The following is a 54,738-nucleotide window of genomic DNA, read 5'->3' on the forward strand; positions in this document are numbered from 1 at the left end:
GTGCCCCAGGCCGCGCGGTCGGGATAGGCCGGCGGCAATCCGATCTGCCCCGGCTGACGTGCTCCGCTCAACGGCGCACGCGGTAGCGCTCGTAGGCGAGGTCCATCCGGGCGACCTGCCCGGGCGTCAGCTGGTCCATGCAGCTGTCCAAGGAGTAGTTCATGAAGTTGTGGACCGGGTCGTCGCCCCGCGCCCGACACGTGTCGCGGCCGACCTCGCAGTAGAAGCTCGCCCGCGCCTCGGCCGGGGTGTCGGCGACCTTGTCGCCGCCGGTGCTGGCGCTGCAACCGCCCTGGAAGGTGTGGAACAGGCCCATCCAGTGGCCGACCTCGTGCACGAGGGTGTCGCCCCGGTTGTAACCGCGGACGCGCCCGCCGGGAAGCGCCTCGCGGTTGACGGTGACGCCGTCGCGCCGCGGGGTGGCCTTGTACTGCCAGGGGAAGCGCGCGAAGCCGAGGATGTCGTCGCCGGCGCTGCCGGGCCGGGTGACGTAGAGGTTGAGCGACGCCGAGCTGCCGCGGTGCAGCGTGCGGCGCATCTCGCGGTCGGCCCGACCGTCGGGCACGGCGTGGTACCAGCGGTCGTTGCGGACCTGGCGCACGCTGGCGGCGTAGAAGGAGTAGCGCGTCGGCGCCGACTCGGCGCTCTGGGCGCCGGCGTAGGCCTGGTTGAGGATGTCGATCCAACCCGGCACCTCGGACGGCTGGCTGCCGGCGTCGCCGCGGTGCGTGCCGCGCACCAGCACGACGTGCACCGGCACGACCACGGCGTCGGGCAGCGCCCGCGCAGCGCTCCGAGCCGCCACGCCGTCGGAGGGGACGTCGAGCGCGGCGAGGTCGCGCGCGCTGACGCCGGGGTGGTCGAGGTCGCGGGCACCCGGCCCGGTGCGCGCGCTCGACCCCGCCGGGGGCGCGCACATCGCACGGACGGCCGCCGCCGAGATGGTGGTCGCGGCGCGGTCGAGACCGCCGGTGAGGGTGCTGGCGCTCGCCGCGGACGGCAGCACGGGCAGGACGAGGGCGGCCGCGGTGGCGACCGCGAGGCCCAGGCGGGAACGGGTCACGCGTCGCCGCCCTCGTCGGACCCGCCACGCAGCGAGTCCCACGCCTCCTTGCAGGCCGGGCAGACGGGGTAGCGCTCGGGGTCACGGCTGGGCACCCAGACCTTGCCGCACAACGCCACCACGGGGGTGCCGGTGACCATGGCCTCCATCAGCTTGTCCTTGGGGACGTAGTGGGAGAAGCGCTCGTGGTCACCGTCGTGGGTGGGCTGCACACGCTCGTCGACCCGGGTGTCCTCCAGGACCCCGGTCCCGAAACCGACCTGCTGCGCGTTGCTCACCGAGGCATCGTACCTACGCCGGGACGAGCGCACGCAGCCTCTGCACGAACGTGTGCGAGGCGGGTGCCGGCGTCGCCACCGTGACCGCGGGAGCGGCGAGCAGCGCCACGCGGTCGCGGCTTGCGCGCTCGAGCCGGGCCCCTGCCGCGACGGCGGCCGGACCCTCGCCGGCGGTCAGGCCGGCCGCCCAGGCGAGCCGGGCACGCTCCTTGTCGCGCGCCCGCTCGACGAGGAGCGCCATCGCGGGAGAGCTCGGCGCCTCCTGCTGCTCGTCGACCAGCAGGCGCAGCCCGGGCAGGTCACGCGCCGTCGACGCCCAGGCGGCCGCGACCGCCGCCGGCAGGTCGGCCGGTCGGCTCGCGAGGGCCCGCTCCAGCTGCGCGGAGAGCCGGGCGTTCCACCGCAGCAAGACCGCCGCGACCAGGTCGACGTCGTCGGCGAAGGTGTCGGGGACGCCCGGGCAGTCGAGGGCGGCCTCGAGCGCTCCCGAGGTGGCGTCCTGGAGGTGCAGCTCGTCGAGGCGCGCGCTCACGTGGCGCAGCACCGCGCCGCGGCGGTGTCGTCGGTCGAAGGCCATGGCAGCTCTCCTACGGGGTGGGACATACTCACGGTACGTACTTTGAGTATGTACCCCGCTCCCCCGCGACCCCACGGACCTCCCGGGTGACGTCAGGCACACGGCCGGCCCGGGTCGCTACGCTGCCGTGGTGCCTGCCGCCCACCTGCGTCGCCGCTTCTCGGGCGGCACCAAGCGGGCGCTGCTCGACGTCGCCGAGGAGCAGTTCGCCGACCACGGGTACGCCGGCACCAGCCTCGACGCCGTCGTCGCCGGCGCCGAGGTCACCAAGGGCGCGCTCTACCACCACTTCACCGGCAAGCAGGCGCTCTTCGAGGCCGTCTTCACCCGCGTGGAGGAGGACGGCGTCGCCCGGGTCCGCGCGGCCGTGGCCGCCGAGGCCGACCCGTGGGAGCAGGCTCGTGGGGCGCTGCGGGCCTTCCTCGACATCGTGCGCGAGCCGGCCTACCGGCGCGTGGTGCTGCAGGACGGCCCCGCCGTGCTCGGCTACGAGCGCTTCCGCGAGTTCGAGCACCGCACCAGCCACGCCCTGGTGCGCGAGGTCGCCGAGCGTGTGCTGCAGGCCTCCGTCGAGGTGGTCGACCCCTCGATGGTCGACGTCTTCAGCCGCATCCTGCACGGCGCGATGTCGGCCGCGGGCGAGCACGTCGTGGAGTCGGGGGCAGAGGCGGCCGAGGCCGCCACGATGCGCGTCGAGCTCGCCATCGGCGTGATCCTGGAGGGCCTGAGGCTGCAGGCCGAGGCCGGGCTCCAGCTCGCCGACCCCGCCGCCGGCCCCGCCGCCGGCTGAGCGCCGGCCCACCGCTGGCGCCTAGCCGACCTGGAGCCGCCCACCGTCGGCGTCGCGGGGCAGCAGCTCGACCCAGACGTGCCCGGCCGGCACCTGCAGCGGCCCGTCGGCGGTGCGCAGGCGCAGCGGCTCGCGCCGGGAGGCCTTCGCCCAGGTCGCCTCGACGGCCTTGCCGTCGTGGAACAGCACCGCGTCGCCGCGGCCCTCGTAGAGCGTCTCGGGCACGGTGTTGCCGGCCGGGTCGAGATAGCCCGCGTCGCCCTGCCGCACGCGCAGCACCAGCACCGAGGTGGGCCGGAACCGGTCGCCGTCGGCGGCGTACTCGGTGCCGCGCGCGTAGGTGGAGCCGTCGTAGCTCCACGACGTGGTGTGCTCGGGGCTGAAGACGGCCGAGAACTGCCGGGCCGGGCGGGCGCCGTCGACGCCGTCGACGCCCTTCCCCGCCGAGCCCCACGGCAGGTAGCTGGCCGGCACGCGGGCCAGGTCGGCCAGGTCGGCGGCCGCGGCCCGCAAGTCGATCATCAGGTCGTACGGCGCCGAGCGCGAGCTGTCGCGCGACCAGCCGGCGCCCTGGCCCTCCTCGCGGAACGGGACGTCGGTGTTGCGCATCCGGTCGAGGGTGCCCGGGGCGCCGCCGCTCGCGATGACGACGCCGTGGGCGGGCTTGACGATGCCGATGTCGGTGGCCCGCAGGGAGCGGACCGGGCCCACCTGGTCGGGCACGCGCTCGTAGTAGAGCGCGGCGAGCCGGGTGCTGCCGCCCTCGACGAGCTCCTCGGTGACGAGGTCGGCATCGCCCAGGCCGACCTGCGGCTGGCTGGAGGAGGAGTTGTCGACCTTGACGACGAGCACCGGCCGCTCGGGCGTGCCGCCGTCGCCGACCTTGCGACCGGTCAGCGGCCACAGCGCCGCGAGCTCGGACCCGCCCTCGACGGGCTGCGACGCGGGCGGCTCGTCGGAGGACGACCCGCCGTCGTCGCACGCGGTCAGCGTCAGCGTCAGGCAGGCGGTCAGCGCGAGGGCGAGCCGGGTGCGGGAGCGCGAGGTGGGTCGCATGCGGCCAGTCTCACCCTCCCGCGCCCCGGAACCGCGCAACGGCACCCGCGAGGTGTCGAGAATTCTCCATCGCTTCGCTTGACTATCGCGCGGGCGTCGCCGACCCGCCTCAGACCTTGGCGCCGCCGTCGACGTAGAGCGTCTGCCCGGTGATGTACGACGCCTCGTCGCTGCACAGGAACGCGGCGGCCGCCGCGATGTCCTCGGGGAAGCCCACCCGCTTGACGGGGTTGGCCTCGGCCGCCGCGGTGCGGAAGTCCTCGACGCTCATGCCGACCCGGCGGGCGGTGTCGTCGGTCATCTCGGTGGCGATGAAGCCCGGCGCGATGGCGTTGGCGTTGACGCCGAACTTGCCCAGCTCGAGCGCCAGCGTGCGGGTGAAGCCCTGCACACCGGCCTTGGCGGCGGAGTAGTTGGCCTGACCGCGGTTGCCGTTGGCCGAGACGCTCGAGAGCCCCAGGACCTTGCCGTACTTCTGGTCGACGAAGTGCTTCTGCACTGCCTGCGTCATCAGGAAGGCGCCCTTGAGGTGCACCCCCATGACGGCGTCCCAGTCGGACTCGCTCATCTTGAACAGCAGGTTGTCGCGGGTGATGCCGGCGTTGTTGACCAGCACGTGCACACCGCCGAGCTCGTCGACGACCCGCGCGACGGCGGCCTGGGCGGACCCGGCGTCGGCCACGTCGCACCCGATCCCGACGGCCTTCGCGCCCTCGACCACGGGCAGCCCCTCGGCGGTCTCCTGCGCCTGGGCCTCGTCGAGGTCGAGCACGGCGACGGAGGCGCCCTCCTCGGCGAAGCGCGCCGCGATGGCCGCGCCGATGCCTCGTGCCGCCCCCGTGACGATCGCGACCCTGCCGTCGTAGCGCCCCATGCTGCCTGTCTCCTCGTTGCTCGTGGTCGTGCTGACGGGCACCAAGTTACTCGCCGGTCAACTACAGCGCGGCGGCGACCCGTGCGGCGTACCCGTCACGCTCGGCGACGTCGTCGTAGCGGGTGCGGGGCCAGAAGAAGCCGCGCAGGCCGTCGCCCTTGGTGCGCGGCACGACGTGGCAGTGCAGGTGGGGCACCGACTGAGACACGGTGTTGTTCATCGCCACGAACGACCCCTGGGCCCCCAGCGCCTCGACCACCGCGACCGACGTGCGCTGCACCAGCGCGAAGAAGTCGTCGCGCAGCGCCGCGGGGAGATCGGGCAGCGTCTCGTGGTGCTCGGCCGGCACCACGAGCACGTGGCCCTTGAACAGCGGCCGGGTGTCGAGGAAGCCGACGAAGCGGTCGTCACGGTGGACGACCGCCGCCTCCGCCTCACCCGCGACGATCGCGCAGAACACGCACGAGCGAGGCATCAGCTCAGCTGCTCGGGCTCCACGTCGGACTTGTGGCCCTCGTCGGAGCCGACCGGGTCTCCCCCGCCGTCGGAGTGCTCGTGGCGGGCGGCCGCGGGCAGCAGCCGGATGACGACGCCCTTCGACGTGGGGCAGTTGCTGTGCTCGGCCGAGGAGTCGAGCGGGATCAGCGGGTTGGTCTCGGGGTAGTACGCCGCCGCGCAGCCGCGCGGGGTGTCGTACTCGACGATCCGGAACGACGGCGCGCACCGCTCGCTGCCGTCCTCCCACTCGCTGACCAGGTCGACCATGTCGCCGTCGTCGAAGCCCCGGTCGGCGATGTCGTCACGGTGCAGGAAGATCACCCGGCGACCGTTCTCGATGCCGCGGTAGCGGTCGGACAGGCCGTAGATCGTGGTGTTGAACTGGTCGTGGCTGCGCATGGTCTGCAGCAGCAGGCGGCCCTCGGGCACGTGCAGCACCGACAGCGGCACCTCGCTGAAGATGCCCTTGTCGGCCTTCGTCGGGAAGGTGCGGCTGTCGCGCGGCGGGTGCGGCAGCACGAAGCCGCCGGGCTGGTCGACCTTCTCGTCGTACGCCGCACAGCCCGGGACGACCTGCGCGACCGCCCGACGGATCTCGGAGTAGTCGGCGCGGTAGCGGCTCCACGGCACGACGTGGTCGGTGCCGAGGGTCGCCTCGGCGATGGAGCAGACGATGTCGACCTCGGAGCGCAGGTGCTTGCTGGTCGGCTTGAGCGGGCCCCGGGAGGCGTGCACCGCGGACATGGAGTCCTCGACCGTGACGCGCTGCTCCCGGCCGCCGGTCATGTCCCTCTCGCTGCGGCCGAGCGCCGGGAGGATGAGGGCGGTGTCGCCGCAGCGGGCGTGGGAGCGGTTGAGCTTGGTCGAGACCATGACCGTCATGTCGACGTTCTCCATGGCCGCCTCGGTGACCTCGGTGTCGGGAGCGGCGGAGACGAAGTTGCCGCCCATGCCGAGGAAGAAGCGCACCTTGCCGTCGCGCATGGCCCGGATCGAGTCGACGGTGTCGAGACCGTGCTCGCGCGGCGGCTCGATGCCGTGGTGGTCGGCCAGGGCGTCGAGGAAGTGGTCGGGGACCTTCTCCCAGATGCCCATCGTGCGGTCGCCCTGCACGTTGGAGTGGCCGCGCACGGGGCACAGGCCGGCGCCGGGCTTGCCGATGTTGCCCTGCATGAAGGCGACGTTGACGAACTCCTTGATCGTGCCGACGGAGTTGCGCTGCTGGGTGATGCCCATCGCCCAGCAGTGCACGGTGGCCTTGGACTGCACGAGCATCTCGGCGGCCTCGCGGATCTGCTCCTCGCTCAGGCCGGTGGCGCGCAGCACGAAGTCCCAGTCGAGGTCCTCGACCTGCGCGAGCCAGGCGTCGTAGCCGACGGTGTGCTCGGCGATGAAGTCGTGGTCGACCACACCCCCCTCCGCCCTGTCGCGCTCGAGCAGGACGGCGGCGATGGCACGCCACAGCGCGAGGTCGCCGTTGACCCGGACGGGCAGGTAGAGGTCGGCCAGCCCCTGGCCGACGAGCACGCCCTTGGGCGTCTGGGGGTTCTTGAACTTGAAGAGACCGGCCTCGGGCAGCGGGTTGATCGCGAGGATCTTGGCGCCGTTCTGCTTGGCGATCTCGAGGGCGCTGAGCATCCGCGGGTGGTTGGTGCCGGGGTTCTGGCCGGAGACGACGATCAGCTCGGCGACATGGATGTCGTGCAGGCTCACCGACCCCTTGCCGATGCCGATGGTCTCGGCGAGCGCCACCGAGGTCGACTCGTGGCACATGTTGGAGCAGTCGGGCATGTTGTTGGTGCCGTAGCTGCGCGAGAACAGCTGGTAGGCGTACGCCGCCTCGTTGGAGACCTTGCCCGAGGTGTAGAAGACCGCCTCGTCAGGGTCATCGAGCCCGCGCAGGTGCTCACCGATCAGGGCGAAGGCCTCGTCCCAGCCGATCGGCTCGTAGTGGGTGCCGCCGGCCCGCTTGACGACCGGGTGCACGAGCCGGCCCTGGTGGCCGAGCCAGTAGTCGGTCTTGGTGGCGAGGTCGGCGACGGAGTGCTCGGCGAAGAACTCGCGGCTGACGGTGCGGGTGACCGCCTCCTCGGCGACCGCCTTGGCGCCGTTCTCGCAGAACTCCGCGGGGTGCCGGTGGCCCGGCTCGGGGTCGGGCCACGCGCAGCCCTGGCAGTCGAAGCCGCCGACCTGGTTGAGCTTGAGCAGGCTCCTGGCCGTCTTCCAGGGCCCCATCTCCTCGATGGACCGCTTCATCGCGACCGTGACGGCGGTGGCGCCGGCCGCAGCGTGCTTGCGGCGGTGGACCTCCAGCTTGCTCTCGTCGATGTCCTCGACCGGTGCCTTGCGCAGCGACATGGCTCAGGTGTACCCCAGTGGGCCCAGCATCAGCGCGCGGCACCCTGCTCGACCACGACCTCGTCGGGCTCGGACTGCTCCCGCGCGCCGGTGCGCTCCGCTCCGGCGCCGGCGGCGACCACGAAGCCGATGCCGAGCACGGCGAGCGGCGTCGGCACCTGGCCGAGCACCGCCAGGCCGACGAGCAGCGCGAACGCCGGCTCGAGGCTCATCAGGGTGCCGAAGGCGGCCGTGGTCAGCCGGCGCAGCGCGAGCAGCTCGAGGGTGAACGGGAAGACCGGCAGCAGCAGCGCGAGGCCCAAGCCCACCAGCCACAGCTCGGGAGTCATCACGGGGAGCGTCGCGGGACCCGCGACGAGGCCCGCGACGAGGCCGGCGACGGGCATCGAGACCGACAACCCGCCGATGCCCGCCACCTGGTCGCCGACCCGCTGCGTCAGCAGGATGTACGCCGCCCAGCACCCGGCCGCGGCGAGCGCGAAGGCGACGCCGACGGGGTCGGCCGTGCCGCGCCACGGCTCGGTCAGCAGCAGCACCCCGGCCCCGGCGAGCGCCGGCCACACCCAGCGACCGCTCCCCCGGCCCCGCAGCACCGCCACCCCGAGGGGGCCCAGGAACTCCAGGGCGCTGGCCGTGCCGAGCGGCAGGCGCGCGACGGCCTGCATGAACAGCATTGTCACACCGGCGGTCACCAGCCCGAGCAGCACCGCGACCAGCAGCGACTCGCGCGTCCAGCGCACCCGCCACGGCATGCCGACGACGAGCAGCAGGAGGCCGGCCCAGGTCAGCCGCAGCCACGCCGCGCCCTCGGGGCCGAGCACGTCGATCAGCCCGACGGACACGGCGAGGCCGAGCTGGACGCTGAGCATCGAGGCGCACGCCATCGCGGCGCCGGCGCGGGCGGGACCCAGGGTGCGTGCACTCACCCGGTCAGTGGACACGCCGTCGACCGTCCGCGTCCACGTGACATCGCTTCACGTGTCGTCCACGAATGCGGGACGATGGCGGCATGGACCCCCACCGGCTGCGGCTGCTGCTCGACCTGTCCCGCCTGGGCTCGATGCGCGAGGTCGCCGAGGAGCGCCGCCTGTCGACCTCGGCGGTCTCGCAGCAGCTGGCGGCCCTCGCCCGCGAGGCGGGCACGCCGCTGCTCGAGCCCGTCGGGCGTCGGGTGCGCCTGACGCCGGCGGGCCGGCGGCTCGCCGACCACGCGGTGCGCATCCTCGCCGCCGTCGACGCCGCCCGGCTCGACCTCGACCCGGGCTCGGAACCCGTCGGCACCGTCAGGGTGGGTGGCTTCGCCACGGCCGTGCGACGTGCGCTGCTCCCGGCGCTGCCGGCACTCGCCGCCGACCACCCCGGGGTGCGGGTCGTCGTCAGCGAGTACGAGCCGCAGGAGGCGTTCGCGCTGCTGCTGCGCGACGACCTCGACCTCGCGCTGACCTACGACTACGACCTCGCCCCGGCGCTGCTGCCCGCCGACGTCGTCGCGGCCGCGCTGTGGCGCTCCCCCTGGGGCCTCGGCGTGCCGGCCACGGCCGTCGCCGCCGACCAGGAGTCGGTCGACCTGCGCGACTGGGCCACCAGCGACTGGATCCTCAACTCCCGCAACACCGCCGACGAGGAGGCCGTGCGCACCCTCGCCAACCTCGCGGGGTTCACGCCGCGCACGACCCACTTCATCGACAGCCTCGAGCTCGTCGAGAGCCTCGTGGTCGCCGGGCTGGGGGTGGGGCTGCTGCCGCTCGACCGTCGTCCGGCGGCGGGGGTGCGGGTGCTGCCGATCGCCGGCCGCGGCGTCGAGCTCACGTCGTACGCCGTGACCCGTCGCGGCCGCGAGCAGTGGTCGCCGCTGCGCACCGTGGTGGAGCGCCTGCACCGCTGAGCGGCGGGCGTGCGCGCTGGCGCTCGCGGGTACGTTGCTCGGGACGCCTGACGCCACCCCGACCCCGAACCAGCCCCGAGGAGACTCCCGTGCTGATCCGCCGTGTCCCGCTCGCCGTCGCCGCTGCCGCCGGCGCGCTCGTGCTCTCCGCCTGCGACCCGTTGGGTGGGGACGGCCCGGGCCACGGCTACTACTACACCCCCGGGGAGGGGGGCGAGGAGGCCGAGGGTGCCGCGGCCGAGGGCGGCAGCACCGAGGGGGTGAGCGTCCCGATGCTGACCGTCGACGGCACCGAGATCGGTACCGTCACCCTGGCCGAGGAGGAGGACCACGTCGTGGTCTCCGCCGAGCTCACCGGCCTGCCGCCCGGCGGCTTCCACGGCTTCCACCTGCACCAGACCGGTCAGTGCGAGCCCGAGAGCGCCGCGCCGGGCGAGCCCGGCGAGACCGGGGCGTTCCTCTCATCCGGCGGCCACGTCGCCGAGGAGGGCGAGCAGCACGGCGATCACGCCGGCGACATGCCGCCGGTGCGGGTGACCGAGACCGGTGACGCGGTGCTCGAGCTGCACCTCGACACCGTGACGATGGCCGACCTGATGGACTTCGACGGCACGGCCGTGATGCTGCACGCCGACCCCGACAACCTGGCCAACATCCCCGGGCGCTACGCCGGTGGCCCCGACGAGGAGACGCTGACCACCGGCGACGCCGGCGACCGCATCGCGTGCGGCGTCGTCGAGGCGGGCGAGTAGACCCCACCGGCACGCACGAGGGCCCCGCGACCACCAGGTCGCGGGGCCCTCGTCGTCGTGGACGGTCGGGCTAGCGGTCGACCCGGACGACGCCGAAGTCCTGGTCGAGCTCGACGGTGACGTCGTCGTCGTCGTCGCCCGTGCGGCGCTCGACCTCGACCTCGTAGACGTGGTCCTCGTCCGCGTCGGCGTAGGTCGACTCGGTGACGCGACCGCCGCCGACCTCGTCGAGCGCGGCGCGCTCGGCCTGGCGCTTGACCGAGCCCTCGAGTGGGGTGTCGTCGTCGACGCGCGGCGACGCGCTGGTGTCGTCGCTCGGCGACGGGCTGGCCGACTCGCTGCTGTCGTCGCTGCTGTCGTCGCTGCCGTCGTCGCCGCTGTCGTCGCCGGAGGCGCCGCGGCCCTGCTGCGAGAGCACGTTGTCGATCTCGCCCTGGTTGAGCACCTCGAAGTCGTCGTCGAGCTCGACGTCGACGTCGGCGCCGCTGTCGAGGCCCACCTCGACGTTGTAGGCGGCGGTCTCGTCGCCGTCGGCCTCGTCGACCTCGACCACGCGGCCCTCGCCGACCGCGGCGAGCGCGGCCTCGGAGGCCTGTTCGCGGTCGTCGTCCGAGATGCCGCCGCAGGCGGTGAGCAGGAGGCCGGAGGTGGCTGCACCGGCGAGGGACACCATGAGTCGGTTGCGCGTCATGGACCCACCGTGCCCTCGGGGAGTGAGAGTGACGTGAGCCCCGGATGAGAGGGCTCTCACGCCGTGGGGTGGTGGTCGAGCCGGCCCGCCGCGTCGCACGACGTCGCGGCCGGGGTGCCACTGACGGTGCAGTGGCTGAAGTGGGTCACCTCCGGCTCCGACGGCCCGGATCCCGTGTCCTCCAGCACCTCGTCGCGGATGGTCGTCGCCGCCACCACGCCCGCCAGTACGAGCAGTCCGACCGACATCCACACCGCGCGCTCGAAGCCCGCGGCGAAGACCACCGGGTCGGCGTACGACGCCCCCGCGAGGCCGGCGACCACCGGCACCGCCGCGACGCTGACCAGGCCGCCGGTGCGGGCGACCGCGTTGTTGACGCCCGAGGCGAGCCCCGCGTGCTCGGCGGGGGCGGCCGCGAGCGCGGTGGCGGTGAGCGGCGCCACCATGGCGGCGAGCCCGAGGCCGAAGACCAGCACGGCGGGCAGCACGTCGGCGGCGTACGACGCTCCCGGGCCGATGCGCAGCAGCAGCGCGGCCCCGAGCGCCGCCACCAGGGGTCCGACGCTCATCTGCCGCCGGGGGCCGATGCGGGCGGCCAAGGCCCCGGAGCGCGACGAGAGCAGCAGCATCACCACGGTGACCGGGAGCAGCGCGGAGCCCGCGGCGACCGGCCCGAAGCCCGCCACGACCTGCAGGTGCAGCACCAGCAGGAAGAACACGACGCCGAGCCCGCCGTAGACGAGCAGGGTCACCAGGTTGGCGGCGGTCAGCTGGCGCGAGGCGAAGACCCCGAGCGGCAGCATCGGGTGGGGCGTGCGGTGCTCGTGCAGCACGAAGCCGAGGAGCACGGCGAGGCCGACGAGCCCCGTCGCCAGCACGACGCCGTCGGCCCCGGACTCCCCCGCCCGGATCAGGGCGTAGCTCACGCCCGCGAGGCCGGCCACGGCGAGTGCCGACCCGAGCCAGTCGACGGGGCGGCCGTCGGAGCCGGTGTCGTGGGTCTCCGGCACGTGGCGCAGCGTCACGACCACCACGACGGCCGCCAGTGGCGCGTTGACGAGGAAGACCCACCGCCACGACGCGACGTCGACGAGCCAGCCGCCGAGCAGCGGCCCGATCGCGGTGGCGACGCCTCCCAGTCCCGACCACGCACCGATCGCCCGCGCCCGGTCGGAGGCGCGGAAGAGCACCTGCAGCAGGGCCAGGCTGCCCGGCGTCAGCAGGGCCCCGCCGACCCCCTGCAGCGCCCGCGCGCCCACCAGCACCTCGACCGTCGGCGCCAGCCCGCAGGCCAGCGAGGCGACGGCGAACCACACCACGCCCACCAGGAAGACCCGGCGCCGACCGAACCGGTCGCCCAGCGTGCCGCCGGTGAGGATGAACGCCGCGAGGGTCAGGGCGTACGCCGTCACTGTCCACTGCAGCGCCGTGAAGTCGGCCCCGAGGTCCTCACCGATCGTCGGCAGCGCGACGTTGACGACGGTGGCGTCGATCCCGGCCAGCGCCGAGCCGAGGATCGCCGCGAGCAGCACCCAGCGCCCCTGCGCGGTCGGGAGCCGCAGCTCGCCCGCCCGCTGGTCTTCCGTCACGGGCTCATGGGAGCACACCGGGTCGGGGCTCGCGAACACAGTGAACAGAACCTGTCCGAGCCCCCCGGCTGTGTGACGTACTGCACACGTCTCGGGCGCTCCAGCGCTCACCCCTGGAGGAGGACCACGTGCGACCCACCACCCTGATCAGCAGCCTCGTCACCAGCCTGGTCACCAGCCTGGCCGTCGGCGCCGGCCTGCTGGCCGCGTCCCCGCCCGCCGGGGCCGCCGTCGACCCGCCGCGGCCCGCGGCCTGCCCGGAGCAGGTCGCCGGCGTCGCCGACTGCTGGACCGGCCGCGACGCCGCCGGCGCCTTCTACGCCTTGGCCGTGCCGAAGGAGTGGAACGGCGACCTCGTCGTGCACGCGCACGGCGGGCCCGACCTCGACGACCCGGTCGACGCCGCCCGCAGCCTCGACGACCTCGGTCGCTGGTCGGTGATGGTGCGCGAGGGCTACGCATGGGCGGGGTCGACGTACCGGCGCGGCGGCTACGGCGCGCGGATGGCCGCCGCCGACACCCAGTCGGTACGACGTACCTTCGTCGCCCGCTTCGGCGAGCCCGGCCGCACCCTGCTGCACGGCCAGTCGTGGGGCGGTGACGTCGCGGCGAAGCTCGCCGAGACCGACGGCGACGCCTACGACGGCGTGCTGCTGACCAACGGCGTGCTCGCCGGGGGCAGCCGCGGCTACGACTACCGCGTCGACCTGCGCGCGGTCTACCAGTACTACTGCCGCAACCTGCCCCGGCCCAGCGAGCCGCAGTACCCCGTCTGGCAGGGCCTGCGACCGGGCTCGACGCTGACCAGCACCGGGCTGCGGAGCCGGCTGCAGGAGTGCACCGGCTACCAGTCCGCACCCGCCGAGCGCACCGCGCTGCAGCAGCGCAACCTCGACGACATCCTCGGTGTCACCCGCATCCCCGAGCGGACCCTCGAGTCGCACCTGCGCTTCTCGGTCTTCACCTTCCGCGACATCGTCGCCGAGCGGCTCGATGGGCGGAACCCCTTCACCAACCGCGGCGTGCGCTACACCGGCTCGCACGACGACCGCGCCCTGAACCGCGGCGTCGAGCGCTTCCGCGCCGACCCCACCGCCGCACGCGACCTCTCGTGGGACAGCGACCTCACCGGCCGCACTACGCTGCCGACGCTGACCCTGCACGCCGTCGACGACCCGACCGCCTTCGTCGAGCACGAGTCGGCCTACCGCGAGACCCGGGAGGGCGCCCGGACCGCGTCGTCGCTGGTGCAGGTCTCCACGCGCGAGTCGGAGCACAGCGCGCTCAGCGACTCCGTGTATGCCGCAGCGCTGCGGTCGCTGGCCCGGTGGAGCACCGGCGGGGCGAGGCCGACGCCCGCCGGGGTGCTGCGCACCTGCCGCGCAGCCGACGCGACGTACGGCGCGGGCTGCTTCGTCGACCCGGCGTACCGCCCCGCGTCGTACGCCAGCCGCGTCGAGCCGCGCCCCGGCGGCCGGACGTGGCCCGCGCTGACGGCGAGCGAGGAGCGCCGGTGGAGCCGGGTGCCCGGGGTCGGCATCGCCCCCTGAGGGGTACGCCTCCCGGGTGAGCGACGCCGACCTGCACTTCTACCTCGATCCCGTCTGCCCCTTCGCGTGGATGACGAGCCGCTGGGTGCGGCTGGTGCAGGCGCAGCGCGACTACGCCGTCGACTGGAGGTTCATCTCGCTGCGCCTGCTCAACGCCGACGTCGACTACGACAGTCACTTCCCACCGGAGTACGAGGCCGGCCACACCGCCGGCCTGCGGCTGCTCCGGGTGCTGCACCGCGTGCGGGAGGAGCACGGGCGCGAGGCCGTCGACCCGCTGTACGTCGCCCTGGGCGCGCGTGTCTTCGAGTCCGACCCGGTGCCGACCCCCGAGGCGGGTCAGCCCGACGTGCGCGGCACCGCCGACTTCCTCGCACCCGCGCTCGCCGAGGCCGGGCTGCCCGCCGACCTCGTCGACGCGCTCGACGACACCTCCCGCGACGCCGCGCTCCGGGCCGAGACCGACAAGGCGCTGTCGCTGACCGGCAAGGACGTCGGCACCCCCATCCTGCACGTACGCCCGCCCGTCGGCCTCGCCTTCTTCGGCCCCGTCATCTCCCGGCTTCCGAGCGAGGCGGACGCCGTCGAGCTGTGGGAGCACGTCGTCGGCCTGGCGTCCTTCCCCGGCTTCGCCGAGCTCAAGCGCAGCCTGCGCGAGCTCCCGCAGCTGCGCGGCCTCGGCGTCGACCCCGACGTCGTCGGCGTCACCGAGGACTGGCACGGCGGCAGCCGGCGGCAGAAGAAGTAGCCCGGAGAAGCAGGCCGACACGACGACAGCCGCCCCGACGTGGTCGGGGCGGCTGTCGTGAGGGCTGGTGGAGCTGGCGGGAATCGAACCCGCGTCCTAGAGCGCAGTGCCAGGTCTTCTCCGGGTGCAGTTCGTGGTGTCGCTTTTCTCGGCCCCGGCGCTCCCACGAACAGGTCGCCGACGGGCTCAGTCAGGATGGAGTCCCGACCACCCCTCCTGACAGAGAGTGGTCAGCAAGTCCTCTAGATGACGTCAGGGTCCGGGACGAGGACGGATGCCCGGTCTGACGCTTCGGTCACTGCTCAGGCAGCGAGAGCGAAGTCAGTGCGCTTGGAGTCGGCACTTGTGGTTTCCAACGGTCGTTTACGAGATGACGTTGGCTTCTCGACCCGCTTCTCCTGGGACGAACGTCCCCAGTCGAAACCAATCAGCCCCTCTTGAGTTGTACGACGCCACTGTAACGGCCCGCACCGACGACGGCATTCCCGTTGCGGGTCGGCCGCGTCGTGCGACGCTGTCCGACGTGCGCCGCTGCCCCCGCCTCCTGCTGCTCCTCGTGCTGCTCCTGGTGGGCCCGGCGCTGCCGACGGCCGCCGCGGACGACGTGACGCCGTTCCCCGTCGGCGCCGACGCCGACTACCAGCTCGGCGGGCCGCGGGCGGTGCCCGAGCGCGTCGGCATCGTGGTGCGCGACCGTGGCGAGGACCCGACGCCGCAGGCCGAGGGCCGCTTCGACGTCTGCTACGTCAACGCCTTCCAGACCCAGCCCGACGCGCGTGCCTCCTGGAAGCGGCGCTGGGACCTCGTGCTCAAGAAGGGCGGCAGGCCGGTCGTCGACTCTGCCTGGGGCGAGTGGCTGCTCGACCTGCGCACGGCGGCGAAGCGACAGCGCCTCGCCCGGATCGTCGGAGGGTGGGTCGAGGACTGCGCCGACGCGGGCTACGAGGCGGTCGAGCTCGACAACCTCGACTCCTGGACCCGCAGCAAGCGGCTGCTGACGAAGCGCCAGGCCCTCGCGTACGCCGCCCTGCTCACCGCCCGCGCCCACGAGGCCGGGCTCGCCGTCGCGCAGAAGAACGCCGCCGGGGTCGACGGCACCCGGGTCGGCTTCGACTTCGCGGTCGCCGAGGAGTGCGGTCGCTACCGCGAGTGCGCGGCGTACACCGACGTCTTCGGCGACGCCGTGGTCGCGGTGGAGTACCGCCGCGCCGACTTCGCCTGGACCTGCGCGCGCTTCGGCGACCGGCTGCCGGTGGTGCTGCGCGACCGCGACGTCACCCCCGCCGGCGTGCGGGAGTGGTGCTAGGCCTCCTCGAGCCCGAACAGCTCGGCGCCGTTGTGCCACAGCACGCGGCGCAGCCAGTCGGGGCCGAGCCCGTCGTGGCGCTCCCGCAGCGCCACGACGCCCTCGAGCTGCTCGCGGTAGGGGTAGGGGATGGTCGGGAAGTCGCTGCCGAACAGCACCCGCTCCCCCAGGTCGGCGAGCCGCACGAGCAGGTCGTCGGGGTAGTCGGAGGCGACGTCGTCGAAGAACGAGGTGAACACCATCGTGGTGTCGAGCCGCAGCGTCGCGTGCCGCTCGACGAGCGCGAGGAAGTCGGCGTACTCCGGCGCGCCCATGTGGGCGACCACGACGGGCACCCGCGGGTGCCGGCGCAGCAGCCGCTCGAGGTGCTCGGGGCCGGTCCAGGCGTTGGGCACCGGGCCGGACCCGACGTGGGTGACGACGGGCACCTGCGCCTCGGCCAGCAGCCCCCAGGTGTCGTCGAGCAGCGGGTCGTCGAGCGCGAACTCCCCCACCTGGGTGTGGATCTTGAGCGCCTGGGCGCCCTGCTCGAGCGCGTCGGCGACGTACGCCGCCACTCCCTGCTCGGGGTAGAAGGTCGCCGAGGCCAGACACTCCGGCACCCCGGCCGCGAAGTCGCGCGACCACTCGTTGAGCCACGGGGCGATGCCGGGCCGGTGGGCGTAGGGCAGCGTCGGGAAGGCCTTCACGCCGAGCTCGCGCAGCTGCTCGACCCGCTGCTCGTGGGGGTAGCGGTAGCGGATCGGCCACGGCCGCCCGATCTTGGGCCCGGCTGCGTCGAACACCGCCCACACCCGGTCCTGCAGCTGCTGCGGCAGGAAGTGGACGTGGGCGTCGACGACGCCGGGCAGCCCGAGGTCGAGCAGCAGGTCGGCGACCGGCGGCTCGTCCTCGGGCAGCGCCGTCATGGACGCACCCTCAGCCCATCCCCTTGAGGTGGCGACCGAGTGCCTCCTGCTTCTCGCGGTTGGCCTGACGCTCGGCGATCGCGTGGCGCTTGTCGTAGGACTTCTTGCCGCGCGCGAGCGCCAGCTCGACCTTGGCCTTGCCGTCCTTGAAGTAGAGCGCCGTCGGGATCAGCGTGTAGCCGCGCTCGTCGACGCGGCTCTGCAGCCGGTCGATCTCGGCGCGGTGCAGCAGCAGCTTGCGGCGGCGCCGCGGCTCGTGGTTGGTCCAGGTGCCCTCGGTGTACTCCGGGATGTGCACGCCGAGCAGGTAGGCCTCGCCGTCCTCGATCTCGGCGAACCCGTCGACCAGGGTCGCCCGGCCCGCCCGCAGCGACTTGACCTCGGTGCCCTGCAGCACGAGCCCGGCCTCGTAGGTGTCGTCGATGTGGTAGTCGTAGCGCGCCTTGCGGTTCTGCGCGACGACCTTCTGGCCTTTCTCCCGGGGCATGAGGCCAGTGTCTCAGGTGGGGTCTCGACGGGCTCGACCAGCGAAGGCCTACAGGTACTTCATCGGGTCGACCGGGGTGCCGTTCTCGAGCACCGTGAAGTGCAGGTGGCAGCCCGTCGACCAGCCCGTGCTGCCGGAGTAGCCGACGACCTGGCCGCGCGAGACCCGCTGGCCGCTGCCGACGGCGTAGCCGGAGAGGTGGTTGTAGACCACGGTGAGGTTGCGGCCGTTGACCTGCCCGACGTCGAGGTAGAGCCGGTTGCCGTAGACGTCGCTCCACCGCCGCGAGATCACGGTGCCGGACGCCACCGCGACGTTGGCGGTGCCGCAGGGGGCGCTGAAGTCGGTGCCGTCGTGCAGGCCGTAGTAGCCGTAGATGGGGTGGGTGCGGTAGCCGTACGGCGAGGTGATGCCGCCGGGCACCGGCCGGGCCAGCAGCCCGCCCGCGTCGCCCCGGAAGCCGCCCCGCTGCCGGGCCGAGCGCTGCAGGATGAGCCGCTTGATCGCCGCGGCCTGGGCCTCCGCCGCTTGGAGCGCACGCTGGTCGGCCGCCTTGACGCGTACGGCGTCCGACCGTGCGGCCCGGCTCTGCCCGACGAGCGCCTCGACCTCGCCGGCGACCTGCTGGGCCTGCGCCTCGAGCTCCTGGCGACGCTCGAGCGTGGCGGCGGCGCGCTCGCGCTCCTCCGCGACCCGCTCGGTGGCCACCTGCACGCGGGCCTCCTGCACCGTGAGGTCCTTGCGCGCCTGCGTCAGCTCGGCGAGCACGACGGTCTGGCGGTCCATCAGCGCGGTGGCGGTGTTGAGCTGGCTGGTGGCCTCGGCGGGGTCCTGCGAGGTGAGCATCACCGAGAGCCCCATCAGCTGCGGGTCGCCCTGGGCGTACATCGAGGCGGCGAGCCGGCCGATGTCACCCTGCTGCGAGCGGACCTTCTCGCGGGCCTCCGCGAGGTCGGCCCGCGCCTGCTCGAGCTCGGCCTCGACGGCGGCGAGCCGCCCGGCCATGGTGGCGTCGTAGGCGCGCGCGTCGGAGAGCTCGGAGCGGGCGGTGCCGAGCCGGTCCTCGGCACCGCTGAGCCGGTCGCGGGCCGCGTCGAGACGGCGCTCTGCCGCCGTCACGCGCTTGCTCGACTCCTGCAGCGCGCCCTCCGCGCGGTCGACCTGGCTGCGCGCCTTCTCCTCGCGGTCGCGCAGGTCGTCTGCGCCGGCGCTGGGCACGACGAGCGTGCTGGTCAGCGCCAGGACGGCGCCCGCCGCGAGCGTGCGGACCAGCAGGCCAGGGGCGGGACGAGTCACCGAGAACCTCATCGCCGCGCCCTCAGACCTTGAGGTACTTGCGGGTCATCACGAGCGTCGGCAGCAGCGTGAGCGCGAGCCCGAGGGCTGCCACCCCGCCGATCGCGGTGACCGAGTCGGACCAGTCGACCCACTCCACGATCGTCGACGACGGGCGCAGCATGCCGTAGATGACGACGTACATGAAGGTCAGCATCGCCCCGGCCGCGAGCCCCACGCCGATGAGCGCGGCGACGAGCGTCTCCATGAGGAACGGCAGCGAGATGTAGAGCCGCGACGCCCCCACCAACCGCATGATGCCGATCTCCTTGCGGCGGGCGTAGGCGGCCATGCGGATCGTGTTGCCGACCTGCATCACCGCGGCGACGAGCAGGAAGCCGGCGACCGCGATCGCGCCCCACTTCATCACCGTCATCCAGAAGTAGATCGGCTTGAGCACCTCGCGCAGGTCGCGCACGGCGGCGACCCCGGTCTGCTCGCTGAGCGCGCCCTTGATGCCCTGGAACTCCTCCGGGTCCTTCAGCTTGACCCAGTAGGACTCCTGCATGTCCTTGGCCGTCACCGTGGAGTAGATCTCGCGGTCCTGCGACTCCTTCGACAGGTAGACGTCGCGCCAGGTCTCGAACGCCTTCTCCTTGCCCTGGAAGTAGAACGACGCCACCTCGGGGCTGTCGGCGATGATGCCCTCGATCTTCGCCTTCTCGGCGGCCGTCACCTCGCCGTCGCAGGTGGCGACCTGGCTGTTGGCGTTGCACATGAAGACGGTGATCTGGAGCTTGTCGCCCCAGAACGCCTCGGCCTTCTCGGCCTGGGAGTTCAGCAGCAGGCCCATCCCGACGAGGGTGAGCGAGACGAAGATCGTCACCACGAGGGCGACCGACATGGAGACGTTGCGACGCAGACCCGTACGGGTCTCGGAGAAGACGTAGCGGAGGTGCACGACGGGGCCCTTCTAGTACGTGTGGCCGTAGACGCCGCGGAGCTCGTCGCGCACGACGCGCCCGGCGTCGAGCTCGACGACCCGCTTGCGCATCTGGTCGACGACACCGACGTCGTGGGTGGCCATGAGCACCGTGGTCCCGGTGCGGTTGATGCGGTCGAGCAGCGTGGTGATGCCGACGCTGGTCTGGGGGTCGAGGTTGCCGGTGGGCTCGTCGGCGATGAGGATCTGCGGCCGGTTGACGAATGCCCGCGCGATCGCGACGCGCTGCTGCTCGCCGCCGGAGAGCTCGTCGGGGAAGCGCATCCCCATGCCGGCCAGCCCCACCATCTCGAGGGTCTCGGGCACCAGCCGGTCGATCTGGGCCTTGGGCTTGCCGATCACCTGCAGGGCGAAGGCGACGTTCTGCGAGACCGTCTTGGTCGGCAGCAGCCGGAAGTCCTGGAAGACCGTGCCGACCCGGCGCCGGTGCTTGGGCACGCCCCAGCGCAGCCGCCCGACGTCCTTGCCGCCCACCAGGACCTGCCCGCGGGCGGCCTTCATCTCGCGCAGCACCAGCCGCAGGAAGGTGCTCTTGCCGGAACCGGACTCGCCGACGAGGAAGACGAACTCGCCCTCGTCGACGATGACGTTGACGTCGTCGAGCGCCCGGGTGGCGTGGCCCGGGTAGATCGCGGTGACGTTCTCGAATCGGATCATCGCGTGGGGTGGCCGGAGCAGGGGACGGGGAAGACGCTCAGGGGGGAAGGGTCCGGCGCCTGGTCAGCGTAGGTGCACATCTCTACGGTGACGTGCATGTCGTGTTCCTCGGCCCGTCGCCGTGTCGTGGCTACCTGCGCCGTGCCGCTGCTGCTCCTCGCCGGCGCCTGCGCGGGCGGCGGGGAGGCCGACGAGGCGGCGCCCTCCCCCACCCCGACGACCCTCGCCGAGCTCGACACCTCGGGCCGCACGGTGCCGCGGCTGGAGTTCTGCGGGCTCGTGCCCGACGAGGCGGTCGACGCGGCGCTCGCGTCCTCCCCGGAGTCGGGCGAGGCTCGCGAGCCGGGCGACGAGTCCTACCAGGAGGTCGGCTGCACGTGGACGACCGGCGACGTCACGGCCCGGGCCTGGCTCTTCGCCCAGCCGGTCACCGCGGCGGTGGCCGAGCGCGCGGTCGTCGGGGCGGGCGAGCAGCGCGGCTGCCGGGTCGACGTCGAGGCGGCGGCGACGTACGGCGAGCCCGCGGTGGTGCAGCGCTGCCGCACGGCCGACGGCCCGAGGGTCCGGTACGCCGGTCTGCTCGGCGACACCTGGCTGACGTGCGAGCTGCAGGGACCGGGCGCACCGACTCGCGCCGAGGCGTGGTGCACCTCCGTGCTCGACGCGCTGCTCGCCGAGCGGTAGGAGTCGTGCACCGACGCGCGGCAACAGGCGACAACGACCCGTCGTGGCACTAGCGTCGCGGTGACGGCGCGCGCTCGGGCGTCGTGACGAGAGGACATCGCGTGACCCGTCGGACGCTCGCTGCCGCCAGCACCCTCGCCCTGCTCGCCTCGGGCCTCGCCGCCGGGCTCGGCGCGAGCCTCCCGACGGCCACGGCCGCGCCCCCCGGCGCCGCCCCGCAGGTGCAGGGCGGTGGGCTGGGGCTGGGGCTGCAGGCCGTGGTCGACGACGGCGAGGGCTCGACGACCCAGCGTGGCCGCCGGGCGCTGCTGGACCCGACGAGGCTGGCCGTGCGCGACGACGCCGGCCGGGTGCGGGTGACCGCGACGCCGCGGGCCGGTGTCGGTGCAGCGGCGTACGAGCGCCAGGCGCGCGCCGCCGGGCTCCGCGTCACCGCGTCCGAGCCCGACCTCGGCTCCCTCGAGGGCTTCGCCTCCCCCGACACCGTGCGCGAGCTCGCGGCGGCGCCGGAGACCGGGACGGTCGTCCTGTCGCCGCGACCGGTGACGCAGGCGGGGTCGGTCACGAGCAACGGCGTGCCCCTGCAGCGCGTCGACCGGGTCCTGCGACGTGGGGTCGACGGTCGCGGCCAGACCATCGGCGTGCTGTCGGACTCCTACGACACCGCTGCGACCGACGGGACCGGCGAGCCGCTGACGATCCGAGCCGCCGACGACGTCCGCTCCGGCGACCTGCCCGGGCGCGGCAACCCCCGCAACCGCCAGCCCGTGGTCGTGCTGGAGGACTACGACGAGCCCGCGACCGCCAGCGACGAGGGCCGCGGGATGCTGCAGATCACCCACGACGTCGCTCCGGCTGCGCGGCTGTGCTTCGCCACGGCGTTCAACGGCTTCCTGGGCTTCGCCGACAACGTGCGACGGCTCGCCGACCCCCGCGGGGGCTGCGGGGCCGACGTGGTCGTCGACGACGTGACGTACTTCGAGGAGCCCTTCTACTCCGACTCCCCCCTCAGCGACGCCATCGACGACGTGGCGGCCGACGGGGTGCACTACTTCTCCTCGGCCGGCAACAGCGGGGCCGACCAGGCCTGGGAGGGTGGGCTGCGCCTCGTGCAGCCCCGCGCCGCCACGGCCTCGGGCCTCGACTTGTCCGACGTGCCGCCCGAGCTGTACGCCGGCGGTCTGGCCGACCTCGACCAGGGCGCCGCGACCGACGTCTCGCAGGGCATCGCGGTCGGCGACGACGGCAGCCTGACCCTCAAGTGGGACGACCCCGACGACCGTGACGGCGCCGAGGTCTCCGAGCCCTGGTTCACCGCCTCCGGCGACGTCACCACCTCCGCCCCGGTCGACCTCGACGTCGACGTGCCCGCCTCCCGCGTCGGGCAGCAGACGCTGTTCACCGTCGACGGCGTGCCCTCGGGCTCCACCGACGTCGTGATCACGCTGACCACCCCGAGCGGTGAGGTCATCGGCCCCGTCGACACCGCCACCTCGCCCGAGGTCATCGGCCTGACCATCGCCGAGGCCGGTCGCTACCGGCTCCGGGTGGAGGCGTTCGACGCCAGCAGCGGCGGCCCGTTCACGGCGGAGGCGTCGCAGGTGGTCGAGCCGTCACTGGTCGGCACCGACCTCAACCTGATGTTCTTCGACGCCGACGGCGCCTTCCTCGGAGCCGTCGACGACGACAACACCCTGACCGGCCGCCCGCTCGAGCTCGGCGCCGTCGCCGCGAGCGGCGACCTCCAGGTCGCGGTGGGCCGATCCACCACGGGCCGCCCCACCGCGGGTCGGATCCAGCTGCAGCTGCTCGGCGACGGCGTGCTGACCGAGCACGTCGACCCGCTCGCGCCCTCGAGCTCGCCGCACTCCTACGCCCGCGGCGCCAGCGGCGTGGGGGCCTACAACGCCTTCCGGTCGCTCCTGCCCGAGAGCTTCACCTCGGCGGGCGGCGAGATCCCGGTGCGCTTCGACTCCTCCGGCCGACCGCTCCGCCGCACCGAGCTGCGTCGTACCCCGGCGATCTCCGGGGCCGACGGCGGCAACACCACCTTCTTCGTCGCCGACAGCGTCCGCGACGACGACACCCTGCCCAACTTCTTCGGCACCAGTGCGGCAGCGCCTCACGTCGCGGCGATCGCCGCCCTGGTGCAGCAGTCGAGGGGCCCGCTGCGGCCCGACCGCATGCGCGCCCGGCTGCAGCGCACCGCGTTCGAGCACGACCTCGACCCTGCGGCCAGCGGTGGCCGGGAGGACGGCCTGAGCCTCGAGGCCGCCGGCGGCGAGGGCGACGAGAACGCCGTCGCACCACCGGTCTCGATGGTCGACGACCGGTTCTTCCGCCTCTCCTACGACGGTCGGGTGCCGCTGCGCTCGGTCACCCTCCTGGGCGAGACCGCCTCGCCCACGGCGTACGGCGACCCCGACGGCAGGTCCGGCTCCTCCCGCTCGGCCGGCATCGTCTTCGACCCCCGGCCGACCAGCCTCGGCGAGCCCGGTGACTGGGGAGATGCGGGCTTCCCCTTCACCGTCGGGGCGACCAGCGGCGGCCTGCGCGCCGACCGCGTGTCGGCGTCGTACTCCCGCAGCGCCGGCGACGGGCAGTTCCGCCGTATGACGCTGAGCTTCGACGCGGGCGGGCTGCGCGACGGCCAGGCCCTGGCCTTCGGCATCGACCGTGACCTGGCCGTCTCGGAGACCTTCACCGCCGACGCCGGGAACAGCGCCGACGAGCTGGGCGGCGCGGTCGACCTGCCCTCCGGTGCCAGGCTGCGCGACGGCCTGGTCTTCGAGGCAGTGCGAGTCGACGGCCGCCGGTTCACCGGGGTCGTGCGCAACGAGCTCGGCAACGGGTTCACCGCGCTCGACGGGTTCGGTCTGGTCGACGCCGAGGCGGCGGTCGGGGGGCGCTGACCGACGCGACCGCGACGGCCGGCGTGACCCGCAGCACGCGCGCCCGAGGCCGCTGACGCCGGCCGGGGGCGGCAGGGCACTGTGGAGCCATGACCCACCAGAGCATCCAGGTCCGCCTCGCCCAGCGCCCCGTCGGCAACCCCGGCGACGACACCTACGACATCGGTCCGGTCGACCTGCCGGCGCTCGAGGACGGCCAGGTGCTGCTGCGCGTGGTCTACCTGTCGCTCGACCCCTACATGCGCGGACGCATGAGCGACGCCCCGTCGTACGCCGCCCCGGTCGCGGTCGGCGAGGTGATGGAGGGCGGCACCGTCGTCGTGGTCGAGGAGTCGCGCCACCCCGACTGGGCCGTCGGCGACGTGGCCCTGAGCTACTCGGGCTGGCAGACGCATGCGGTGTCCGACGGCACCGGCCTGCGGCGGCTCGACCCGTCGACCGCGCCGATCTCGACGGCGCTCGGCGTCATGGGCATGCCGGGCTTCACCGCCTACGCCGGCCTGCTCGAGATCGGCAAGCCGCAGGCCGGCGAGACCGTGGTGGTCGCCGCGGCCACCGGCCCGGTCGGCTCGGCCGTCGGGCAGATCGCGCAGGCCAGGGGCGCCCGCTCGGTCGGCATCGCGGGCGGGCCGGAGAAGAAGCGCGCGCTGACCGAGGAGTTCGGCTTCGACGTCGCCCTCGACCACCGCTCCCCCGACTTCGCCGACGAGCTCGCCGCCGCCGTGCCCGACGGCATCGACGTCTACTTCGAGAACGTCGGCGGCGACGTGGCCCGCGAGGTCTTCAAGCACGTCAACCTCCACGCCCGCGTCCCCGTCTGCGGCCTGGTCGCCACCTACAACGCCACCGAGGCGCCGCAGGGGCCCGACCGGCTCCCGGGCTTCATGGGCCTGGTGCTGCGCAAGAGCCTGCAGGTCCGCGGCTTCATCCAGAACGAGTTCACCGCCACCCACGGGCGCGACTTCGTGCGCGAGATGTCGGGCTGGATCGCCGACGGCACCGTGCGCTACCGCGAGGACGTCGTCGAGGGGCTGGAGTCGGCTCCCGAGGCCTTCCGCGGCCTGCTGACCGGCAAGAACTTCGGCAAGCTGCTCGTGCGGGTCAGCGAGGACCCGACGCTGTCGTGACGGCGACCCCCTCCGGACCGGTCACCGTCTCGATCGTCCGCACCGTCGAGCCCGACCACGCCGAGCAGATGGTGGCGTGGGTCGAGGCCGGGGCGTCGCTGGCCGAGCGCTTCGACGGCTTCCTCGGGGTCGGCTGGGTGCGTCCCGCGCCCGACTCCGAGGAGTGGCACATGCTCTACCGCTTCGCCGACGAGGCGTCGCTGGCGACGTGGGAGTCGTCGCCGCAGCGGCGGTGGTGGCTCGCGTCGGCCCAGGGCCTCGTCGGGGAGCGCACGCTGGAGCGGCGCACGGGCATCGAGGGATGGTTCGACGAGCCCGCCTCGCGCGACGTGCAGGACCTGCGGCCGAACCAACCGCCGGCGCCGCCGCGGTGGAAGCAGGCCTGCGTCATCTGGCTGACGTTCTTCCCGCTGAGCACGCTGCTGGGCGTGGTCTACACGCTGCTCGTGGGCGGAGACCTCGGCTGGGGCCTGGTGGTGCGCACCTTCGCGACCACGCTCGCGGCGACGCCGATCATGGTCTACGGCCTGCTGCCGTGGATGACCAAGCGGTTCGAGTGGTGGCTGCGTCGTTGACGGAGCGCGGGTGACGGGTACGGACCTGTCATGCCGAAGGCCTGGAGCAAGAAGCGCGAGCGTCAGTTCGAGCACGTCAAGGAGAGCCTCGAGGACCAGGGCCGTGACGAGGACACCGCCGAGGAGATCGCGGCGCGCACCGTGAACAAGGAGCGCGCGCGGGCCGGCGAGTCCGAGCAGGCCAGCAAGACGTCGACCGACGACATCTCCTCGGGTCGCCGCGGCGGCCTGCGGTCGGGCAAGGGCGCCGGCGGCCGCACCAAGGCGCAGCTCTACGAGGAGGCCAGGAAGAAGAACGTCGAGGGTCGCTCGACGATGAGCAAGGCCGAGCTCGAGAAGGCCGTCGGGCGCTAGTTCTGCCCTAGTTCTGGTCGGCGGCGTCGGAGCCGCGGCGCCAGCGGATGCCGGCCTCGAGGAAGCCGTCGATCTCGCCGTCGAAGACCGACTGCGGGTTGCCGACCTCGTGCTCGGTGCGCAGGTCCTTGACCATCTGGTACGGGTTGAGCACGTAGCTGCGCATCTGGTCGCCCCAGCTGGCCTGGACGTCGCCGCGCAGCGAGTCGAGGTGGGCGCGCTCCTCGGCCTTCTTCATCGCCAGGATCTTGGCCTTGAGGATGACCATCGCGCTCGCCTTGTTCTGCAGCTGGCTCTTCTCGTTCTGGCACGACACGACCGTGCCGGAGGGGATGTGCGTCAGCCGGACCGCCGAGTCGGTCGTGTTGACGCTCTGGCCGCCCGGGCCGCTGGAGCGGTAGACGTCGACGCGGATGTCCTCGTCGGGGATCTCGATCTCGTCGGTCTGCTCGAGCACCGGCACCACCTCGACGGCCGCGAAGCTGGTCTGGCGGCGGCCCTGGTTGTCGAACGGGCTGATGCGCACCAGGCGGTGCGTGCCGGCCTCGACCGACAGCGTGCCGTAGGCGTACGGCGCGTGGATGGCGAAGGTGGCCGACTTCAGGCCGGCCTCCTCGGCGTAGGAGGTGTCGAAGACCTCCACGGAGTACTTCTGCCGCTCCGCCCAGCGGGTGTACATCCGCATCAGCATCTCGGCGAAGTCGGCGGCGTCGACCCCGCCGGCGCCCGCGCGGATCGTCACGAGGGCCTCGCGGGCGTCGTACTCGCCCGAGAGCAGGGTGCGCACCTCGAGCTGCTCGATCGAGCCGTGCAGCTTGGCGAGCTCGGACTCGGCCTCGGCGAGGGAGTCGGCGTCGCCCTCCTCCTGGCCGAGCTCGACGAGCACCTCGAGGTCGTCGATGCGCGCGAGCAGGCCGTCGTAGCGGTCGACGGTGCCCTGCAGCGAGCTCAGCTGCCCGGTGACGCGCTGTGCGTTGGCCTGGTCGTCCCACAGGTCGGGGGCCGCGACCTGCTCGCCGAGGTCGTCGATGTCGGCGCGCATCTGGTCGACGTCGAGCACCGCTCCGATGGTCGCCATGGTCGCCCGGAGCTGCTTGATCGCTGCGTCGAAGTCTGTTGCCGCCACGACGGGCAAGGCTACGGGACGCCTCCGCGCCCCCTCGGCGCGCGTCAGGTGGCCTAGGCCAGTCGTCAGACCAGCGAGGTGATCACCGCGGACGGCAGACAGCGCTCCACGACGGCCCAGCCCCGCCCCGCCGGGCCGTCGAGCCACTCGACCGTGACGACCCGGCCCTCCCACCCGCGGTCGGTGCGGATCCACTCCACCAGCAGGCCCGGCAGACCCTCGACCAGGCAATGTCGGGCCGGCGAGGCCCCGACGGCGGGTCGCGGCGACGGCGTCGACGGGCGTCGCGCGACGCGCTCCGCAAGCGTGCCGTGCTCGCCCTCGCCGTACCCGCCTGCCACGTCGCCCATGGTCGCACACGCTTCGAACACGTGTGCGAACGGCGCAAGAAGTTGCCATTCGCCACCAAGAACGGCACAGGACGGGTGATGCTGCCCCCGTGTCCGAGGTGATCAGGAGAGGAGGCCAGATGTCGACGTCACCCGTGCCGGCCCCCGAGGTGCTGCGCGCACGCGGCGAGCTGGACGGGCCCGCCGACGTGCGGGTCTCCGCCGTGCTCGAGGTGCTCGCCGGCGCCTCCGTCGTGGAGGTCGCGCGTCGCAGCTCCGTCGAGCCCGCCTTGGTGCACCGCTGGGTGCGGCTGTTCACCGACGCCGGTGCGGCGCGGCTGGCGAACCAGCCCGAGCCGACCCTGGCCCGCCAGCGCGACCGCTTCCTGGCGGCGTTCGCGCACGAGCTGCGGACCCCGCTCGCGGTCGCGCAGGGCTGGTCGTCGGTGCTCGCCGACGGCGACCTGCCGCCCGACCTCGCCGTCGCCACCGCCGCCAAGCTGTGCGCCGCGCTCGACACGGTCGTCGAGCGGACCCGCGAGGTCGAGTTCCTCGCTGCCGCCTCGCTCGGCCGGCTGCGCGTCACGCGCCGCCCCGTCGCCGCGCGCACCCTCGCCCCCGACGACGCCGGACCGACCGCCGGCGACCCCTCCGTCGTCGCGCACACCGACCCCGACCTGGCGGGCCGCATCGTGCGCGACCTGTGGCACGCCGCCCTGCTCGCCCCCACCCCGCAGCGACGCCACGTCGAGCTCCGCGAGGCCCACCCCTGGGTCGAAGTCCGCATCGTCCGCGAGGGCGAGCCGATCGACTCCCGCGTCCTGCAGGCGCTCTTCGACCCGTTCGACCTCAACGACGACGACACCGGCGTCACCACCGGGCTCTACCTCGCCCGCGCCCTCAGCGTCGCCCTCGGGGGCGCGATCGGCCTCGAGCAGGACGCCGCCCGCGCGGTGTTCTGGCTCCGCATCCCCCGCGCCCACCTCTGACCCCGCCACACTCTCCTGACCGGAGGAGCCGATGACCTTCACCCTCGTCTGCGGAGACGTCATGCCCGGCTGCACCGCGACCTTCGACAACGCCGACAGGGGCGCGCTGCTCGCCGACGTCGCCTCCCACGCGGCCGCTGACCACGGCGTCACCGAGCTCACCCCGGACGTCCTCGCGGTGGTCGACCGCAGCGTCGTCGAGGTGGGCTGAGCGCCCGGTCCGCCTCAGCCGTCGACCACCACGATCGACGCGGCGTCGCCGGTGACGCGCACGTCCTCGGCGACACCGGGCACGCGGAGCGGCAGCCGCAGGGGCGCGGAGAGCCGGACGACGACGGTGTCGTCGGTGGTGCGGACGTCCCAGTCGAGCCCCGGGTAGCGGCGGGCTGCCCCGCTCCCGGCGAGGTAGGCGGCGACGTACGACCGGGCCGCCCGCGGGTCGATCTCGGCGGTGCGTCCTAGCCCCTGCGTGTAGACCTGCTCACCCTGCAACCCGTCGGTCGCCGCCAGCGCGGCCGCGTCGGCCGTGGCGTTGAGCGACTGCCGTCGTAGGTAGGCCGCCGACGCGTCGACGACCACGGCGACCAGCACCGCCACCACCAGCACGAAGCCGATGACCAGCGGCGTGATCGAGCCGGTCTCGTCGCGGCGGCTCCTCACCGCGCCTCCCGGAAGGTGCCGTACGGCGCCTCGTGCTCGGCGCTGACCGAGATCGCCGGGGCCTGGCTGCCGAAGACGACCGGCAGCAGCGGCAGCTCCACCCGGGAGCCGACCTCGGCCCGCACGACCGACCCCGGCGTCAGGCACGCCCGCGGGGTCGGACGGCAGCTGAGGCGCAGCGCCGGTGCGTCGTCGATGCCCTGGTCGGCGTAGGCGAGCCGGGCGGCGACCTCGGCGCGGGCCTGCCCCGACGCCTGGTCGGGGGCGGTCACGAACGCCCGGCCCGCCGACCGCGCGGCGGCCGAGGCGGCGTACGCCTCGCGCTGGGCCTCGAAGACCGTCAGCACGACGTACAGCAGCGGCACCAGCAGCAGGATCGCCAGCCACACCAGCTCGATCAGTGCGGTGCCCGACTCGTCGCGGCGGCGCGTCACGGGCCCACCGGCAGGTCGGGCTCGGCCACGGCGTGGCCCTCGACGTCGAGGCGCACGGGTGGTCCCCACAGCCCGAGAGGCGGCACGTCGGCCGAGACGCGCACGACCACGGCGGGCGTGCCGCCGACACGCGTGCGGCTCGCCGAGACGTCGCGGGCGAAGCGGCCCGCGATGGCCTGGTCGACCTGCGCCCGGGTCCGGGCGGCGCCTGCGGAGGGGGTGCGGTCGACGGCGGCGCCGTAGCGGGCGCCCTCGGTCGCCGCGGCGACCAGGGTGTTGCGGACGTGCAGCACCAGCGCGACCTGCATCAGGCCGAGCACGAGCGGCACGAGGACCAGGCTGACGAGGACGAAGTCGACGACGGCGGCCCCGTCCTCGGCTCGGTCCTCGGGCCGCTCAGCCCGAGACCGAGGCCAGGGCCGCACGGAGCATCGCGCCGAGCTGGTTGCCGGCGATGGCCCAGATGCCGGCCACGAGGCCGGCGGTCATGACGGTGATGAGCACCCAGCCGGGCACGTCGCCGTGCTCGTCGCGCGGGATGGTCAGCCGGCGGCCGAGCCGGCTCGCGAGGGTGGGCAGTCGCATGGTTCCTCCTAAGGGTGGGGTGGGAGTCAGGGGACGACCAGTCGGAGTCCGACCAGTCCGGGCCAGAAGGCGAAGACGACGACCACCGGCAGCACGAGGAACACCACCGGCACCATCATCAGCACCTCTCGACGGGCGCCGGTCTCGATGAGGGCTCGCCGCGAGGCCTCGCGCACGTCTCCGGCCTGGGCGTGCAGCACGTCGGTCAGCGGGGTGCCGCGCTCGACGGCGACGGCGATGCCCTCGGCGAAGCGGGACACCACGGCGAGGCCGGAGCGAGCCGCCATGTCGTCGAAGGCACGGGTCAGCGGGGTGCCGGTGCGCACGTGGGCGAGCACGCGCGACAGCTCGGCCGACAGCTCGCCGTTGGTGCGCCGGCACACCCGGTCGAGCGCCGCCACCGGGCCCTCCCCCGCGGCGACGGCGAGCGACAGCAGCTCGGCGACGGTCGGGAACTCCTGCAGGATGGCGCGCTCGCGGGTGGCGACCTGCGACGACAGCCTGTTCTCCCGCAGCAGCACGCCGAGCACGAAGGCGATGGCGCACACGACCAGGAGCGGCACGGTGCGCTCCGGCGAGGTCAGCGCCACCAGCCCCGACGGCACCGCGGCGGCAGCAAAGGCACCGAGGCCCCAGAGCACCTGCTCGACGCGGAACTGCCCGACGTCGGGCTCGAGACCGGCCCGCTGCAACCGCCGGCGCACCGACGCGCTGCCCCCGAGCACGCGCTCGACGGCCCGACCGGCCGCGGCCAGCGGCGGGCCGAAGACGCCGGCGAAGGCGCCGCCGGTGGCGACCGGCGCGGGCAGGCCCTCCGGGCGCGGCAGGTCGCGGAGGTAGGGCAGCACCCGCACCTCGATCGGCGTACGACGCGCGTCGAGCACCGCGAGCACGACGAGCCACAGGCCGACGCCCGCGGTGAGCCCGATGACCGCGCCGAGGAAGGTGCTCATGCGAGGATCCGCCGCTCGGTCGGGAGCCGGCCGATGCGCACCATCACGCGGTAGGCGACAGCGCACAGCGTCGCGCCGCCGACCAGGATCGCGACGCCGGTCGGGCTCGCGTAGCGCTGGATCACCTCGGGCTGGAAGCACAGCATCAGCAGCACCAGCCACGGCGCAGCGACCGCGAGCCGGGCACCGTTGACGGTCCACGACTGCCGCGACTGCAGCTCGGCGCGCGTGCGGGCGTCGTCACGGAGGTAGCCCGAGAGCGTCCGCAGCAGGCGCCCGAGGTCGCCGCCACCCACCTCGCGGGCGACGCGCAGGCTCTCGACCACACGGTCGCCGACGGGGTCGGCCAGCCGCTCCTTGAGCCGGTCGAGGGCGTCGGCGAAGCGGCCACCCGCCTGGTAGTCGAGCGCAAAGCCGGTGAACGCCGGGCGCAGCGGCTCGGGCCCGCGGTCGGCGAGGCCCGCCAGCGCCTCGGGCAGCGACAGGCCCGCCCGCACGGCGGACGCCAGGTTGTCGACCGCCTCGGGCCACACCTCGGCCAGCTCGCGCAGGCGGCGCTCGGCGCGACCCCGCACCAGCGCGACCGGCAGGTAGGCGCCCATCACCCCGAAGACCAGCGCCACCGGCGCCGTGCGCGAGGCGACCAGCACGATCGTCGCGGCGCCGAGCCCGGTGACCCCGCAGACCACGAGGAAGCCGGCCACCGTGACCTCGGGCAGCCCGGCGCTGGCGAGCAACGGCTTCAGTCGCGGCGTGCGCCGCTGGCTCGGCGCGGCCTGCGGCGGCCAGGTCGACGACCACACCAGCAGCAGCCCGACCCCGAGGACGAGCCCGATCAGCGCGCCCATCAGGCGACCCCCGTCCCGCCGAGAAGCCGCTGCACGTCGATGCCGGCCCGGGCGTAGCCGTCCAACCGGGTCGGCAGGGCGCCCGTCGCCTGCAGCTCGGTGCCGCGCCGCACGAAGATCGGCTCGGTCTCGACGACGCCGCCCTCGACGCGGCCGGGCACCGACACGACCTCGTTGACCCGTCGGGCGCCGTCGGTGTCGATGCCGAGGTGCACCACCAGGTCGACCGAGCCGGCGACGGTCGGCACCACGAACTGCGAGGAGATGTTCTCGCCCGCCAGCAGCGGCAGCGTGCAGAGCTTGAGCAGCGCCTCGCGGGCGCTGTTGGCGTGCAGGGTCGCCATGCCGGGGTGGCCCGAGTTGAGGGCGAGCAGCAGGTCGAGGCTCTCGGGGCCGCGGACCTCGCCGACGATCATGCGGGTCGGGCGCATCCGCAGCGACTCGCGGACCAGGTCGCGCAGCGTCACCTCGCCGGTGCCCTCGAGCCCGGCCTGCCGGGTCTGCAGCTGCACGTGGTCGGGGTGCACGAAGTTGAGCTCGGCGACCTCCTCGCACGACACCACCCGCTCGCCACCCGGCACCGCCGCGGCGAGACAGTTGAGCATCGTGGTCTTGCCCGCCTGCGTCGACCCGGCCACCAGCACGTTGAGGCCGGCCAGCACCGAGGCCTCGAGGAAGCGCGCCGCCTGCTCGGTCAGCGACCCCAGCGCGACCAGGTCGGTCAGCCGTGCCGCCCGCAGCACGAACTTGCGGATGTTGACCGCCGCGAACCCCCGGCTGATGCCCTCCAGCACCACGTGGAGCCGGTGGCCCTGCGGCAGCATCGCGTCGACGAACGGCTGGCTCAGGTCGATGCGGCGGCCGCTCGACTTGAGCATGCGCTCGACGAGCTCCTGCAGCTCGGCGCTGCTCAGCACGACCGTCGTCAGCTCGTGGCGACCCCGCCTCGCCACGAAGACCCGGCTGGGCTCGTTGACCCAGACCTCCTCGACCTCCGGGTCGTCGAGAAGCCGTTGCAGCGCGCCGAATCCAGAAACCCGGGCCACCAGCTCGGTGACCATCGCGGTCGGGTCGGGCACGGGGACGACCACGCCCGACAGGCTGCGCTGGTCGTGCTCGGCGACCAGCTGCTCGGCGAGGCGGCGCACCCGGCCCGTCTCGCGCTGCGGGTCGACGCCCTCGCGTCGTACGGCGGCCCGCAGCGCGGCGTCGAGCGTGGCGACGAGCCCGTCGCCACGCTCGTGCGGGCGCTGACCTGCGGTGGAGGGCCTGGCGCCCCCCGAGACGTCCACCGACATGGCGGCAGGTCTACCCCGGGTCGCGCGCCACCGAAACCACACCGGCTCGACCTGTGGACAACCCTGTGCACAACGTGTCTCACGTGGTCAACGTCGCCACATCCGCCCCACGTGTCCGTGGTCGCTGGCGGACACCCGCCAGTGCCGCCGGTGGACGAAGCGTCGGCCCGGCGGGCTCAGGGGTCGAAGAGGTCGCCCAGGTCGGCCACGCGGTCGAGCACCTCGTGCAGGTCGAGGTGCTCGAGGGCCAGCGGGTCGTCGGCGCCGGCCTCGACCTCCTCCCAGGTGCGCGGTGCGGCGACCATCGGCCGCTCACGCCCACGCAGCGAGTACGGCGCGATGGTCGTCTTGCTGCCGGTGTTCTGCGACCAGTCGAGGAACACCCGCCCGCCGCGGCGCGCCTTGGTCATCTGTGACACGACCAGCGAGCGGTGCGACGCCTCGAGCTCCTCGGCGACCTGCTTGGCGTGGTCGCGCACCTCGTCGGCCGTACGCCGCCCGTCGAGGCCGGCGTACAGGTGCAGGCCCTTCGACCCGCTCGTCACCGGCACGCAGTCGAGCCCGTCCGCGGCCAGCCGCTCACGCACCAGGAGCGCGACCTGGGCGCACTCCCCCAGCCCGGCGGGGTCGCCGGGGTCGAGGTCGATGACGAGCCGGTCGGGGTTGCGGGGCCGGCCGGTCCTGGTGACCGTCCACTGGTGCACGTGCAGCTCGAGCGCGGCCAGGTTGACCAGCCACGTCAGCGTCGCGAGGTCGTCGACGACCGGGAAGTGCAGCTCGCCCTCCTCCTTCGACGCCGTGCGCGAGCCCGTCGTCGGCACCGCGACCGTGCGCACCCACGAGGGCGTCCCGGAGGGCGCGTTCTTCTCGAAGAAGGACGCGTCGCCGGTGCCGTGCGGCCACCGGATCCGCGTGACCGCGCGGTCGGCGAGGTGGGGCAGCATCACCGGCGCGACCTGCGCGTAGTAGTGCAGCACCTCGCCCTTGGTGGTGCCCGTCGCCGGATACATCACCTTCTCGAGGTTGACGAGCGTCAGCACCCGTCCGTCGACCTCGACGCGGGTCTCGGTGCGCTCCGGCTTGTCCTTCGACCGCGCCATCAGAGGTCCTCCGCCGTGAGGTCGCGCCGGATCCCGCGGTACGCCGGCTGCCGGAGCCGACCCTCGCCCGTCAGCGTCAGGTACTGCACGTCGACCACCAGCACCGGCTCCACCCACTCCGTCCCCACCCGGTCCACCCGCGGCACCTCGCTCGCGAACGGCGCCTCGCCGCTGCGCAGCGGCTCCAGCTCCTGCGCCAGCAGCACGCCCGCCTTGCCGGCCACCCCACTACCCACGCGGCCGCGGTAGCGCAGCCCGTCGGGTCCGGGCTCGCCCACCAGCAGCGCACCGATGCGGTGCTCCGATCCTGTCTCCCACCGGAAGCCCCCGACGACGTACGACGCGGTCGGACGGATCGGGAACTTCAGCCAGTCGCGGCTGCGCCGCCCCGGCCGGTACGGCGACGACAGCCGCTTGCTGACCACGCCCTCGAGCCCCTGCTGCTCGGCCGCCGCCAGCAGCGAGGCGCCGTCGTCGTACTGCGGCGGCACCTGCCACGCCACGTCGGCGAGCCCGAGGCCCTCCAGACGCGTACGCCGCTCGACGAGCGGGGCGGCGAGCAGGTCCTCCCCGCCGACCCGGAGCACGTCGAACACGAGCAGCGTCACCGGGTTGCGCACCGAGAGCTGCTGCGCCCGACGTGCGTCGCGCACGTGCATCCGGTCGGCCAGCGCACCGAACGACGGCACCCCCTCGCCCAGCGCCACCACCTCGCCGTCGACGACGGTGTCGTCGGGCAGCACCTCGGCCAGCGGATGCAGCTCGGGGAAGCTGACCGTCACGTCGTTCTCGTTGCGAGAGAAGATCCGCAGCCGCCCGCCGACGCGCTCGACGAGCACCCGCATCCCGTCCCACTTCACCTCGTGCGCCCAGCCGTCGCCGGTCGGCACGTGGTCTCCGCGGGTCGCGAGCATCGGCTGCACGAGGTCGATCCTGGCGTACATCGGCGTCCGACGGGCATCCTGAGCACATGCCTCGTGCGATCTGGAAGGGCGCCGTCTCGTTCGGCCTGGTCAGCGTGCCCGTGAAGCTGTACGCCGCCACCGAGAGCAAGGACGTCACCTTCCGGCAGGTGCACGCCAAGGACGGCGGCCGGATCCGCTACCAACGTCTGTGCAGCCTCGACGGCGAGGAGGTCGAGTACGCCGACATCGCCAAGGGCTACCAGACCGAGGACGGCGAGATGGTCATCCTCACCGACGAGGACATGGCCGACCTGCCCAGCAAGAGCAGCCGCGAGATCAGCGTCGAGAAGTTCGTGCCGGTCGACCAGGTCGACCCGATGCTGCTCGAGAAGTCCTACTACCTCGAGCCCGAGAAGTCCGGCGCCAAGCCGTACGCCCTGCTGCGCGAGGCGCTGGTCGACGCCGACCGGATGGCCCTGGTGACGGTGTCGCTGCGCAACCGGATGTCGCTGGCCGTGCTCCGCGTGCGCGACGACGTCATCGTGATGCAGACGATGATGTGGCCCGACGAGATCCGCTCCCCCGACTTCGCCTCCGTCGACACCGACGAGGCCAAGCCGCAGGAGAAGAAGATGGCCCAGATGCTCGTCGAGACGCTCGCGGGCGACTTCGACGCAGACGAGTACGAGGACGACTACCGCGAGGCGCTCGAGGCGCTGGTCAAGGCCAAGATCGAGGGCGGCGAGGTCGAGCGCACGCCCGAGTCGACCAAGACCGGTGGTGAGGTCGTCGACCTGCTCGCTGCGCTGCAGCGCAGCGTCGACGCGGCTCGCAGCGCCCGGGGCGAGAGCAAGGACGACGGCGAGGACGACTCGGCGGCCGGCACGGCGTCGAGGGCGACGAAGAAGGCCTCCGCCAGGAAGTCGCCCGCCAAGAAGACCGCGTCGAAGACCGCACAGAAGACTGCTGCCAAGAAGACCGCGACCAAGAAGTCGACCACCAAGAAGACCCCGTCGAAGAAGGCCGCCGCCAAGAAGGCGTCCTAGCGCGACACCGAGCCGCAGAAACCCGCACCTTTTGTCCGGTTGATGCGCGTAACCTTCCCGTGGGCCCCACCGTTGAGGCGGGTGGGACGGGGCCGATCGACGGCCCCGTGGGAGACAGAAGGACCTACGCCATGCACCACCGCACCCGTCGCGCCGCCGCCGGACTCGCCGTCGCCGCCACCACCGTCCTCGTCGCCGCGCCGCTCGCCGGTGCTGCCACCGTCGTGTCGCGCGCCGACGCCTCCGCCGCGATCGTCGGCGTCGCCGGCCAGGGCGGTCAGGGCACCGGACCTGTCGAGGCCACCTTCGACGGCGAGAACGAGAGCGTCTCGGGCAACACCACGCCGGCGTCCATCCCCGGTGGCGGCTTCGTCAACGTCGGCGTGCTGACCCAGCAGGCCACCGCCGGCAACGGCTTCTCGGCCGCGTGCGCCGGCGTCGCAGGTAGCGGGGGCGGCGTCATCCAGATCGGCGACGGCTCGTGCCTGCGACCGGGCAACAGCATCGCCGGCAGCCTGGGCGACCTCAGGGTCGGCGACATCACCGGCGGCATCGACCAGCTGCCCGCCGAGCTGAAGGCGGTGCTCGACCAGCTCACCACTCCGATCGACGGTGCGATCGGGACCGTCACGGGTGGGATCGAGCAGGCCGCCGGCGAGCTCGGCCTCACCCTGCGGCTCGACGCAGTGGAGGGGCGCTGCACCGTGCAGGACGGGTCGCCGTCCGGATCGGCCAGCATCGCCAATGCGCGGCTGGTCGCGAGCGGCGGTCGCCAGGACCTCGTGCTGGCCGAGCTCCCGGCCAACCCGGGTCCGGACACCGAGGTCCTGACCAACCTCAGCTCCGTCGTCGACGTGCTGCTCGAAGGCGTCGAGAGCGATCTCAACGACTCCCTCACCGGCGCCCTCGACCCCGCCGGCGAGCTGCTCATCCAGCCGATCCGCCAGCAGCTGGTCGCTGCCATCCGCGACAACATCGAGGACCAGCTCGCCCCCCTCGAGGACAACCTCCTCCGCATCACGCTCAACGAGCAGAGCAACCCCACCGCCGACTCGATCCGGGTCACCGCGCTCCACGCCGAGGTGCTGCCTGCTGCCGAGCAGTTCGTCGACGCGGCCCTGCTCGACGTCAAGATCGGCGACGTCGGCTGCGGGCCGGCCGGGGTGGTCTCGGCCGAGGAGCCGCCGGCGCCGGCGCCGGAGCAGCCGGATGCCGGACCGCGCATCCCGACCGCCGTCTCCGCCGGCGAGGCCGGCGACGACGACGGCGTCGGCGTGGCCGGGTACGCCGCTCTGGCCGTCGGTGCCGCCGCGGCGGGTGCCGCCGGGTGGGGCTCGCTGCGTCGCCGCAGCGCGCTCCGCGGCTGAGCCGAGGAGGCGTCGTGCTCGACCGTGTCCTCGGGGGCCTGGCCCTCGTCGCCCTGTTCCTGGCCGGGTTCGGCCTGGCCATGCCCTCCGGTGAGGCCGGTGAAGGCCCCCAGGCCCGGTTCCAGCGGCTGTCGGCGCCGTCGACCCCGGTCGAGCTGCGGGTGCCCTCCGCCGGGCTGCGGGCGGCCGTCGTACCGGTCGGGCTCCCGGCCGACGGCGTGCTCGACCCGCCCTCCGACCCCGACCTCGTCGGGTGGTGGAAGGGCAGCCGCCGTCCCGGCGCGGCGACCGGCCAGACCGTGCTGACGGGCCACACCGTGCGCACGGGCGGTGGCGCCATGGACCGCCTCGGCGACGCGAAGCGCGGCGCCCGGGCCGTCGTCGTGACCGACGAGGGCCGGGTCGTCTACCGGATCACGAAGGTCGAGGTGCTGAGCGAGGCCGAGCTGGCCGAGCAGGCGGTCGAGCTCTTCTCGCAGGACCGCGGCGACAACCGGCTCGTGCTCATCACCTGCACCGGGTGGAACGGCACGGAGTTCGAGGAGAACGTCGTCGTCCACGCCGACCAGCTCGGCGTGCGCACCGAGCCGCGGGAGAAGTCGGCGGCCTAGGTGCGCGTGCGCCCCACGGGGGCCGGCCCCGGCTGGCAGGTCGGGCACCACCAGGTCCGGCGCTGCTCCGGGTCGCCCGCGACCTCGTCGACCATGTGGATCGGCCCGCCGCACCGCAGGCAGGGCCGGCGCTGCCGACCGGCGACCCAGTGGGTCTCGCCGCGGGCGGTGTTGCCGGTCGTCACCTGGTAGGCGCCGTCGGTGTGGGCCGAGCGCCACAACGCGTCGGCGCCGCGTTCGACGAGCCGCTCGACGTCGACCTCGCCGACCGGCGTCCACGGGCTGGTGCCCATGAGGAACGCCAGCTCGTTGACCCACAGGTTGCCCCACCCGGCGACCAGCCGCTGGTCGAGCATCGCGGCGACCAGGGGGCGCTCGGGGTCGCTGCGCAGGCGGCGTACCGCCTCCTCGGGGTCCCAGTCGGCTCGCAGCGGGTCGGGGCCGAGGTGCCCGACGACGCGGTGCTCCTCGTAGGTGCGCACCAGCTCGAGGCGGTGCACCTTGAGTCCGTAGGCCGAGTGGCCGCTGTCGACCTGCAGCAGCACCCGCACCTGCTGCATGAAGCGGCCCGGCAGTCGCTTGCCCGGCCCGGTCGTCTTCCAGGAGCCGTCCATCAGCAGGTGGCTGTGCAGCGTCACGTCGCCGGAGAAGCGGGTGAGCAGGTGCTTGCCGTGGGTGTCGTGCTCGAGCAGCGTGCGCCCGGTCAGGTCGCGCGTCGCCAGCCTTGGCACCCGGAAGTCGGAGCGGGTGACCGTGCCGCCCCTGAGCACCCGGTCGAGCTTGCGCGCGACCAGCCAGACGCTGTCACCCTCGGGCACGGGCGGCCCTGGAGTCGGTGGTGCGGCCGTCGATGGTGGCCATGACGAGGTCCATCACGCGGGGCGCGACCTGGTCGGCGATCTCGCCGGCGCGACCGACGAGCGTGTTGACCGCGACGGGGCGGTCCTCCAGCGCCCGGACCACCATCGCCGCGGCCTGCTGCGGCGTACGGGCCGGCGCGTCGCGGTAGGCCTCGGTCGCGGTGATCATGTCGGTGCGCACGAGGTCGAGCCGCACGTTGGTGAAGGTGACGCCGTCGCGCCACGCCTCACGACCGGCGATGCGCGCGAACGTGTCGAGCGCCGTCTTGGAGGCGATGTAGGCGGCGAACTTAAGCGCCTTCAGCTGCACCCCCCACGTGACCACGTTGACGACGTGCCCGTGACGCCGCTGGCGCATCCCCGGCAGCAGCCCCAGCGTGAGCCGCACCGGGCCGTGGAAGTTGACCGCCATGGTCCGCTCGAAGTCGTGGGCCCGGTCGTAGGACAGCTCCAGCGAGCGCCGGATCGAGCGCCCGGCGTTGTTGACGAGGTAGTCGACCCGCCCGTGGTCGCGCTCGACCTGCTCCACCAGCGCGTCGACGGCGTCGGCGTCGGTCAGGTCGCAGGGGTACGCCGCCGCGCGCCCGCCCTCGGCGGTGACGGCGGCCACCACCCGGTCGAGCTCGGCCTGCCGTCGCGCCACGCACAGCACGGTCGCGCCCCTCCGGGCGACCTCGAGCGCGGTGGCCTCCCCCACGCCGGAGGAGGCCCCGGTGACGAGCACGACCTGGCCGCGCAGCGGGCTGGGCAGCGGACGACCCACGGCGCGCGCGAGCGGGGCGACGACGTGGCGCCGCACGAGGGCGGCGGGCGTCAGGAGCAACGAGGTCACAGCGCCGGCATCTCCCACGGGCGCGCCCGCTCGAGCTGGGCGGCGAGCGACAGCAGCGTCGTCTCGTCGTGACGGCGCCCGACGAGCTGCACCGAGTGGGGCAGGCCGTCGTCGCCGAGTCCGGCGGGCACGGCGGCGGCCGGGTGGCCGGTGACGTTCCACAGCGCGCAGAAGTCGATCATCGGCAGCGAGGTCAGCGCCATGCGCACCGTGCCCCCGCGTACGACGCCCACCTCCGGCGGGCGCTGCGCCAGGGTCGGCGTCAGCAGCACGTCGACCGCGCCGGCGCCGTCGAAGAACCGGGTGTCGACCCGGTCGGCGAGCCGCTCCCCCGCCCGGATCGCCCGCTCGACGACGGCGTCGCTCGCCCACCGACCGAGGGCGTAGGTCTGCCGGGTGCGGCGCTCGAGCCGCTCGGGGTGCTCCACCGCGTCGGCCTCGGCGCCCATGCCGGCGAAGAACTGAGGCACGAACGGCACCGTCGGGTCGGGCAGCCGCGCGTCGCTCTCGCGCACGTCGTGTCCGAGGTCGGCCAGCAGCTGGGCGGTCTCGTGCACCGCCGCGACGTTGCTCGCGTCGGCGGTCACCAGCGGGCTCGACCCCCGCGTCAGCACCCCCACCCGCAGCCGCCCGGGCGCGGTCGCCGCGGCGGTCGCGAAGTCGGTGACCGGCTCCTCGGCCCGCCACCGGTCGCCCGGCAGCGTGCCCCGCAGCACGTCGTTGACCATCGCGGAGTCGGCCACCGTGCGGGTCAGCGGGCCGACGACCCCCAGCGACCACCACAGGTGCGGCATCGGCGCCGTGCTCGCGCGACCCCGCTGAGGCTTGAGCCCGAACAGCCCGCAGCACGCCGACGGGATCCGGATCGACCCACCGCCGTCACCGCCGATCGCCACCGGCACCATGCCCGCGGCGACCGCCACGGCCGTGCCCCCGCTCGAGCCGCCCGGCGTGCGGGAGGGGTCCCACGGGTTGCGGGTGGTGCCGCCCGCCTCGGACTCGGTGAACGGCCACTGGCCGAACTCCGGCATCCGCGTCTTGCCGACCACCACGGCGCCCGCCTCGCGCAGCCGTCGCACGACCTCGGAGTCGGCCGCCGCCGGCGTCGAGTTGCCACGGCCGCCGAAGGTGGTCACGCACCCCGCGACGTCGAGCTCCTCCTTGACCGCCACCGGCAGCCCGTGGAGCGGTCCCTGCGGCACCTCGCGGGCCTCGGCCCGCGCCTCGTCGGCCCTCACGACGCTGAAGGCGTTCAGCGCGGGGTCGCGCTCGGCGATCCGGGCCAGCGCGGCCTCGACGAGCTCGCCGGGCGACACCTCCCCCGCCCGGGTGCGCCGGACGAGCTCGGTCGCGGCGAGGTCCATCAGAGCCGGGTCGACGTCCACGTCCGCGAGCGTAGCCACGCCCTCCGACGACGTCGGCGGGGCCGCCCTCAGCTGTCGAAGCCGAGCCCGAGGGCCGCGGTGGCCCTGAGCCAGAGGTTCTCCTTGCCGGTCTCGTCGGCACGGGCGAGCGAGCGGCGGGTGGCCTCGATGCCGAGGTAGCGGACCGGCTCGGGCGGGAAGGGGACGGGCTTGCGGCGCACCATCTCGAGCTCGGTGCGCTCCGAGGACTCCCCCGACAGCAGGTCGAGCAGCACGTCGGCGGCGAAGCGGGTGGCGCCGACGCCCAGGCCGGTGAAGCCGGCGGCGTACCCGACCCGGCCCGCGAGGGCGGTGCCGTAGAACGCGGCGAAGCGGGTGCAGGTGTCGATCATGCCGCCCCAGGTGTGCGAGAACCGGACGTCCTCGAGCTGGGGGAACGCCTCGTGGAAGAGCCGCGCGAGCGTCGCGTGGGTGGCGGCGCGCTGCTCGTGCTCGGGGCCGGCTCCGCTGCCGTAGTGGTACACCGCGTCGTGGCCACCCCACAGGATCCGGCCGTCGCGGGTGGTGCGGGCGTAGACGAACTCGTTGCTGGCGTCCGACCAGCCCTCGCGGCCGCGCCACCACCGCACGGCGTCCTGCTGCTCGGGCGTCAGCGGCTCGGTCATCAGCACGTAGTCCCACACCGGCACCGTCATCAGCCGCAGCCGGCGCAGCAGCGAGGGGTAGGCGTTGGTGGCGAGCACGACGTGGCGCGCGGCGACGGGCCCCGCGTCGGTGGCCACGGCCACCCCCGCGCCGGAGCGGGCGACCCCGGTGACGCGGGTGCCCTCGACGATGCGGACGCCCGACTCCAGGCAGGCCCGGCGCAGGCCCCACGCCAGCCGGGCGGGCTCGACGAGCGCGCCGCCGCGGGCGTCGCGCAGCGCGGCGAGGGCGGTGGGCGAGTCGACCCGCTCGCGCACCGCGTCGGCCTCGAGCCAGGTGACGTGCTCGCCCTCCGCCAGCATGTCGGCGTACGTCGCCCGCAGCCACGGCAGCTGGTGGGGCCGGTTGGCCACGGCCAGCGTGCCGGAGCGCACGAAGTCGCAGTCGATGTCGTGGCGGCGGATCGTCTCCTCGATGCCGTCGAGGTTGTCCTGGCCGAGCCGCTGCAGCAGCGGCAGCTCCTCGGGCCAGCGCGCCAGGCCGTTGCCGAAGCCGTGGGTCAGGCTGGCCTCGCAGAAGCCGCCGTTGCGGCCGCTCGCGGCGTGGCCGCAGGTCTCGCCCTCGACCACGAGCACGTCGCGGCCGGGGTCGCGCTCGACGGCCCGCAGCGCCGTCCAGAGCCCCAGGTAGCCACCGCCGACGACCACGAGGTCGGCGGCGGCGGGCCCGTCGAGCGGCGGCAGGGGGTCGGGTCGGTCGGGGTCGTCGAGCCAGTAGACGGCCGGACGCGCGCCGGCGAGGGCCTTGGCGACGCGGTCGTCGAGCGCCGAGGAGCGAGGGCGGCTCATCGTGCGAGCGCCTTCTCCTGCCGCCGCCGGTTGAGCTCGACGCCGAGCACGATCGCGACCGAGACCACGAACATGACCGTGCCGACGACGTTGACCTGCATCGGCACGCCGCGCTGCGCGACGCCCCAGACGTACATCGGGAAGGTGGTCGTGTTGCCGGCGTTGAGGTTGGTGACGATGAAGTCGTCGAAGGACAGCGAGAAGGCGAGCAGGGCCGCGCCGAGGATGCCCGGGAAGACGAGCGGGAAGGTGATCCGCAGGAAGGTCTGCCACTCGTTGGCGTAGAGGTCCATCGCCGCCTGCTCGAGGTTGCCGTCGAGCCCCGCGAGCCGGGCGCGCACGGTGATCACCACGAACGACAGGCAGAACATGATGTGGGCGATGAGGATCGTCCAGAACCCCAGCTGGCCGGCGAAGCCGGCGGCGACGAACAGGGCCAGGAGCGACGAGCCGAGCACGATCTCGGGCGAGGCCATCGGCAGGAAGATCGCGAGGTTGGCCACCGACCGCCCGTGGAATCGGTGGCGCACCAGCGCGAAGGCCATCATCGTGCCCAGCACCGTCGAGACCAGCGTCGCGAGCAGCCCGATCTGGACGCTGCGGCTGACGGCCTCGCACATGCTCGCGTCGGCGCAGGGGTCGAGCCAGTTGCCCAGCGTGAACTCGTCGAAGCGGTAGACCTGCCGGCTGGCCGGCTTGTTGAAGCTCATCAGCACGACCACGAAGATCGGCACGAACATGTAGACGAGCACGAGGATGCCGCCCACCATCACCAGGTGGGAGCCGACCCAGCGGCCGAGGCGTTGCAGCGGTCCGTTCACAGCAGGTCCTCCGTCGACGACCGGCGCACGTAGACCAGCACCATCGCCAGGATCAGCAGCATCAGCACCATCGACAGCGCGCCCGCGATCGGAAAGTTGTTGGCGTCGGTGAACAGCGACTGGATCACCGAGCCGATGACGCGGGTCTGGGTGTTCCCGAGCAGCTGGGCGTTGATGTAGTCGCCGACGGCCGGGATGAAGCACAGCAGCGTGCCGCTGACCACGCCGGGCAGCGACAGCGGCCAGGTCACCTTGAAGAAGCTCGTGACCGGGTTGGCGTAGAGGTCCTTCGACGCCTCGACCAGCCGGACGTCGATCTTGTCGAGGCTGGCGTACAGCGGCAGCACCATGAACGGCAGGAAGTTGTAGGTCAGCCCGGCAACCACCGCGAAGGGCGTCGCGAGCAGCCGGCCGTCGTCGCCGAGCACCTGCAGCGCCTGCAGCGTGGTGACGATGAAGCCCTCGTCCTCGAGCAGCAGCTTCCACGACAGCGTGCGCACCAGGAAGCTGGTGAAGAACGGCGCGATGACCAGCACGAGCATGAGGTTCTTCCAGCGGCCCGCCTTGAAGGCGATGGCGTAGGCGAGCAGGTAGCCCAGCACCAGGCAGACGGCGGTCGCGATGCCGCCGTACACCAGCGAGCGCACCAGCGGCCGCCAGTAGGCGCTGATCGCGTCGACGTAGTTGCCGAACGCCCACGCCATGTCGTAGCCGGCGAAGATCGAGCCGTCCTGGTCGTAGAGGCTCGTCGCGATCAGCGAGTAGAACGGCACCACGAAGAACAGCGCGAGCCACAGCGAGCCCGGCAGCAGCAGCCAGTACGCCGTGAGCCGCCCGCGGGGGCGGGGCGCGCGACGCTGCTCGGGCTCGGGCGGGGTCTGCGTGACCGGCGGGTCGGCGACCGCCGTCATCAGTCGGCGTCCTCGTCGCGACCGGCGGCACGGTCCTGGCTGTGGTCGAGCAGGAAGGCGTACTCGGGACGCCACGACACGTCGACGCGCTCGCCGACACGGAACAGCCGACGTCGGCCGGTGTTCTGCTCGAAGACCATCAGCTCCTGGCCCCACGGCATCCGCACGAGGTACTGGGTGCTGACCCCGACGAACGAGACGTCGCTGACGACGCCGCCGGGGATGCTGTTGCCGGGCGCGTCGATGACCTCGCCCTCCTCGGCGACCAGCACCTTCTCGGGGCGGATGCCGACCCAGCCGCGCTGGCCGGAGGCGCCGTCGACGTGGGCGCGGGCACCCGGGATGGTCACGGTGGTGCCCTGCATGTCGACCTTGACGTCGTCGCCGTCGCGACCCACGACCGTGCCCTCGACCAGGTTGGACTGGCCGAGGAAGTTGGCGACGAAGGTGGTGCGGGGGTTCTCGTAGAGCTCGGCGGGCGCACCCATCTGCTCGATGCGCCCGGCGTTCATCACCGCGATGGTGTCGGCCATGGTCATGGCCTCCTCCTGGTCGTGGGTGACGTGGACGAAGGTCAGCCCGACCTCCTCCTGGATGCGCTTGATTTCGATCTGCATCGAGCGGCGCAGCTTGAGGTCGAGCGCGCCGAGCGGCTCGTCGAGCAGCAGCACCTCGGGGCGGTTGATGATGGCCCGCGCGAGCGCGACCCGCTGCTGCTGGCCGCCGGAGAGCTGGGCCGGCTTCTTGCGGGCCTGCGAGGTGAGCTCGACGAGCTCGAGCATGGCCTCGACCTCGCGCTGGACGTCCTTGCGGCGCCGGCGGCGCAGGCCGAAGGCGACGTTCTCGAAGATGTCGAGGTGGGGGAACAGCGCGTAGTTCTGGAAGACGGTGTTGACCGGGCGCCGGTAGGGCTTCTCCCAGGTGATGTCGCGCTCCCCCAGTCGGATGCTGCCCGACGTCGGCACCTCCAGCCCGGCGACCATGCGCAGCGTCGTGGTCTTGCCGCAGCCCGACGGCCCGAGGAGCGCGAAGAACGAGCCCGTGGGGATGTCGAGGTCGAGGGAGTGCACGGCCGTGAAGCCGGCGAACTCCTTGCGCAGGTCGCGGATGCGCAGCCCCGTCGCGCTCGCGTCACCAGCCCGGGTCGCCCCGGTCGCGGCGTGGGCGTCGGGGACCTCAGCCACTCGTGACATCGGACCAGTCTCCTTCGTACTGCTGGTTCTGGGTCTCGTTGAGGGCCATGAAGTCGAAGGTCTCGGCCAGGCTCTCCTCGGAGGGGAAGATCAGCTGGTTGTCGACGAGGGAGGGATCGATCTTCTCCATCTCCTCGCGCGCGCCCTCGACCGGACAGATGTAGTTGACCCACGCCGCGAGCTTCGCGGCGTTGACCGGGTCGTAGTAGTAGTCGATCCAGGCCTCGGCGTTCTCGCGGTGCGTCGCCTTGTTGGGCACGAGCATGTTGTCGCTCCAGAGGTTGAGCCCCTCCTCCGGCACGACGAAGCGGATGTCGGGGTTCTCGAACTGCGCCTGGATCACGTCGCCCGACCACGCCTCGCAGGCGACGATGTTGCCGGCGGTGAGGTCCTGGATGTACTCGTTGCCGGTGAACGCACGCACCTGGCCGGCGCTGATGCGCCCGCGCAGGTAGTCGATCCCGTCGTACCACTCGTCCTCGGTGAAGTCCTCGGGGTCGGCCCCGTTCACCTTGAGGACGAAGGCCATCGTGTCGCGCATCTCGGAGAGCAGCGTGATCTTGCCGCGCAGCTCCTGACGCTCGAGGAGGTCGGCGAAGCTGCCGACCTCGCCGGTCAGCCCGGCGTTGTAGGCGATGCCCGTCAGGCCGGTCTGCCACGGCGCCGAGTAGGTGCGGTCGGGGTCCCACGCCTTGTCGCGCAGCGCGGGCAGCAGGTTGTCGTGCAGGTTGGCGACCTTGTCCCGCGCCAGCGGCTGCGTCCAGCCGAGCCCGATCATGCGGGCGGCCATCCAGTCGGTCAGCACCATGATGTCGCGGTCGATGGGCTCGCAGGCCCCGAGCTGGTTGCGGACCTTGGCGAAGAACTCGGCGTTGTCGTTGACGTCGTCGGTGTAGTCGACGCTGATGCCGGTGTCGGCCTCGAAGGCCCTCAGCGTGCTGCCGCGCTGGCGCGGCGGGTCGATGTAGGCCGGCCAGTTGGAGACCACGAGGCGCCTGTCGCGCGCCGAGACGTCGGGCGCCCGGCAGGACGCGGGGTCCTGGGAGGCGCCGTCGGTGCCGAAGAGCGGGAGCAGCGCCGCGCTGCCGAGCGCGAAGGCGCTGAGCCCGGCTCCCTTGAGGAAGGTGCGGCGCGAGGCGCCGGTCTGCCGTGGGGCCACCTTGTGCTCCTCCTCCTGCCGCCGTCCCCCGGCCCGCATGCTCACACGACGTACGACGTCGTGACAAGGGATTCCGTCGCCGCGAAACACGATCGCCACGGAACCGTCATCACGTAGGCCATCAGGCTGCGGATCGCGGACCGAGCGCCTTGCCACGGCGACGCCCGGCGGCCACGATGTGGGCCATGACCGAGCAGCGCAACGGCACCTCGCGGGCCAGCGGCCTGATCGACGACCTGTCGAAGCAGATCATCGAGCAACTCCAGGCCGACGGCCGACGGTCGTACGCCGCCATCGGCAAGGTCGTGGGTCTCTCGGAGGCCGCGGTGCGCCAGCGGGTGCAACGGCTGACCGAGGCGGGCGTGCTGCAGATCGTCGCGGTGACCGACCCGCTCCAGCTGGGGTTCTCGCGCCAGGCGATGGTGGGCATCCACGTCGACGGCGCCGTCGGCCCCGTCGCGGAGGCCCTGACGCGGCTCGACGAGGTCATCTACGTCGTCATGACGGCGGGCGGCTTCGACGTGCTGTGCGAGGTCGTCAGCGCCAGCGACGAGGAGCTGTTGTCGCTCGTCGGCGACCGCATCCGCGCCGTGCCCGGGGTGCGCACCACCGAGACCTTCATGTACCTCAAGCTCGCCAAGCAGGTCTACAGCTGGGGCGTGCGCTAGTCCGACTTGCCGCGCCCGACCCCGCCCCGTGGGAGTATCGCCGCGTGATCAAGGGGGAGCTGCCGTCCGAGGGTTCGCCCCCGCCGCGACACTCCGCCCGCCCGCCGAGCATGACGATGGATCCCGCGAGCAAGGCCATCATCGGCCTGCTGCAGCGCGATGCCCGCCGGCCGTACGCCGAGATCGCCGCCGAGGTCGGCCTCGACGAGGACGAGGTCGTCGAGCGGGTACGTCGCCTGGTCGACGCAGGTGTCATGCAGCTCACCGCGGTCACCGACCCGCTCCAGCTCGGCTTCGCTCGCCAGGCGATGCTCGGCGTCAGCGTGGACGCGGAGTCGGTCAGGGCGGTGGCGCAGGCCGTCAGCGAGGTGCCGGAGGTCTGCTACGTCGTCATCACCTCGGGCAGCTTCGAGCTGCTCGTCGAGGTGGTCGGCGACAGCGACGCCCACCTGCTGGAGATCGTCACGACCCGGGTCAAGCCGCTGCCCGGCGTGACCGCGATCCACACCTTCCTCTACCTCGAGCTGCAGAAGCAGAGCTACACCTGGGGCGTGCGCTGAGCGTCAGCCCCGCTCGACCTGCACCTCGCCGTCGGCGAACTGCTTGCGGATCACCTTCTTGTCGAACTTGCCCACGCTGGTGCGCGGCACCTGGTCGATGAAGGCCCAGGCGTCGGGCAGCTGCCACTTGGCGAAGTCCTGGGCCAGGTGCTCGCGCAGCTCCTCGACGCTGACCTGCTCGCCGTCGCGCACCACGACGGTGGCGAGCGGGCGCTCGTCCCACTTCTCGTCGGGGATCGCGACGACGGCCGCCTCGACCACCGCCGGGTGACCCATCAGGGCGTTCTCGAGGTCGACCGACGAGATCCACTCGCCGCCCGACTTGATGACGTCCTTCGACCGGTCGGTGAGCGTGATGAAGCCCCGGTCGTCGAGCTTGCCGACGTCGCCGGTGCGCAGCCACCCGTCGCGGAACTTCTGCCCCACGTCGGGGTCGTCGCTGTTGTAGTAGGAGCCGGTGACCCACGGGCCCCGCACCTCGAGCTCGCCGACCGAGCGGCCGTCGGCGGGCAGCGCGTCGCCGTCGTCGCCGACGATGCGTCCCTCGACCCCGCACAGCAGCCGGCCCTGCGTCGCGCGGAAGCGCCACGCCTCCTCGGTCTCCTCCTCTACGCCCAGCGGCGGGCGGCCCGCCGACGCGACCGGCGAGGTCTCGGTCATGCCCCACGCCTGTCGTACCTCGATGCCGTGGCCCCACAGCCCCTGCTGCAGCGACAGGGGCACCGCCGAGCCGCCGCACAGGATCAGCCGCAGCGACTCGGGCTTGGCCTCCGGGTGCTTCTCGAGGTGGCCGAGCACGTCGTTCCACACCGTCGGCACCGCGCCCGAGACCGTCGGCCGGCTCTCGGCCATGAACCGGCACAGCGGCTCGGCCTGCAGCCAGCGGTCGGGCATGCACAGTGACGCGCCGCTCATCAGGGCGGCGTACACCAGGCCCCAGGCGTTGGCGTGGAACTGCGGCACGATCGGCAGGACCCGCTCGTGGGCGTCGAGCGCGGCGACCGTGCCGCTCCAGATCGCCATCGAGTGCAGGTAGAGCGAGCGGTGGCTGTAGACGACGGCCTTGGGGTTACCGGTGGTGCCGCTCGTGTAGCACATCGCGGCGGCGTCGCGCTCGTCCACCTCGGGCCACTCGAAGGCGTCGGGCTGGTCGGCCAGCAGATCGGCCCAGCGGTGCACCTGCGCGCCGTGGCCCTCCAGCGGGCCGAGGTCGGCGTCGACGGCCTCGGGCCCGGCGACGACGACGTGCTCGACGGTCGCCATGCCCGCGAGGTTGGGGGCCAGCAGCGGCACCAGCGAGGCGTCGACCAGCACGACCCGGTCCTCGGCGTGGTTGGCGATGTAGACGAGCTGCTCGGCGGGCAGCCGGATGTTGAGGGTGTGCAGCACCGCGCCCATCGAGGGCACCGCGAGGTACGCCGCGAGGTGCTCGGCGTTGTTCCACATGAAGGTCGCGACCCGCTGGTCGCCCTCGACGCCGAGGCCCCGCAGTGCGTGGGCGAGCCGCGCGACCTCCGCGCCCAGCTCGCCGTACGTCGTCGAGCGGGAGCCGTCGGCGGTCGCGGTCACCACCTCGGAGTCGCGGTGCACCGTGGTGCCGTGGCGCGCGATCTCGCGGACCGACAGCGGGACGTCCTGCATCGTGCTGCGCATGGCGGGAGCCTGCCGGTCCCCGTGAGCCGGTGTCTAGGGTCCGGGGCGTGGCTGACTTCACGACGCGACCGACGCTCCAGGGCACCTTCGGCATGGCGTCCTCCACCCACTGGCTCGCCTCCCAGGCGGCGATGCGGATGCTCGAGCTCGGCGGCAACGCCTTCGACGCCGCTGTCGCGGGCGGCTTCGTGCTGCACGTCGTCGAGCCGCACCTCAACGGTCCCGGGGGAGACCTGCCGGCCATCGTCGCGACCGCCGACGACCCGACGCCGCGGGTGCTGTGCGGGCAGGGCCCGGCCCCGCGGGCCGCGACCCGCGAGGCGTACGCCGCCCTCGGCCTCGACCACGTGCCGGGCTCCGGCGTGGCTGCAGCGGCCGTGCCCGGCGCCGTCGACGCCTGGCTGCTCCTGCTCCGCGACCACGGCACGCTGCCGCTCGCCACCGTGCTCGAGCCCGCGCTGGGCTACGCCGAGCACGGCCACCCGGTGCTGCCGCGCGTCGTCGACACCCTCGCCCGGGTGCAGGCGCTGTTCGAGCGTGACTGGCCGACGTCGGCCGAGCTGTGGCTGCCCGGCGGGCACGTGCCCCGGCCCGGTGAGCTCGTGCGCAACGCGCCGTACGCCGCTGTCCTGCGCCGGCTCGGTGAGGCCGCGACCTCCGCCGGGTCCGACGTCGCCGGGCAGGCCGAGGCGGCCCGCCGTGCCTGGGGCGAGGGCTTCGTGGCGGAGGCGGTCGACGCCTTCCGCGCCCGGTCGTGGCGCCACCGGCACGGCGAGGCCGAGCTCGAGGTGACCGGGTTCGTCGACGGCCAGGACCTCGCCGACTTCAGCGCCACGTGGGAGCCCGCGGTGGTGCGCTCCTTCGCCGGCGCCGAGGTCGCCAAGACCGACCTGTGGGGCCAGGGTCCGGGCCTGCTGCAGGTGCTGGGGGTGCTCGAGCACCGCGGGCTCACCGACCCCGACACCCCCGAGGGCGCCCACGCGCTGGTCGAGGCCTGGAAGCTGGCCATGGCCGACCGCGAGGCGTGGTTCGGCGACCGCTCCCCCGTCAGCGTCGACGACCTGCTCGACCCCGCCTACCTCACCGAGCGCGCAGCCCTGGTCGGCGAGACCGCCGACCACGGCCTGCGGCCCGGCTCCCCGGGCGGCCTCGAGCCGCGGCTGGCCGAGCACGTGCGACGCCTGGTGGCCGGCGAGGCGGTCGCCGTGGGCGACGGCGTCACCACGGGCGAGCCGACCGTCCAGCGGGCGGCCTCCGAGCTGGAGGGTCGCGGCGACACCTGCCACCTCGACGTGGTCGACCGCTGGGGCAACGTCGTCTCGGCCACCCCGAGCGGAGGCTGGCTGCAGAGCTCCCCGGTCATCCCCGAGCTCGGCTTCTGCCTCGGCAGCCGCTCGCAGATGTTCTGGCTCGACGAGGGGCTGCCCGCCTCGCTCGAGCCCGGCGCCCGACCGCGTACGACGCTCACCCCCACCCTGGTGCTGCGCGACGGGGTGCCTGTCGTGGCCTGCGGCTCCCCCGGCGGCGACCAGCAGGACCAGTGGCAGTCGCTGTTCCTGCTGCGCCACCTCGTGGGCGGCATGACGCTGCAGGAGGCGATCGACGCGCCGATGAGCCACACCACGAGCTTCCCGGGCTCGTTCCATCCCCGGGGCATGGAGCCGGGTGCGGTCGTGGCGGAGTCGCGGACCTCGCCCGAGGTGCTCGACGGGCTGCGCGCCCGCGGCCACGCCGTGACCGTCGACGGTCCGTGGACCCTCGGTCGCATGTGCGCCGTCTCCCGCGACCCGGCCACCGGCCTGCTCCAGGCGGGGGCCAACCCCCGCGGGATGCAGGGCTACGCGGTCGGCCGCTGAGCGTTTCGCGCCCCCGGGCGTGACCCCGGTCACTATGGTCCAGGTGTGCCGACCACCCTCGCCGAGCTGGGCGCGCTGTCCCGGCCGGAGCTGCGCGACTACCTGCGCACCGGTGACGTCCTCGAGATCACCGGGCTGATCCGCACCGCCGACGACGACGCGCTGCGCCGCGTGCTCGACCTCGAGCACTTCCGTGCCGAGGGGGTCGTGGCGATCCTCGGGCGGTTCGCCGAGCTCGCCGATCCCGAGCGGCTGGCGTCCCTGCGCGGCACGGTGCGCTTCGAGCTCGCCCGGGGTCCGGCGCGCGGCGACACCGAGGTGCACACCGCCCGCTTCGACGCCGGCACCGTGACCCTCGAGCCGGGCGCGTCCCCCGACGTCGTGATCCGCGCCGACCTGCTCGACTTCGTCCGGCTCGTCACCGGGCAGGCCAACGCGGCCCTGCTCTACCTCTCCGACCGGCTCGGCCTGACGGGCGACGAGCTGCTCGCCCTCGACGTCGGCTGCGTCTTCACGGTCCCGGGCAGCGGCCAGCAGGCGGTCGACCCCCGCTCGCTCGACCCCGTCGACGTCGCCACGGCCGTCGCCGCCTCGTCGGGCGAGCACATGCGCAGCGTCATGGCCGGCAGCTTCCGACCGATCGTGCTCGAGGAGGTGACCCGGCGCTTCCCCGACTTCATCGACGCGCAGCGGGCCTCCCGGATGCGCCTGTGCATCGGCTTCCGCATCGGTGGCCGGCCCGACGGCGAGCACGACCGCTTCACCGTGCACGTCGTCGACGGCACCTGCCGCATCGAGAACGACCCGGCCGAGGGCCAGCGTCGCGACGCCACCCTGACCCTCGACGGAGCCGACTTCCTGCGCCTCGCCACCGGCCAGCTGCACCCCGTGCGGGGCGTGCTCAGCGGGGCGCTCAAGGTGCGCGGCGACAAGGCGAAGGCGCTCCTCCTCAACGGCGTGATGCGGCCGCCGCAGCCCCGGCACCTCGGCTAGCGCGCAGGCAGGTGGGTGCGCGGGGCCATCCGTGCCCCGTGGCGCGGACGGCCCATGCCGGCGAGCTCGACGAGCCGCTGCACGCGGTGGCGGTGACCGGCGTACGGCGCCAGCAGCGCGGCCATGTCGTCGTCGTCGCCCACCTCACCGGTCAGCACCCAGGTCACGTTGGCGGCGACGTGGTAGTCGCCGAAGCTGACCGAGTCGGGGTCGCCCAGCGCCCGCGAGCGCACCTCGGCGCTGGTCCAGACGCCGATCCCGGGCAGCGTGCGCAGCCGCCGGTCGAACTCCTCGGGCGCGAGCAGCCCCGCCCGCTCCAGCGAGGTCGCCACCCGGGCCGCGTGCTGCACCGGGCGTGAGCGGGCGCCGTCGACGTGGGCCCGGAGCCACTCCCACGACGGCACCTGCCGCAGCTGCTCGGGCGTCGGCTGCACCCACAGCCGCACCACGGGGTCGGTCTCGCTCGGCGGGCCCGGAGCCCGCTCGCCGAAGCGGTGCACGATCCGCCGGAACCCGGCGAACGCCTCCTGCCCCGTCACCTTCTGCTCGAGGATCGCGGGCAGCAACGCCTCCATCACCCGCCCGGTCGCGCCGAGCCGCCAGTGGCGGTGACGGCGCCAGGCGTGGGCCAGCGGCTCCGGCGGCACGAAGCCGCTCGGGTCGTCGTCGGCGCCCAGCATCCGCGGGACGGAGTCGAGCACCCAGGTCGCCCCCGGGCCCCAGGCGGTCGCCTCGACCTCACCCAGGTCGGGCCGCGGCAGCAGCCGCAGCGACGCCGGGCCCTCGGGGGTGTTGACCCCGCGCCAGGTCGCGCCGTCGGCGGTGGTGCGGTAGGTCGGGTCGCCCGGGCCGCGGCGGTGCGTCTTCAGCACCTGCTCCACAGGGCAAGGCCACCCCGGTCGCCAGCGACGCTCCTCCACACCAGCAGGGTATGCGGGTCCTCCGACGACCCCGGGTCCGCTCGGGTCGTCGGGGCACGCTGGCACACGGCGCCCTACCCTGGCCGGCATGCTGCTCGCCCGCCTCGTGGAGGTCTCCGGCCAGGTCGCCGCCACGTCCAAGCGGCTCGAGAAGCGCGAGCTCATCGCCGACCTGCTGCGCGAGGCCGCGCCCGGCGGCGCCGACACACTCGACCTCGCCGCCACCTACCTCTCCGGCACGCTGCGCCAGCGCCGCACCGGCCTCGGCTGGCGCACGCTGTCCGACCTGCCGCCTCCCGCGACCGAGCCGTCGCTCACCCTCGACGAGCTCGACCGCACCCTCGACAGGGTCTCGACGCTGTCCGGCTCCGGCTCGGGCACCGCCCGCCGCGACGCCGCCGCCGACCTCTTCGGCCGGCTCACCGCCCCCGAGCAGGACTGGCTGCGCGCCGTGCTCACCGGCAACGTCCGCCAGGGAGCGCTCGACTCCGTGATGCTCGACGCCGTGGCCCGGGCGGCCGAGGTGCCCCTGGCCGAGGTGCGCCGAGCGGCGATGTTCAGCGCCCCCACCGGCCCGATCGCCGCCGCCGCGCTCACCCGGGGCGTCGAGGCGCTGGGCGAGTTCAGCATGGTCGTCACCCGGCCCGTCCGCCCGATGCTCGCCGGCACCGCCCCCGACGTCGCCGCCGGGCTCGACAAGGTGGCCCCCGACGACGCCGTCGCCGTCGACACCAAGCTCGACGGCATCCGCGTCCAGGTGCACAAGCGCGGCGACGACGTGATCGTCTTCACCCGCTCGCTCGACGACATCACCGAGCGGCTGCCCGAGGTGGTCGAGGTGGTGCGCGGCCTGCCCGCCCGCGACCTCGTGCTCGACGGCGAGGCGCTGGCGATCGGCCCCGACGGCCGGCCCCGCCCCTTCCAGGAGACCGCGTCGACGACCGCCACCCACGCCGGGGCCGCGGGCGTGGCGCCGTACTTCTTCGACCTGCTGCTGCACGACGACGACTCGCTCGTCGAGGTGCCGACCCGCGAGCGGCTCGCCCGCCTCGACGCCGTCGTGCCCGAGGAGCACCGCGTCGCCCGGCTCGTCACCGGCTCCGCCGACGAGGCGCAGGCGTTCTTCGACGACGTCGTAGCCCGGGGACACGAGGGCGTCATCGTCAAGCGTCTCGACGCGCCGTACGACGCCGGCCGCCGCGGCTCG

At 73.6% G+C, this 54,738-nt stretch carries 58 protein-coding genes and 1 other RNA gene (2 of these 59 running past the window's edge); 21 read left to right on the forward strand and 38 right to left on the reverse strand.

All coding sequences use genetic code 11. The annotated features are described in order from the left end of the window. The 4 genes in view from ACYU8I_RS08085 to ACYU8I_RS08100 are tightly spaced (at most 13 nt apart) and all read right to left on the reverse strand, a layout consistent with a single transcriptional unit that may run on beyond the window. Positions 1-71, reverse strand: the beginning of a protein-coding gene (locus tag ACYU8I_RS08085; RefSeq protein ID WP_460839342.1) for a DEAD/DEAH box helicase. The gene continues 1,711 nt to the left of window position 1, outside the view; only the first 71 of its 1,782 coding nucleotides appear in the window; it begins with the start codon at positions 69-71; the stop codon falls past the left edge of the window. Continuing rightward, a complete protein-coding gene (locus ACYU8I_RS08090; protein ID WP_460839344.1) occupies positions 68-1,063 on the reverse strand; it encodes a zinc metalloprotease in 996 nt (331 codons plus the stop codon). Before ACYU8I_RS08090 ends, ACYU8I_RS08085 begins: the two co-directional genes overlap by 4 nt. Beyond that, on the reverse strand, positions 1,060-1,341 hold the full coding sequence (locus ACYU8I_RS08095; RefSeq protein WP_460839346.1) for a DUF3039 domain-containing protein: 282 nt from the start codon (positions 1,339-1,341) through the stop codon (positions 1,060-1,062). Before ACYU8I_RS08095 ends, ACYU8I_RS08090 begins: the two co-directional genes overlap by 4 nt. Positions 1,342-1,354: 13 nt before the next feature. Then, a complete protein-coding gene (locus tag ACYU8I_RS08100; RefSeq protein ID WP_460839349.1) occupies positions 1,355-1,918 on the reverse strand; it encodes a hypothetical protein in 564 nt (187 codons plus the stop codon). Between the two features lie 130 nt (positions 1,919-2,048). Between ACYU8I_RS08100 and ACYU8I_RS08105 the strand changes: the two genes are divergently transcribed. Next, positions 2,049-2,708: a TetR/AcrR family transcriptional regulator gene (locus ACYU8I_RS08105; RefSeq protein WP_460839351.1), complete on the forward strand. Its 660-nt coding sequence runs from the start codon at positions 2,049-2,051 to the stop codon at positions 2,706-2,708. 21 nt (positions 2,709-2,729) lie between these two features. Here the strand turns inward: ACYU8I_RS08105 and ACYU8I_RS08110 are convergent, their stop codons facing one another. From ACYU8I_RS08110 to ACYU8I_RS08130, 5 genes are all read right to left on the reverse strand, one after another. Beyond that, the gene (locus ACYU8I_RS08110) at positions 2,730-3,764 is read right to left on the reverse strand and encodes a DUF3048 domain-containing protein (protein WP_460839353.1); all 1,035 of its coding nucleotides are present in this window, start codon (positions 3,762-3,764) and stop codon (positions 2,730-2,732) included. Between the two features lie 109 nt (positions 3,765-3,873). After that, positions 3,874-4,638, reverse strand: a complete 765-nt coding sequence (gene fabG / locus ACYU8I_RS08115) for a 3-oxoacyl-ACP reductase FabG (RefSeq protein ID WP_460839356.1) — start codon at positions 4,636-4,638, stop codon at positions 3,874-3,876. Between the two features lie 61 nt (positions 4,639-4,699). Then, positions 4,700-5,113 (reverse strand): HIT family protein, encoded by a 414-nt coding sequence (locus ACYU8I_RS08120; RefSeq protein ID WP_460839358.1) that lies wholly within the window; start codon positions 5,111-5,113, stop codon positions 4,700-4,702. Further along, a complete protein-coding gene (locus ACYU8I_RS08125; protein ID WP_460839360.1) occupies positions 5,113-7,494 on the reverse strand; it encodes an FdhF/YdeP family oxidoreductase in 2,382 nt (793 codons plus the stop codon). The genes ACYU8I_RS08120 and ACYU8I_RS08125 overlap by 1 nt, the downstream gene beginning before the upstream one ends. Before the next feature lie 29 nt (positions 7,495-7,523). Then, complete coding sequence (locus ACYU8I_RS08130) at positions 7,524-8,420, reverse strand: EamA family transporter (RefSeq protein WP_460839363.1); 897 nt, start codon at positions 8,418-8,420, stop codon at positions 7,524-7,526. Positions 8,421-8,503: 83 nt separating this feature from the next. Between ACYU8I_RS08130 and ACYU8I_RS08135 the strand changes: the two genes are divergently transcribed. Both ACYU8I_RS08135 and ACYU8I_RS08140 read left to right on the forward strand, forming a co-directional pair. Next, positions 8,504-9,379 (forward strand): LysR family transcriptional regulator, encoded by an 876-nt coding sequence (locus tag ACYU8I_RS08135; protein ID WP_460839365.1) that lies wholly within the window; start codon positions 8,504-8,506, stop codon positions 9,377-9,379. An 89-nt stretch (positions 9,380-9,468) separates the two neighbouring features. Beyond that, complete coding sequence (locus ACYU8I_RS08140; protein WP_460839367.1) at positions 9,469-10,131, forward strand: superoxide dismutase family protein; 663 nt, start codon at positions 9,469-9,471, stop codon at positions 10,129-10,131. A gap of 70 nt (positions 10,132-10,201) precedes the next feature. Here ACYU8I_RS08140 and ACYU8I_RS08145 read toward each other — a convergent pair whose 3' ends face one another. Together ACYU8I_RS08145 and ACYU8I_RS08150 are read right to left on the reverse strand one after the other, a co-directional pair. Beyond that, the gene (locus tag ACYU8I_RS08145) at positions 10,202-10,822 is read right to left on the reverse strand and encodes a PepSY domain-containing protein (protein ID WP_460839369.1); all 621 of its coding nucleotides are present in this window, start codon (positions 10,820-10,822) and stop codon (positions 10,202-10,204) included. Between the two features lie 56 nt (positions 10,823-10,878). Then, positions 10,879-12,411, reverse strand: coding sequence for a DHA2 family efflux MFS transporter permease subunit (locus tag ACYU8I_RS08150; protein WP_460839371.1), 1,533 nt, complete (start codon positions 12,409-12,411; stop codon positions 10,879-10,881). A 128-nt stretch (positions 12,412-12,539) separates the two neighbouring features. Between ACYU8I_RS08150 and ACYU8I_RS08155 the strand changes: the two genes are divergently transcribed. Both ACYU8I_RS08155 and ACYU8I_RS08160 read left to right on the forward strand, forming a co-directional pair. Next, on the forward strand, positions 12,540-13,961 hold the full coding sequence (locus ACYU8I_RS08155) for an alpha/beta hydrolase (protein WP_460839373.1): 1,422 nt from the start codon (positions 12,540-12,542) through the stop codon (positions 13,959-13,961). A 16-nt stretch (positions 13,962-13,977) separates the two neighbouring features. Then, a complete protein-coding gene (locus ACYU8I_RS08160; RefSeq protein ID WP_460839376.1) occupies positions 13,978-14,709 on the forward strand; it encodes a mycothiol-dependent nitroreductase Rv2466c family protein in 732 nt (243 codons plus the stop codon). Positions 14,710-14,774: 65 nt separating this feature from the next. On the opposite strand, the gene ssrA is transcribed toward ACYU8I_RS08160, so the two are convergent. Further along, positions 14,775-15,144: a transfer-messenger RNA gene (gene ssrA / locus ACYU8I_RS08165) on the reverse strand. Between the two features lie 88 nt (positions 15,145-15,232). Here ssrA and ACYU8I_RS08170 point away from each other — a divergent pair. Further along, positions 15,233-16,015, forward strand: a complete 783-nt coding sequence (locus ACYU8I_RS08170; protein ID WP_460839378.1) for an endo alpha-1,4 polygalactosaminidase — start codon at positions 15,233-15,235, stop codon at positions 16,013-16,015. Here ACYU8I_RS08170 and ACYU8I_RS08175 read toward each other — a convergent pair. Genes ACYU8I_RS08175 through ACYU8I_RS08195 form a run of 5 tightly spaced genes read right to left on the reverse strand, consistent with a single transcriptional unit; the run spans position 16,012 to position 20,345 of the window. After that, positions 16,012-16,923: an amidohydrolase family protein gene (locus ACYU8I_RS08175; protein ID WP_460839380.1), complete on the reverse strand. Its 912-nt coding sequence runs from the start codon at positions 16,921-16,923 to the stop codon at positions 16,012-16,014. The two genes, ACYU8I_RS08170 and ACYU8I_RS08175, sit on opposite strands and share 4 nt — an antisense overlap. Before the next feature lie 10 nt (positions 16,924-16,933). Next, positions 16,934-17,410, reverse strand: coding sequence for an SsrA-binding protein SmpB (smpB, locus tag ACYU8I_RS08180; RefSeq protein WP_460839382.1), 477 nt, complete (start codon positions 17,408-17,410; stop codon positions 16,934-16,936). Between the two features lie 48 nt (positions 17,411-17,458). Further along, positions 17,459-18,706 carry a peptidoglycan DD-metalloendopeptidase family protein gene (locus ACYU8I_RS08185; RefSeq protein WP_460839384.1) on the reverse strand — a complete coding sequence of 416 codons (1,248 nt, stop codon included), beginning with the start codon at positions 18,704-18,706 and terminating at the stop codon, positions 17,459-17,461. A 22-nt stretch (positions 18,707-18,728) separates the two neighbouring features. Beyond that, positions 18,729-19,646, reverse strand: a complete 918-nt coding sequence (ftsX, locus tag ACYU8I_RS08190) for a permease-like cell division protein FtsX (protein WP_460839386.1) — start codon at positions 19,644-19,646, stop codon at positions 18,729-18,731. Between the two features lie 12 nt (positions 19,647-19,658). Then, positions 19,659-20,345, reverse strand: coding sequence for a cell division ATP-binding protein FtsE (locus tag ACYU8I_RS08195; RefSeq protein WP_460839388.1), 687 nt, complete (start codon positions 20,343-20,345; stop codon positions 19,659-19,661). A gap of 96 nt (positions 20,346-20,441) precedes the next feature. Between ACYU8I_RS08195 and ACYU8I_RS08200 the strand changes: the two genes are divergently transcribed. The 5 genes from ACYU8I_RS08200 (at position 20,442) to ACYU8I_RS08220 (ending at position 25,997) form a co-directional block, all read left to right on the forward strand. Beyond that, positions 20,442-21,029: a hypothetical protein gene (locus ACYU8I_RS08200; RefSeq protein ID WP_460839390.1), complete on the forward strand. Its 588-nt coding sequence runs from the start codon at positions 20,442-20,444 to the stop codon at positions 21,027-21,029. Between the two features lie 101 nt (positions 21,030-21,130). Further along, positions 21,131-23,941 (forward strand): S8 family serine peptidase, encoded by a 2,811-nt coding sequence (locus tag ACYU8I_RS08205; protein WP_460839392.1) that lies wholly within the window; start codon positions 21,131-21,133, stop codon positions 23,939-23,941. A gap of 89 nt (positions 23,942-24,030) precedes the next feature. After that, positions 24,031-25,068 (forward strand): NADP-dependent oxidoreductase, encoded by a 1,038-nt coding sequence (locus tag ACYU8I_RS08210; RefSeq protein WP_460839394.1) that lies wholly within the window; start codon positions 24,031-24,033, stop codon positions 25,066-25,068. Further along, positions 25,065-25,643, forward strand: a complete 579-nt coding sequence (locus ACYU8I_RS08215) for an antibiotic biosynthesis monooxygenase (protein ID WP_460839396.1) — start codon at positions 25,065-25,067, stop codon at positions 25,641-25,643. The genes ACYU8I_RS08210 and ACYU8I_RS08215 overlap by 4 nt, the downstream gene beginning before the upstream one ends. Positions 25,644-25,673: 30 nt before the next feature. After that, complete coding sequence (locus ACYU8I_RS08220; RefSeq protein WP_460839398.1) at positions 25,674-25,997, forward strand: plasmid stabilization protein; 324 nt, start codon at positions 25,674-25,676, stop codon at positions 25,995-25,997. Positions 25,998-26,004: 7 nt separating this feature from the next. Here the strand turns inward: ACYU8I_RS08220 and prfB are convergent, their stop codons facing one another. Beyond that, the gene (gene prfB / locus ACYU8I_RS08225) at positions 26,005-27,123 is read right to left on the reverse strand and encodes a peptide chain release factor 2 (RefSeq protein WP_460839400.1); all 1,119 of its coding nucleotides are present in this window, start codon (positions 27,121-27,123) and stop codon (positions 26,005-26,007) included. A gap of 65 nt (positions 27,124-27,188) precedes the next feature. Further along, positions 27,189-27,464 carry a hypothetical protein gene (locus ACYU8I_RS08230; RefSeq protein ID WP_460839403.1) on the reverse strand — a complete coding sequence of 92 codons (276 nt, stop codon included), beginning with the start codon at positions 27,462-27,464 and terminating at the stop codon, positions 27,189-27,191. A gap of 128 nt (positions 27,465-27,592) precedes the next feature. On the opposite strand from ACYU8I_RS08230, the gene ACYU8I_RS08235 reads away from it, so the two are divergent. Together ACYU8I_RS08235 and ACYU8I_RS08240 are read left to right on the forward strand one after the other, a co-directional pair. After that, on the forward strand, positions 27,593-28,441 hold the full coding sequence (locus tag ACYU8I_RS08235) for a histidine kinase dimerization/phospho-acceptor domain-containing protein (RefSeq protein WP_460839405.1): 849 nt from the start codon (positions 27,593-27,595) through the stop codon (positions 28,439-28,441). 31 nt (positions 28,442-28,472) lie between these two features. Next, on the forward strand, positions 28,473-28,652 hold the full coding sequence (locus tag ACYU8I_RS08240) for a DUF1059 domain-containing protein (protein ID WP_460839408.1): 180 nt from the start codon (positions 28,473-28,475) through the stop codon (positions 28,650-28,652). A gap of 14 nt (positions 28,653-28,666) precedes the next feature. Here ACYU8I_RS08240 and ACYU8I_RS08245 read toward each other — a convergent pair whose 3' ends face one another. The 9 genes from ACYU8I_RS08245 to ligD (ACYU8I_RS08285) all read right to left on the reverse strand — a co-directional run bounded on the left by ACYU8I_RS08245 (position 28,667) and on the right by ligD (ACYU8I_RS08285) (position 35,233). Then, positions 28,667-29,101 (reverse strand): pilus assembly protein TadG-related protein, encoded by a 435-nt coding sequence (locus ACYU8I_RS08245; RefSeq protein ID WP_460839410.1) that lies wholly within the window; start codon positions 29,099-29,101, stop codon positions 28,667-28,669. Further along, positions 29,098-29,535, reverse strand: a complete 438-nt coding sequence (locus ACYU8I_RS08250; RefSeq protein WP_460839412.1) for a hypothetical protein — start codon at positions 29,533-29,535, stop codon at positions 29,098-29,100. The genes ACYU8I_RS08245 and ACYU8I_RS08250 overlap by 4 nt, the downstream gene beginning before the upstream one ends. Further along, on the reverse strand, positions 29,532-29,960 hold the full coding sequence (locus ACYU8I_RS08255; protein WP_460839413.1) for a TadE/TadG family type IV pilus assembly protein: 429 nt from the start codon (positions 29,958-29,960) through the stop codon (positions 29,532-29,534). Before ACYU8I_RS08255 ends, ACYU8I_RS08250 begins: the two co-directional genes overlap by 4 nt. After that, positions 29,932-30,120, reverse strand: coding sequence for a hypothetical protein (locus ACYU8I_RS08260; RefSeq protein ID WP_460839415.1), 189 nt, complete (start codon positions 30,118-30,120; stop codon positions 29,932-29,934). The genes ACYU8I_RS08255 and ACYU8I_RS08260 overlap by 29 nt, the downstream gene beginning before the upstream one ends. A 26-nt stretch (positions 30,121-30,146) precedes the next feature. Beyond that, positions 30,147-31,073 carry a type II secretion system F family protein gene (locus tag ACYU8I_RS08265; protein ID WP_460839417.1) on the reverse strand — a complete coding sequence of 309 codons (927 nt, stop codon included), beginning with the start codon at positions 31,071-31,073 and terminating at the stop codon, positions 30,147-30,149. Continuing rightward, positions 31,070-31,921 (reverse strand): type II secretion system F family protein, encoded by an 852-nt coding sequence (locus tag ACYU8I_RS08270; protein WP_460839419.1) that lies wholly within the window; start codon positions 31,919-31,921, stop codon positions 31,070-31,072. Before ACYU8I_RS08270 ends, ACYU8I_RS08265 begins: the two co-directional genes overlap by 4 nt. Beyond that, complete coding sequence (locus tag ACYU8I_RS08275) at positions 31,921-33,219, reverse strand: CpaF family protein (protein WP_460839421.1); 1,299 nt, start codon at positions 33,217-33,219, stop codon at positions 31,921-31,923. Before ACYU8I_RS08275 ends, ACYU8I_RS08270 begins: the two co-directional genes overlap by 1 nt. 176 nt (positions 33,220-33,395) lie before the next feature. After that, entirely contained in the window at positions 33,396-34,319 is a 924-nt protein-coding gene (gene ligD / locus ACYU8I_RS08280; RefSeq protein WP_460839423.1) for a non-homologous end-joining DNA ligase, read from the reverse strand. Beyond that, entirely contained in the window at positions 34,319-35,233 is a 915-nt protein-coding gene (ligD, locus tag ACYU8I_RS08285; protein ID WP_460839615.1) for a non-homologous end-joining DNA ligase, read from the reverse strand. Before ligD (ACYU8I_RS08285) ends, ligD (ACYU8I_RS08280) begins: the two co-directional genes overlap by 1 nt. A gap of 56 nt (positions 35,234-35,289) precedes the next feature. On the opposite strand from ligD (ACYU8I_RS08285), the gene ku reads away from it, so the two are divergent. From ku to ACYU8I_RS08300, 3 genes are all read left to right on the forward strand, one after another. Next, complete coding sequence (gene ku / locus ACYU8I_RS08290; RefSeq protein WP_460839425.1) at positions 35,290-36,270, forward strand: non-homologous end joining protein Ku; 981 nt, start codon at positions 35,290-35,292, stop codon at positions 36,268-36,270. A gap of 131 nt (positions 36,271-36,401) precedes the next feature. Then, positions 36,402-37,637 (forward strand): hypothetical protein, encoded by a 1,236-nt coding sequence (locus ACYU8I_RS08295; RefSeq protein ID WP_460839427.1) that lies wholly within the window; start codon positions 36,402-36,404, stop codon positions 37,635-37,637. A gap of 14 nt (positions 37,638-37,651) precedes the next feature. Then, a complete protein-coding gene (locus tag ACYU8I_RS08300) occupies positions 37,652-38,248 on the forward strand; it encodes a class F sortase (protein ID WP_460839429.1) in 597 nt (198 codons plus the stop codon). Here the strand turns inward: ACYU8I_RS08300 and ACYU8I_RS08305 are convergent. From ACYU8I_RS08305 to ACYU8I_RS08340, 8 genes are read right to left on the reverse strand one after another with little or no spacing between them, the layout of a single operon-like run. Beyond that, the gene (locus ACYU8I_RS08305) at positions 38,245-39,066 is read right to left on the reverse strand and encodes a DNA-formamidopyrimidine glycosylase family protein (RefSeq protein ID WP_460839431.1); all 822 of its coding nucleotides are present in this window, start codon (positions 39,064-39,066) and stop codon (positions 38,245-38,247) included. The two genes, ACYU8I_RS08300 and ACYU8I_RS08305, sit on opposite strands and share 4 nt — an antisense overlap. Next, positions 39,053-39,940 carry an SDR family NAD(P)-dependent oxidoreductase gene (locus tag ACYU8I_RS08310; RefSeq protein ID WP_460839433.1) on the reverse strand — a complete coding sequence of 296 codons (888 nt, stop codon included), beginning with the start codon at positions 39,938-39,940 and terminating at the stop codon, positions 39,053-39,055. The genes ACYU8I_RS08305 and ACYU8I_RS08310 overlap by 14 nt, the downstream gene beginning before the upstream one ends. Next, positions 39,937-41,325: an amidase gene (locus ACYU8I_RS08315; protein ID WP_460839435.1), complete on the reverse strand. Its 1,389-nt coding sequence runs from the start codon at positions 41,323-41,325 to the stop codon at positions 39,937-39,939. Before ACYU8I_RS08315 ends, ACYU8I_RS08310 begins: the two co-directional genes overlap by 4 nt. A 47-nt stretch (positions 41,326-41,372) precedes the next feature. Beyond that, positions 41,373-42,797 carry an NAD(P)/FAD-dependent oxidoreductase gene (locus tag ACYU8I_RS08320; protein ID WP_460839437.1) on the reverse strand — a complete coding sequence of 475 codons (1,425 nt, stop codon included), beginning with the start codon at positions 42,795-42,797 and terminating at the stop codon, positions 41,373-41,375. Then, positions 42,794-43,618 (reverse strand): ABC transporter permease, encoded by an 825-nt coding sequence (locus tag ACYU8I_RS08325; protein WP_460839439.1) that lies wholly within the window; start codon positions 43,616-43,618, stop codon positions 42,794-42,796. The genes ACYU8I_RS08320 and ACYU8I_RS08325 overlap by 4 nt, the downstream gene beginning before the upstream one ends. Continuing rightward, complete coding sequence (locus tag ACYU8I_RS08330; protein ID WP_460839441.1) at positions 43,615-44,529, reverse strand: ABC transporter permease; 915 nt, start codon at positions 44,527-44,529, stop codon at positions 43,615-43,617. Before ACYU8I_RS08330 ends, ACYU8I_RS08325 begins: the two co-directional genes overlap by 4 nt. Beyond that, positions 44,529-45,722, reverse strand: a complete 1,194-nt coding sequence (locus ACYU8I_RS08335) for an ABC transporter ATP-binding protein (protein WP_460839443.1) — start codon at positions 45,720-45,722, stop codon at positions 44,529-44,531. The genes ACYU8I_RS08330 and ACYU8I_RS08335 overlap by 1 nt, the downstream gene beginning before the upstream one ends. Beyond that, positions 45,706-46,881, reverse strand: coding sequence for a polyamine ABC transporter substrate-binding protein (locus tag ACYU8I_RS08340; protein ID WP_460839445.1), 1,176 nt, complete (start codon positions 46,879-46,881; stop codon positions 45,706-45,708). Before ACYU8I_RS08340 ends, ACYU8I_RS08335 begins: the two co-directional genes overlap by 17 nt. A 185-nt stretch (positions 46,882-47,066) precedes the next feature. Here ACYU8I_RS08340 and ACYU8I_RS08345 point away from each other — a divergent pair, with 185 nt between their 5' ends. Further along, entirely contained in the window at positions 47,067-47,549 is a 483-nt protein-coding gene (locus ACYU8I_RS08345; RefSeq protein WP_460839447.1) for an Lrp/AsnC family transcriptional regulator, read from the forward strand. 116 nt (positions 47,550-47,665) lie between these two features. Then, entirely contained in the window at positions 47,666-48,109 is a 444-nt protein-coding gene (locus ACYU8I_RS08350) for an Lrp/AsnC family transcriptional regulator (RefSeq protein WP_460839449.1), read from the forward strand. 3 nt (positions 48,110-48,112) lie between these two features. Here ACYU8I_RS08350 and ACYU8I_RS08355 read toward each other — a convergent pair whose 3' ends face one another. Beyond that, complete coding sequence (locus ACYU8I_RS08355; protein WP_460839450.1) at positions 48,113-49,762, reverse strand: fatty acid--CoA ligase; 1,650 nt, start codon at positions 49,760-49,762, stop codon at positions 48,113-48,115. A gap of 47 nt (positions 49,763-49,809) precedes the next feature. Here ACYU8I_RS08355 and ACYU8I_RS08360 point away from each other — a divergent pair, with 47 nt between their 5' ends. Next, positions 49,810-51,618 (forward strand): gamma-glutamyltransferase family protein, encoded by a 1,809-nt coding sequence (locus ACYU8I_RS08360; RefSeq protein WP_460839452.1) that lies wholly within the window; start codon positions 49,810-49,812, stop codon positions 51,616-51,618. A gap of 45 nt (positions 51,619-51,663) precedes the next feature. Further along, positions 51,664-52,611, forward strand: coding sequence for an SCP2 sterol-binding domain-containing protein (locus ACYU8I_RS08365; RefSeq protein WP_460839454.1), 948 nt, complete (start codon positions 51,664-51,666; stop codon positions 52,609-52,611). Here the strand turns inward: ACYU8I_RS08365 and ACYU8I_RS08370 are convergent. Further along, on the reverse strand, positions 52,608-53,492 hold the full coding sequence (locus tag ACYU8I_RS08370) for a DNA-3-methyladenine glycosylase family protein (RefSeq protein ID WP_460839456.1): 885 nt from the start codon (positions 53,490-53,492) through the stop codon (positions 52,608-52,610). The genes ACYU8I_RS08365 and ACYU8I_RS08370 overlap by 4 nt on opposite strands. A 127-nt stretch (positions 53,493-53,619) precedes the next feature. On the opposite strand from ACYU8I_RS08370, the gene ACYU8I_RS08375 reads away from it, so the two are divergent. Further along, on the forward strand, positions 53,620-54,738 hold the 5' portion of the coding sequence (locus ACYU8I_RS08375; protein WP_460839458.1) for an ATP-dependent DNA ligase. The gene runs 396 nt beyond the window's last position; the window shows 1,119 of its 1,515 coding nt (coding positions 1-1,119); the start codon lies at positions 53,620-53,622; its stop codon lies off the right edge, out of view.

This window comes from Nocardioides marmoraquaticus (assembly GCF_054777915.1).

What these genes read in the sequence shown, in the direction of transcription:
- ACYU8I_RS08210 (WP_460839394.1), top strand. Translation starts at nt 24,031, where the DNA reads ATGACCCACCAGAGCATCCAGGTCCGCCTCGCCCAGCGCCCCGTCGGC.
- ACYU8I_RS08100 (WP_460839349.1), bottom strand. Translation starts at nt 1,918, where the DNA reads ATGGCCTTCGACCGACGACACCGCCGCGGCGCGGTGCTGCGCCACGTG.
- ACYU8I_RS08120 (WP_460839358.1), bottom strand. Translation starts at nt 5,113, where the DNA reads ATGCCTCGCTCGTGCGTGTTCTGCGCGATCGTCGCGGGTGAGGCGGAG.
- ACYU8I_RS08260 (WP_460839415.1), bottom strand. Translation starts at nt 30,120, where the DNA reads ATGCGACTGCCCACCCTCGCGAGCCGGCTCGGCCGCCGGCTGACCATC.
- ACYU8I_RS08200 (WP_460839390.1), top strand. Translation starts at nt 20,442, where the DNA reads ATGTCGTGTTCCTCGGCCCGTCGCCGTGTCGTGGCTACCTGCGCCGTG.
- ACYU8I_RS08125 (WP_460839360.1), bottom strand. Translation starts at nt 7,494, where the DNA reads ATGTCGCTGCGCAAGGCACCGGTCGAGGACATCGACGAGAGCAAGCTG.
- ACYU8I_RS08240 (WP_460839408.1), top strand. Translation starts at nt 28,473, where the DNA reads ATGACCTTCACCCTCGTCTGCGGAGACGTCATGCCCGGCTGCACCGCG.
- ACYU8I_RS08145 (WP_460839369.1), bottom strand. Translation starts at nt 10,822, where the DNA reads ATGACGCGCAACCGACTCATGGTGTCCCTCGCCGGTGCAGCCACCTCC.
- smpB (WP_460839382.1), bottom strand. Translation starts at nt 17,410, where the DNA reads ATGCCCCGGGAGAAAGGCCAGAAGGTCGTCGCGCAGAACCGCAAGGCG.
- ligD (WP_460839423.1), bottom strand. Translation starts at nt 34,319, where the DNA reads ATGGCGCGGTCGAAGGACAAGCCGGAGCGCACCGAGACCCGCGTCGAG.
- ACYU8I_RS08270 (WP_460839419.1), bottom strand. Translation starts at nt 31,921, where the DNA reads ATGGGCGCGCTGATCGGGCTCGTCCTCGGGGTCGGGCTGCTGCTGGTG.
- ACYU8I_RS08335 (WP_460839443.1), bottom strand. Translation starts at nt 45,722, where the DNA reads ATGTCACGAGTGGCTGAGGTCCCCGACGCCCACGCCGCGACCGGGGCG.
- ACYU8I_RS08355 (WP_460839450.1), bottom strand. Translation starts at nt 49,762, where the DNA reads ATGCGCAGCACGATGCAGGACGTCCCGCTGTCGGTCCGCGAGATCGCG.
- ACYU8I_RS08175 (WP_460839380.1), bottom strand. Translation starts at nt 16,923, where the DNA reads ATGACGGCGCTGCCCGAGGACGAGCCGCCGGTCGCCGACCTGCTGCTC.
- ACYU8I_RS08295 (WP_460839427.1), top strand. Translation starts at nt 36,402, where the DNA reads ATGCACCACCGCACCCGTCGCGCCGCCGCCGGACTCGCCGTCGCCGCC.
- ACYU8I_RS08320 (WP_460839437.1), bottom strand. Translation starts at nt 42,797, where the DNA reads ATGAGCCGCCCTCGCTCCTCGGCGCTCGACGACCGCGTCGCCAAGGCC.
- fabG (WP_460839356.1), bottom strand. Translation starts at nt 4,638, where the DNA reads ATGGGGCGCTACGACGGCAGGGTCGCGATCGTCACGGGGGCGGCACGA.
- ACYU8I_RS08265 (WP_460839417.1), bottom strand. Translation starts at nt 31,073, where the DNA reads ATGAGCACCTTCCTCGGCGCGGTCATCGGGCTCACCGCGGGCGTCGGC.
- ACYU8I_RS08275 (WP_460839421.1), bottom strand. Translation starts at nt 33,219, where the DNA reads ATGTCGGTGGACGTCTCGGGGGGCGCCAGGCCCTCCACCGCAGGTCAG.
- ku (WP_460839425.1), top strand. Translation starts at nt 35,290, where the DNA reads ATGCCTCGTGCGATCTGGAAGGGCGCCGTCTCGTTCGGCCTGGTCAGC.
- ACYU8I_RS08110 (WP_460839353.1), bottom strand. Translation starts at nt 3,764, where the DNA reads ATGCGACCCACCTCGCGCTCCCGCACCCGGCTCGCCCTCGCGCTGACC.
- ACYU8I_RS08235 (WP_460839405.1), top strand. Translation starts at nt 27,593, where the DNA reads ATGTCGACGTCACCCGTGCCGGCCCCCGAGGTGCTGCGCGCACGCGGC.
- ACYU8I_RS08220 (WP_460839398.1), top strand. Translation starts at nt 25,674, where the DNA reads ATGCCGAAGGCCTGGAGCAAGAAGCGCGAGCGTCAGTTCGAGCACGTC.
- ACYU8I_RS08330 (WP_460839441.1), bottom strand. Translation starts at nt 44,529, where the DNA reads ATGACGGCGGTCGCCGACCCGCCGGTCACGCAGACCCCGCCCGAGCCC.
- ligD (WP_460839615.1), bottom strand. Translation starts at nt 35,233, where the DNA reads ATGCTCGCGACCCGCGGAGACCACGTGCCGACCGGCGACGGCTGGGCG.
- ACYU8I_RS08350 (WP_460839449.1), top strand. Translation starts at nt 47,666, where the DNA reads ATGGATCCCGCGAGCAAGGCCATCATCGGCCTGCTGCAGCGCGATGCC.
- ACYU8I_RS08135 (WP_460839365.1), top strand. Translation starts at nt 8,504, where the DNA reads ATGGACCCCCACCGGCTGCGGCTGCTGCTCGACCTGTCCCGCCTGGGC.
- ACYU8I_RS08195 (WP_460839388.1), bottom strand. Translation starts at nt 20,345, where the DNA reads ATGATCCGATTCGAGAACGTCACCGCGATCTACCCGGGCCACGCCACC.
- ACYU8I_RS08345 (WP_460839447.1), top strand. Translation starts at nt 47,067, where the DNA reads ATGACCGAGCAGCGCAACGGCACCTCGCGGGCCAGCGGCCTGATCGAC.